Origin of the sequence: Streptomyces himalayensis subsp. himalayensis (genome assembly GCF_013778455.1) — a bacterium.
In the GTDB taxonomy this organism is placed as follows: Bacteria; Actinomycetota; Actinomycetes; order Streptomycetales; family Streptomycetaceae; genus Streptomyces; species Streptomyces himalayensis.
Map to the genome: position 1 here is coordinate 1 of NZ_JACEHE010000034.1, position 57671 is coordinate 57671.

General features: G+C 69.8%; 40 protein-coding genes and 8 pseudogenes (1 of these 48 running past the window's edge). 24 read left to right on the forward strand and 24 right to left on the reverse strand.

What is annotated here, in order from left to right; translation table 11 throughout:
* Positions 1 to 256: 256 nt before the first annotated feature.
* Complete coding sequence (locus tag H1D24_RS34925; RefSeq protein WP_181661753.1) at positions 257 to 1306, reverse strand: O-methyltransferase; 1050 nt, start codon at positions 1304 to 1306, stop codon at positions 257 to 259.
* A 681-nt stretch (positions 1307 to 1987) separates the two neighbouring features.
* On the opposite strand from H1D24_RS34925, the pseudogene H1D24_RS44235 reads away from it, so the two are divergent.
* Positions 1988 to 2173: pseudogene (locus H1D24_RS44235) on the forward strand (DUF2397 family protein); the annotation flags it as partial.
* Positions 2174 to 2212: 39 nt separating this feature from the next.
* Here H1D24_RS44235 and H1D24_RS34935 read toward each other — a convergent pair.
* The 6 genes and pseudogenes from H1D24_RS34935 to H1D24_RS34960 form a co-directional block, all read right to left on the reverse strand.
* Positions 2213 to 3311: pseudogene (locus tag H1D24_RS34935) on the reverse strand (integrase core domain-containing protein).
* A gap of 203 nt (positions 3312 to 3514) precedes the next feature.
* On the reverse strand, positions 3515 to 4165 hold the full coding sequence (locus H1D24_RS34940; RefSeq protein WP_181661754.1) for a DUF4328 domain-containing protein: 651 nt from the start codon (positions 4163 to 4165) through the stop codon (positions 3515 to 3517).
* A 479-nt stretch (positions 4166 to 4644) separates the two neighbouring features.
* On the reverse strand, positions 4645 to 5022 hold the full coding sequence (locus tag H1D24_RS34945; protein WP_181661794.1) for a fic family toxin-antitoxin system, toxin component: 378 nt from the start codon (positions 5020 to 5022) through the stop codon (positions 4645 to 4647).
* A complete protein-coding gene (locus H1D24_RS34950) occupies positions 5022 to 5261 on the reverse strand; it encodes a hypothetical protein (RefSeq protein WP_181661755.1) in 240 nt (79 codons plus the stop codon). The genes H1D24_RS34945 and H1D24_RS34950 overlap by 1 nt, the downstream gene beginning before the upstream one ends.
* Before the next feature lie 73 nt (positions 5262 to 5334).
* Positions 5335 to 5592 (reverse strand): DUF6919 domain-containing protein, encoded by a 258-nt coding sequence (locus tag H1D24_RS34955; protein ID WP_181661756.1) that lies wholly within the window; start codon positions 5590 to 5592, stop codon positions 5335 to 5337.
* 263 nt (positions 5593 to 5855) lie between these two features.
* Positions 5856 to 6848 (reverse strand): branched-chain amino acid ABC transporter permease, encoded by a 993-nt coding sequence (locus H1D24_RS34960; protein ID WP_181661757.1) that lies wholly within the window; start codon positions 6846 to 6848, stop codon positions 5856 to 5858.
* Positions 6849 to 6909: 61 nt separating this feature from the next.
* Here H1D24_RS34960 and H1D24_RS34965 point away from each other — a divergent pair, with 61 nt between their 5' ends.
* Positions 6910 to 7272, forward strand: coding sequence for a BlaI/MecI/CopY family transcriptional regulator (locus H1D24_RS34965; protein ID WP_181661795.1), 363 nt, complete (start codon positions 6910 to 6912; stop codon positions 7270 to 7272).
* Positions 7269 to 8198: a M48 family metalloprotease gene (locus tag H1D24_RS34970; RefSeq protein WP_181661758.1), complete on the forward strand. Its 930-nt coding sequence runs from the start codon at positions 7269 to 7271 to the stop codon at positions 8196 to 8198. The genes H1D24_RS34965 and H1D24_RS34970 overlap by 4 nt, the downstream gene beginning before the upstream one ends.
* Before the next feature lie 273 nt (positions 8199 to 8471).
* Here the strand turns inward: H1D24_RS34970 and H1D24_RS34975 are convergent, their stop codons facing one another.
* Complete coding sequence (locus tag H1D24_RS34975) at positions 8472 to 11945, reverse strand: S8 family serine peptidase (RefSeq protein WP_181661759.1); 3474 nt, start codon at positions 11943 to 11945, stop codon at positions 8472 to 8474.
* Entirely contained in the window at positions 11945 to 14017 is a 2073-nt protein-coding gene (locus tag H1D24_RS34980) for a M14 family metallopeptidase (RefSeq protein ID WP_258564556.1), read from the reverse strand. Before H1D24_RS34980 ends, H1D24_RS34975 begins: the two co-directional genes overlap by 1 nt.
* Positions 14018 to 14096: 79 nt before the next feature.
* On the opposite strand from H1D24_RS34980, the gene H1D24_RS34985 reads away from it, so the two are divergent.
* A complete protein-coding gene (locus H1D24_RS34985) occupies positions 14097 to 14420 on the forward strand; it encodes a hypothetical protein (RefSeq protein WP_181661761.1) in 324 nt (107 codons plus the stop codon).
* A gap of 477 nt (positions 14421 to 14897) precedes the next feature.
* Positions 14898 to 15164, forward strand: a pseudogene (locus H1D24_RS34990) (pyridoxamine 5'-phosphate oxidase family protein); the annotation flags it as partial.
* An 87-nt stretch (positions 15165 to 15251) separates the two neighbouring features.
* On the opposite strand, the gene H1D24_RS34995 reads toward H1D24_RS34990, so the two are convergent.
* The 5 genes and pseudogenes from H1D24_RS34995 to H1D24_RS35015 form a co-directional block, all read right to left on the reverse strand.
* The gene (locus H1D24_RS34995; protein WP_220137598.1) at positions 15252 to 16184 is read right to left on the reverse strand and encodes a carbohydrate ABC transporter permease; all 933 of its coding nucleotides are present in this window, start codon (positions 16182 to 16184) and stop codon (positions 15252 to 15254) included.
* A gap of 20 nt (positions 16185 to 16204) precedes the next feature.
* On the reverse strand, positions 16205 to 17158 hold the full coding sequence (locus H1D24_RS35000) for a carbohydrate ABC transporter permease (protein WP_181661762.1): 954 nt from the start codon (positions 17156 to 17158) through the stop codon (positions 16205 to 16207).
* A 28-nt stretch (positions 17159 to 17186) separates the two neighbouring features.
* On the reverse strand, positions 17187 to 18458 hold the full coding sequence (locus H1D24_RS35005) for an extracellular solute-binding protein (protein ID WP_181661763.1): 1272 nt from the start codon (positions 18456 to 18458) through the stop codon (positions 17187 to 17189).
* Between the two features lie 189 nt (positions 18459 to 18647).
* Positions 18648 to 19721: pseudogene (locus H1D24_RS35010) on the reverse strand (glycoside hydrolase family 62 protein); the annotation flags it as partial.
* Positions 19722 to 20132: 411 nt separating this feature from the next.
* A pseudogene (locus tag H1D24_RS35015) lies at positions 20133 to 20518 on the reverse strand (monooxygenase); the annotation flags it as partial.
* A 439-nt stretch (positions 20519 to 20957) separates the two neighbouring features.
* Here H1D24_RS35015 and H1D24_RS35020 point away from each other — a divergent pair.
* Entirely contained in the window at positions 20958 to 22031 is a 1074-nt protein-coding gene (locus H1D24_RS35020) for a hypothetical protein (RefSeq protein ID WP_181661765.1), read from the forward strand.
* Positions 22032 to 22193: 162 nt separating this feature from the next.
* Here the strand turns inward: H1D24_RS35020 and H1D24_RS35025 are convergent.
* Positions 22194 to 22745, reverse strand: a pseudogene (locus H1D24_RS35025) (transposase); the annotation flags it as partial.
* A gap of 328 nt (positions 22746 to 23073) precedes the next feature.
* Here H1D24_RS35025 and H1D24_RS35035 point away from each other — a divergent pair.
* Positions 23074 to 23961: pseudogene (locus H1D24_RS35035) on the forward strand (IS3 family transposase); the annotation flags it as partial.
* A gap of 16 nt (positions 23962 to 23977) precedes the next feature.
* Here the strand turns inward: H1D24_RS35035 and H1D24_RS35040 are convergent.
* On the reverse strand, positions 23978 to 25030 hold the full coding sequence (locus H1D24_RS35040) for an o-succinylbenzoate synthase (RefSeq protein WP_181661766.1): 1053 nt from the start codon (positions 25028 to 25030) through the stop codon (positions 23978 to 23980).
* A gap of 1163 nt (positions 25031 to 26193) precedes the next feature.
* Between H1D24_RS35040 and menD the strand changes: the two genes are divergently transcribed.
* The 4 genes from menD (at position 26194) to H1D24_RS35060 (ending at position 31803) form a co-directional block, all read left to right on the forward strand.
* On the forward strand, positions 26194 to 28050 hold the full coding sequence (menD, locus tag H1D24_RS35045; RefSeq protein ID WP_181661767.1) for a 2-succinyl-5-enolpyruvyl-6-hydroxy-3-cyclohexene-1-carboxylic-acid synthase: 1857 nt from the start codon (positions 26194 to 26196) through the stop codon (positions 28048 to 28050).
* Positions 28051 to 28076: 26 nt separating this feature from the next.
* Complete coding sequence (locus tag H1D24_RS35050) at positions 28077 to 29087, forward strand: 1,4-dihydroxy-2-naphthoyl-CoA synthase (RefSeq protein WP_181661768.1); 1011 nt, start codon at positions 28077 to 28079, stop codon at positions 29085 to 29087.
* 10 nt (positions 29088 to 29097) lie between these two features.
* Positions 29098 to 30324 carry an AMP-binding protein gene (locus H1D24_RS35055; protein ID WP_181661769.1) on the forward strand — a complete coding sequence of 409 codons (1227 nt, stop codon included), beginning with the start codon at positions 29098 to 29100 and terminating at the stop codon, positions 30322 to 30324.
* A 315-nt stretch (positions 30325 to 30639) separates the two neighbouring features.
* Positions 30640 to 31803: an isochorismate synthase gene (locus tag H1D24_RS35060; RefSeq protein WP_181661770.1), complete on the forward strand. Its 1164-nt coding sequence runs from the start codon at positions 30640 to 30642 to the stop codon at positions 31801 to 31803.
* 263 nt (positions 31804 to 32066) lie between these two features.
* Here H1D24_RS35060 and H1D24_RS35065 read toward each other — a convergent pair whose 3' ends face one another.
* Together H1D24_RS35065 and H1D24_RS35070 are read right to left on the reverse strand one after the other, a co-directional pair.
* The gene (locus H1D24_RS35065; RefSeq protein WP_181661771.1) at positions 32067 to 32786 is read right to left on the reverse strand and encodes a heparin lyase I family protein; all 720 of its coding nucleotides are present in this window, start codon (positions 32784 to 32786) and stop codon (positions 32067 to 32069) included.
* A gap of 68 nt (positions 32787 to 32854) precedes the next feature.
* Positions 32855 to 35317, reverse strand: a complete 2463-nt coding sequence (locus tag H1D24_RS35070; RefSeq protein WP_181661772.1) for a polysaccharide lyase 8 family protein — start codon at positions 35315 to 35317, stop codon at positions 32855 to 32857.
* Between the two features lie 223 nt (positions 35318 to 35540).
* Between H1D24_RS35070 and H1D24_RS35075 the strand changes: the two genes are divergently transcribed.
* The 6 genes from H1D24_RS35075 (at position 35541) to H1D24_RS35100 (ending at position 43029) form a co-directional block, all read left to right on the forward strand.
* Complete coding sequence (locus tag H1D24_RS35075; RefSeq protein ID WP_181661773.1) at positions 35541 to 36683, forward strand: substrate-binding domain-containing protein; 1143 nt, start codon at positions 35541 to 35543, stop codon at positions 36681 to 36683.
* A 55-nt stretch (positions 36684 to 36738) separates the two neighbouring features.
* A complete protein-coding gene (locus tag H1D24_RS35080; protein WP_181661774.1) occupies positions 36739 to 38529 on the forward strand; it encodes a glycoside hydrolase family 35 protein in 1791 nt (596 codons plus the stop codon).
* 193 nt (positions 38530 to 38722) lie between these two features.
* Positions 38723 to 40069, forward strand: coding sequence for an ABC transporter substrate-binding protein (locus tag H1D24_RS35085; protein ID WP_181661775.1), 1347 nt, complete (start codon positions 38723 to 38725; stop codon positions 40067 to 40069).
* Positions 40070 to 40178: 109 nt separating this feature from the next.
* Positions 40179 to 41081 (forward strand): carbohydrate ABC transporter permease, encoded by a 903-nt coding sequence (locus tag H1D24_RS35090; protein WP_181661776.1) that lies wholly within the window; start codon positions 40179 to 40181, stop codon positions 41079 to 41081.
* Positions 41082 to 41083: 2 nt separating this feature from the next.
* Positions 41084 to 42010: a carbohydrate ABC transporter permease gene (locus H1D24_RS35095; RefSeq protein WP_181661777.1), complete on the forward strand. Its 927-nt coding sequence runs from the start codon at positions 41084 to 41086 to the stop codon at positions 42008 to 42010.
* A 38-nt stretch (positions 42011 to 42048) separates the two neighbouring features.
* Positions 42049 to 43029: a hydroxyacid dehydrogenase gene (locus H1D24_RS35100; protein WP_181661797.1), complete on the forward strand. Its 981-nt coding sequence runs from the start codon at positions 42049 to 42051 to the stop codon at positions 43027 to 43029.
* Positions 43030 to 43107: 78 nt separating this feature from the next.
* Here H1D24_RS35100 and H1D24_RS35105 read toward each other — a convergent pair whose 3' ends face one another.
* Positions 43108 to 43248 (reverse strand): hypothetical protein, encoded by a 141-nt coding sequence (locus H1D24_RS35105; protein WP_181661802.1) that lies wholly within the window; start codon positions 43246 to 43248, stop codon positions 43108 to 43110.
* 57 nt (positions 43249 to 43305) lie between these two features.
* Between H1D24_RS35105 and H1D24_RS35110 the strand changes: the two genes are divergently transcribed.
* From H1D24_RS35110 to H1D24_RS35120, 3 genes are read left to right on the forward strand one after another with little or no spacing between them, the layout of a single operon-like run.
* Positions 43306 to 44484 (forward strand): tyrosine-type recombinase/integrase, encoded by a 1179-nt coding sequence (locus H1D24_RS35110; protein WP_181661778.1) that lies wholly within the window; start codon positions 43306 to 43308, stop codon positions 44482 to 44484.
* Positions 44474 to 46894, forward strand: a complete 2421-nt coding sequence (locus tag H1D24_RS35115) for a tyrosine-type recombinase/integrase (RefSeq protein WP_309484560.1) — start codon at positions 44474 to 44476, stop codon at positions 46892 to 46894. The genes H1D24_RS35110 and H1D24_RS35115 overlap by 11 nt, the downstream gene beginning before the upstream one ends.
* Positions 46895 to 46948: 54 nt before the next feature.
* Positions 46949 to 47332, forward strand: a complete 384-nt coding sequence (locus H1D24_RS35120) for a zinc-binding dehydrogenase (protein WP_181661779.1) — start codon at positions 46949 to 46951, stop codon at positions 47330 to 47332.
* Between the two features lie 189 nt (positions 47333 to 47521).
* Here H1D24_RS35120 and H1D24_RS35125 read toward each other — a convergent pair whose 3' ends face one another.
* The 4 genes from H1D24_RS35125 to H1D24_RS35140 all read right to left on the reverse strand — a co-directional run bounded on the left by H1D24_RS35125 (position 47522) and on the right by H1D24_RS35140 (position 50874).
* Entirely contained in the window at positions 47522 to 48022 is a 501-nt protein-coding gene (locus H1D24_RS35125; protein ID WP_181661780.1) for a cupin domain-containing protein, read from the reverse strand.
* A 253-nt stretch (positions 48023 to 48275) separates the two neighbouring features.
* Positions 48276 to 49118, reverse strand: a complete 843-nt coding sequence (locus tag H1D24_RS35130) for an alpha/beta hydrolase (protein ID WP_220137599.1) — start codon at positions 49116 to 49118, stop codon at positions 48276 to 48278.
* Between the two features lie 138 nt (positions 49119 to 49256).
* Positions 49257 to 50201: an NADP-dependent oxidoreductase gene (locus tag H1D24_RS35135; RefSeq protein WP_181661781.1), complete on the reverse strand. Its 945-nt coding sequence runs from the start codon at positions 50199 to 50201 to the stop codon at positions 49257 to 49259.
* A gap of 97 nt (positions 50202 to 50298) precedes the next feature.
* Entirely contained in the window at positions 50299 to 50874 is a 576-nt protein-coding gene (locus H1D24_RS35140) for an NAD(P)H-dependent oxidoreductase (RefSeq protein WP_181661782.1), read from the reverse strand.
* 385 nt (positions 50875 to 51259) lie between these two features.
* Between H1D24_RS35140 and H1D24_RS35145 the strand changes: the two genes are divergently transcribed.
* On the forward strand, positions 51260 to 51763 hold the full coding sequence (locus H1D24_RS35145) for a MarR family winged helix-turn-helix transcriptional regulator (RefSeq protein ID WP_181661783.1): 504 nt from the start codon (positions 51260 to 51262) through the stop codon (positions 51761 to 51763).
* 256 nt (positions 51764 to 52019) lie between these two features.
* On the forward strand, positions 52020 to 54077 hold the full coding sequence (locus H1D24_RS35150) for an ATP-binding protein (RefSeq protein WP_220137600.1): 2058 nt from the start codon (positions 52020 to 52022) through the stop codon (positions 54075 to 54077).
* Between the two features lie 498 nt (positions 54078 to 54575).
* On the opposite strand, the gene H1D24_RS35155 is transcribed toward H1D24_RS35150, so the two are convergent.
* A complete protein-coding gene (locus H1D24_RS35155) occupies positions 54576 to 55454 on the reverse strand; it encodes a DUF5131 family protein (protein WP_181661784.1) in 879 nt (292 codons plus the stop codon).
* A gap of 666 nt (positions 55455 to 56120) precedes the next feature.
* Here H1D24_RS35155 and H1D24_RS44240 point away from each other — a divergent pair.
* Both H1D24_RS44240 and H1D24_RS44245 read left to right on the forward strand, forming a co-directional pair.
* Positions 56121 to 56826: pseudogene (locus H1D24_RS44240) on the forward strand (nitrate- and nitrite sensing domain-containing protein); the annotation flags it as partial.
* A 567-nt stretch (positions 56827 to 57393) separates the two neighbouring features.
* Positions 57394 to 57671, forward strand: partial view of an ATP-binding protein gene (locus H1D24_RS44245; protein WP_374064466.1) — the beginning only. It continues 469 nt past the right edge of the window; the window shows 278 of its 747 coding nt (coding positions 1–278); it begins with the start codon at positions 57394 to 57396; its stop codon lies off the right edge, out of view.

Sequence of the window (57671 nt, forward strand, 5' to 3'; positions counted from 1 at the left end):
TCACGGCTACGCAGGGGAGTACGCGCGCCCGTTCGACCGGTTCTGGCCGGACGGCCCGACCGGCCGAGACGGCGCGCCGCAAGCTCGGCCGCATCGCCATCGCCAACTCCGACGCCACTCCCAACGCCTACACCGACACCGCCATCGACGAGCGCACCGGGCGGTCGGGGAACTCCTCGATTCGTAACCGGACCCGACCGAACGAGGGGCGATCACTCCGCGCTGCTTCTGACGGCGAGGGCCGCGGCCCTCGCCGTCAGAGTGCGTTGCGCGTGAAGACGCGCGCGCCCTTCTCCACCGGCTCGGGACGGCAGGACAGTTCGGGATAAGCGGCCAGCCACCGGTCGCTGAGGTCGCGCTCGGCGCGGCGGACGGTGTCGTCCAGGACGATGATCACGTCGGGCGCGCAGTGCGGCAGGAGCGCCGGGACGGCCGGATAGCGGGCCTGCGGGGACGTGGCCCCGGGCGGCCCGTCCACGAAGACCAGGCCGATCTCCTTGAGGTCGGCCACCGCCTTCAGGTCGTACCAGGGCTGGGCCGGGTCCTCGACGCTTCCTTCTTCTGGCACCCAGTCGGTCAGCGGGGCGTGCCTGACGTCGACGATGTCGTCGAGCCCATGCGCGGTGACCAGTTCGCGGGACAGCTCCGCGTAGCGCTCCTCGTGCTCCAGCGCGACCAGCCGCCCGCTGCCCACCTGCCGCAGCGCGTAGCCGAGCCAGACACTGGAGGAGCCGCTGCCGCACTCCACCACCAGCTCCGGCCGACGCTCGTCGATGATGCGGACCAGCAGCCGCAGCACGTCCGGCGAGGCAGCCCAGCCGCGCAGCGGCGGCATGAACGGCCCGGGTTTGAGGTAGTCCCGCAGCTCGGTCCAGGCGACCTGCTGCTCGTAGTCGGTGCGGCCCTGCATGGTGACGGTGCGGATGACATCCCGGCTGAGCTTCGGCAGCGTCTCGTCGCGCAGCCGCGCGAGCTCCGCCGTCATCTCCTCAAACGACGCGCCGGTCCGGGCCTGGTGCTCCTCGAACGAAGCGCCGGTCCGAGCCTGGTGCTCCTCGACCGCCCGCACGGCCTCGCCCATGCGCCCCTCCAGCTCCCTGCTCAGCCGGTTCACCCGCCGCCCGAGCCTCCGCACCATGACCGCCACCGCGGCCACCGCCGCCCCGACGACCCCCATCGCGGCCAGCCCCAGCGCGGTGCCGGCCTCAAGCAGCCCCAGTCCCGCCAGCGCCCCCAGCACGAGGGCGCCGAGCGCCCCCGCCCCGACCACATAAAGCAGGAGCCGGGATCGCAGGAACGGCAGCATGAGATCTCCAGTGTGGTCAGGCCCATCCCCACGGGACGGCCGAGCGTCGGGGACCCTGCGTCGACGCCGCGGACACGGGCCACCGGGCGTTTCCGCCCTCCAGCGTGCGGCGCGGCGAGGCGGGTACGCGGCCGACAGTAGCCCACCGACGCGCCCCCTGAGCGGCCCAAAGACCCCGAAAACGCCTTCGCGGAGTAATTCCCCCGTGTTCACCCACCACTCACCGATCCCTCTCCGGCGATCCACCGCCGGGCCATCAGGGCGACACGCCGCCGTCCCCGTCCACCCGTCGCGGCCACGGGGGTGGACCGGGGCGGTATCATCCGCGCGAATGGCGTCGGCGGGCAGTCCGAGCCGCTAAGTTGGGGCGGGTCATGCTCAACGATGGCGACGAAACGCCACACAAGGCCGCGGGCGCGGGACTGCCGGGGACGGCGCGGACGGCTCTCGCGGCGGCTCCGGGGACCGGACCGGTTGCGGCTCTACAGCTACCTCACCGCGCCGGAGCGTCGGACCTACCTGGCGATCATGCGGTCTTCACCTCCACGCTGCTGGCCGACCTCGGCGCCGGGGAAGTAGCCGCCGCCCTCGCCACAGCCGAGGGGCGCGGCTAGATCGACGCGGGCGAGTCACGCCTGGAGACCGCCGTGGACCGGCTGGAGCAGCTGGCCCGAGGGGAACCTGGTTGCCGGGCGGCGCGAACTCGCCGCCAGCATCGCCGAGTTCACCCGCAGCCGCGTCCGCTACCAGGTCGGCGAGCTCGCTATGCGCGTGCAGGGCAACGTCCACGGCATGCTCACCGTCGCCGAGGGCGCCCGCGAGGTCTCCCGCGAGCTGCTGCCCGCGATCGAGCAGGGACTCGCCGACATCCAGCGCTGCCCTTGCCGAAAATGTCATCCGAGCAGGTTAGGCGGCATGTTCGTACTCGTGGAGGGTGCCGCCGAGGCGGTCGCGTCTGCGTATGTCGAGGCGGGCGATCTGCTCCGGAGCGGTGATCGGCGTGGGCAGGGGGTTGAGGGGGCGTACGTTCGCGATGCCCTGGTGGGGTCGGTGGGAGTTGTAGAACTGTTCGAACTCGCGCAGAATGTGGAGGAGATGGCGCTGGTTCCAGATCAACGTCCTGTCCAGAAGCTCGCGTCGACAGGTCTGTATCCAGCGCTCCATGATGGAGTTCATCCTCGGCATCTGCACGCCGCTGAGTATGACCTCGATGCCGGCGTCGGCGAGGATGGCGTCGAAGAGGGGCGGGAAACTTCCCGTCCCGGTCCCGGATCATGAATCTGGCCCGACAATCGGCGTCCTCAAGGTCCATGACGAGGTTCTTCGCGGCCTGCGCCGCCCAGGAGGCGGTCGGGTGCGCAGTCGCGCCGAGGATGCGGATGCGCCGGGTGGCGTGCTCGATGACGACCAGCACGTACATGCGCGCCCCGGACAGGGTGACGGTTTCGAAGAAGTCGCAGGCGAGGAGGCCGTCGGCCTGGGAGCGCAGGAAGCCCGCCCAGGTGTTGGAGGTCCGTTCGGGTGCGGGGTCGATACCGGCCTGGTGCAAGATCTCCCACACCGTGGACGCGGCCACCTTCACCCCGAGGACGAGCAGTTCGCCATGTACTCTCCTGTAGCCCCAGGTGGGGTTCTCTGTCGCCAGTCGCAGCACCAGGGCCCGGATGGAGCGTATGGTCCGCGGCCTGCCGGGGCGCTTGGGGTGGGAGGCCGCAGCGTGGCGGCGTGCGATCAGGTCGCGGTGCCAGCGCAGCACCGTCTCGGGGCGCACCAGTAGCCGCATGCTGCGGAGAGCGTCGAGCGGCAGCCGATGGAGGAGAGCTGCCAGGAACGCCCGGTCGCTGGGGGTGAACCGGACTCGGTTCTTGCCGAGTTGGCGTTCCAGCACCGTGATCTGGTGGCGCAAGGCGAGTATCTCGGCATCCTTCTCGCGGTCGCTCATCGGGAGCAATCGCAGGAGGGCGAGGGCATTCATGACGCCGAGGTAGGCCAGTTTCAGCAGCACGGTCGATCATCATGCCGCCTTGATCCACAGGGCGGCCAGGGTGCTGACTTTGACACTTCGGGCGACGCGGTCGGCGCCCGGTGGCCGAGGCACACTGCCTCCCACCAGCGCGGATGAGTTTTCGGCAGGCGCAACCCCGCCAAACCAACAGGGATAGCCACCAGCGCCGAAGAGGACGATGGGCTTCGTCGGCCGCCGCCCTCTCAACAGGCAGGCTTACCCCTCTCAACCCGCAGACGCGCCCTTTGCATCGCGGCAAGCCGCCGCACCACACCGATACACAGCAACCCTGCGACGACATACAGCGCGGCCCCGGCCATCTCTGTTGACAGCGGGCCCCGGGAATTGGAGGGAAAGGCGAGAAGCTGCGCCGCCACGAAGAGCAGCCACCACGACGTCAGCAGCACATCGCTGCGCTGCGGGCGATCGGGCGGAGAGCTGGCGGCCCAAATGTCATTGATGATCCGCTTGGGCAGGAAGAAGCAGGCGACCGGCACCAGCCACGCGCCTGTGGTCCAGCCGCGTTTCATCCGGTGTCCGCCGGGCGCCAGCGCCTCAGCGTTCACGCGCATCTGCCACAGCCAGCGCAGGAAGACGATTCCGGTCAGTAGAAAGGCCAATAGCCTCATGCCGGTGAGGTTGCCAACCCATATCTCCCACTCAAAGGCGGCATACGAGCCGTCAGCCGCGTGGTAAAGGCGCAGCTGAGCGATGAGCAACCCGGCGTTCACCAGCACGCAGGCCCCGAGCGCGGTCACGACCACGGTCGTCATCGCCTTCGGTACGAAGAGCGGCTCGCGCGGCTCGGTCGATGGCGTGGGTGGGGAGATGGCGATGGCGTCGTCGTGACTCACAGAGCCGCAAACTACTGCCGCGCTCGGCATTCCGTCCAGCTTGGATGCCATCCCTGGTCGCAGGTCCGCTCGGCCGTACAGACGGGTGCCGGTGACGGTTATGGCCTGCTCTTTGCCATAGTGTGTCCGGGTCGCGGAAAAGGAACGCGCCGCCGTGCTTGGGCGGACAGCCGCTAGGCAGGCCCCACGCCGCCCGCCGCAGAGTCCCAGGGCAGGGCGAAACTTCACGGACCCTCGCCCGGCTTCGAGACCGGGTGCCGGTAGCCATGTCCGGCGAGCCTTCGACCTGTGTGCCGTCGCTGCGTGGGATGCGGGTCGGCGGTCTGTGCCGGCGCCCCCACACCAGGAAACACCAGAGCGGTATACAGCAGACCGGCGCGGCCGCGCGCGGCCAGCTGCCCGCATCCCGGCTGCCCGAGGCGAGCTGACCGTTCCTCAATCCCCAGGGGCTGACCGTGGCCGCTCCCTTGGTGTGGTGGTCAGGTTGCCGAGGGCCAAGAGCGAAGCACTGTGGCGATCTTGGCAGCGGTGCAGGCGGGGTCTAGGAGCAGGTCGCGCAGGGCAATGGCGTCGTCGTGGCTGGGCTTGACGGGGATTCCGGAGGCTTCCAGGTACATGACGCCGGTTGCGGCGGCTACGGCGAGGTTGGACCGCTCCAGCCACCGGCAGCGGCCGAGGGTGTGCACCAGGGCGGCAGCCCGCGCGTAGGGACCGTCGTAGAGGGGTTGCTGCAGGAGTTCGGCTTTGTGGCGGGCGACGGCAGCTACCGGGACGCCGTAGTCGTCAGGGGCAGGGTCCCCCGCCCCTGCGATCTCAGCTACCTGCAGGATCCAGGGGACGTCGATGTGCAGGTTCATCACGCGGCACGCGCTCCCGGAGCGGGGCGTTGGGTGTCTTCGGCTTCGTCGAAGACGTGCTGGTGCTCGTCGAGGAAGCGCCGGGCGGCGTCGAGACCGCGGGCACGTAGACCGCTGACGTCGTCGCGGATCAGCTGGGCAATGTAGTCCCCGATGGAGAGCCTGAGTTCCTCTGCCCGCGCTTTCGCGAGTCCTGCGAGCTCCGTGTCGACCCGGGCACCCAGTTGCGTCTTAGCCATAGGCGTATGGTAACAGCTGTTACCAGGACGGGCTAGGTGGAGCCGTCAGAGAACCGCAGTGCGCCGGAGCTGGTCAGCTAGTCATCTCGAGGCGGCTTCCTGGCCGGTACGCCCGGACGATCAGCCCAGCCTCGGCGGCCCGCGCGCACAGCGCGCGGGCGAGCGCCGGATCCGCGACGAATCCGGCAACGAACGCCCGTTGCCGCCAGGGCAGTTCATGGTGCTCGGCGAGTTCGCCCGGCTGGGAACATTCCGTGAGGAACCCCGCGTCGTTGGCGGCCGCGAGGATCGCGTCTCCGGATCCGGGCCGTAATGCCCGTTGAGGTGCCACAGCAGGCTCCTGCGCAGCCAGCGGGCGTCAGGACGGCGACATCCTCTAACGTGCGCGCCGCCTGCCCGGCCCGGACCTCGGTACGGCGCCTGCGACGGGCGCCCCGCCACCGGGCCAGCAGCCCCCGCCGCTCCCCCACAGCCGCGAGGACAGGGGTGGGCCTGCTGCCCTCCGTCGCCGGGCGCCCCGCGACGACGGAGGGCCGTGGCTCTTCGCGGCACCTCCCTCGCCACCGCTCACCGCGGAGCTCCCCTCACCGCCGTTCATCGCGAAGCCTCTCTCGTCAGGCCGCGCCGAGCCGGACCCGCGCCAGTCCCGGCTCGGCGCGGCGCGCGCCCGTGGTGGCGGCGGCCCTGAGCCGCTGGACGGCCGGACCTTCCGAGCCGATGCGCTCGCCGGCCCGCGACGCCGCCGGGGCCGCGGTGCCCGCTTCTCCGCCGCGCCGCCCCGCCGCCTGGCCCGCGGCCGGAGGCCGCTGATGAGCACCAGCGCGGATGGCCACGGCGAGCGCGCCGAGCCCGAACAGCACGGGCTGCCACGTGACGACGGTCGCGTTGGTGATGTAGGCCGGTACGACCACCAGTCCCACCGCGGCGGCCACCGGAGCCGCCGAGCGCAGGCCGGAGCAGAGCACCAGGATCGCCAGCCAGGTCAGCGAGGCGTACGACGTGAACGGCCACGCTGGCCGCGGACTGCCCCTGGGAGGCGTGGAGGGCTCCGGCGATCCCGGCGACGAACGCCGAGATGGCGAAGACGGTGACCCTGGTGACGTTCACGCCGAGCCCGAGCCCGAGCGTGGACAGCATGGTCGGCGAGTCGGCCATGGCCCACAACAACCGTCCAAGGCGGCTCCGGCCGATGGCTGCGACCATCAGTGATCCGGCGACGGCGGCGGCGAGCAGCACGTAGTAGAAGGCGGTGTCGCCGGCGAGCAGGGCGGGCCGAGTCGCGGGCAGCGTGCCGGTCGCCCCGAACATCCACGTCGAGCCGTAGACGACCTTCTCGAGCAGTAGCCCGATACCGAAGGTGGCCAGGGCCAGATACAGCCCGGAGAGCCGGATCGCGGGTACGGCCACCAGCACACCGACCGGCACCGCGACCGCGCCCGCCAGCACCACCGCGACCGGCCATGGCAGACCCGCCCCCACCGCGAGGTGCGAGAAGGTCGAGGCGCCCACCGCGACCAGGGCGGCATGGGCCAGCGACACCTGACCGGAGGTGCGTACCAGCAGGTGCAGCGAGGAGGAGACCAGCACGCAACCAACGCCGTCGAGTACACCGGCAGTTTGGTGCCGGCCAGGAACGGGACCGCCGCCGCTGCAACGGCGGCGACCGCCACCACACGCGCGGCGGTACGGGACATCAGCGGTGGCGACGGCGGCGCGGAGCGGTGTTCACCGACCTCGAGTAGTCTGCCGCGGCCCGCAAGGAGCAGCACAGCGAACAGGACCAGGAATCCTGTCCCGCCTGTACGAGAAGGGCATCGTCGACCGTCACCGGCAGGGGCGCGGCTATGCGTACTTCCCCGTCCAGGACGCCCCCGGCCTCACCGCCCGCCGCATGCACAGCGAGCTCGACCGGGACGCCGACCGCGAGACGGTCCTGGCCCGCTTCGTCGCGCAGCTCAGCTCCGACGACGAGCGGCTCCTGCGGGAGCTCCTGGAATCGGGTGAGCAATGACCGCTCTGCTGCTGGTCCCCTTGCTCCTGCCCTTCGCGGTGCAGCCGCTGGCCGGGCGCGCGCTCGACCGCCTCGGCCCCGTCGCCGCGCTGTGGGCACTGACCCTCACCGCGATCGTGCTGGCCGGAGCCTCCGTGTCCGCGCTCGGGGCGCTGGTCCTGACGGGCTTGCTAAAGCTGCCCCTCTTTGCCGCGCTCGGCGAGCTCGTCCGGCCCCTGCCTACGCCGTCGGACCTCCTCGTCCTGCCCGCGGCCGCGGCGGCCACCGGCGTACTCACCGTCAGCGTCCTGACGATTCTGCGATCGGCCCTGTGTCAGCTCCGTGCCTTCCGCTCGGCCCGCGTGCAGGCCGAGCGCAGTCCCACCGCAGGAGACCTGTGCGTCATCGACTCGCCCCATCCGGATGCGTACGCCCTGCCGGGCCGGCCGAACCGCATCGTCGTCACCACAGCGATGCTCCGGACGCTCGGCCCGGCTGAGAGAGAAGCGCTGTTCGCCCATGAACGGGCCCACAACGCCGGCAGCCACCACCGCTTCCTCGTCGCCGCAGAACTGGCGGAACACTGCCACCCCGGCCTGCGTCGTGTCCGCGGCGCCATCCAGCTCGCCGCGGAAAGAGCCGCCGACGAGGCCGCTGCCGCCGCCGTCGGCGATCGGCACCTGACCGCGCGTGCCATCGCCCGCGCCGCTCTCGCGGCCCAGGCCTGGCGCTCCACCCGGCCCGACTTCGCCTCCGCGGCGACCACCGGCCCGGTCCCTCAGCGGGTCGCGGCCCTCCTTGCGTCGCCGGAGGCCCGTCCGCGCACCGCCTCCTGGATCGCCCTGCTCCTCGCCGCCTGCACGGCCGTCTCGGCCTGCGCCGCGGTGACCGGCGTGATCACCTTCCACCACGAAGTCGAGGTCGCCCAGGGCGAGGCCCCACGCTGACCGCCCCGAGCACGAAGCGAAAGGCGGTCCGAAGCGGTCCCCAGCCGTGTGCTTCGACACGGCGCACAGGCGTAGGTCAGTCCCGTCGACTGGTGCGGGATCTGCGCTCATCGGCGATCATGACGAGCCACCCGTGGTCGGCGAGGCGGCGCTTCAAGCAGCGCTCGAAAACCGAGGTGCGACGGGACGACTGACTGTCCCGTCGCACCTCCGATAACTGCCTCCGGCTCCGACTCCGACTGGCGTGCTCAACAGCGGTCGAGGACCCGCCGATCAGCGGAACCGGACCCGCACCGTGTCCCGTGCCGTCTCGGTGCCGCGTTCCACGAGCCGTACCACGATCGTGCGGTGGCCGTTGCCGTACGAGGACGTGGCCAGCGGGAACGACCAGGCGCCCAGGCCGGCGGCGCGACGCCAGGTCTCCGCGGCCACGGGAGCGTTGCGGCTGACGACCTGCCATTCGACGTGGGCGTCCGGCGTGACGCGGAAGGTCGTCTTGGCGACGACCGAGGGCGTCCCGTCCCGGACCGCGCGTGCGTACAGCACGTGCTCGCCCACGTCGAGCCGGCCCGCCTCGGCCCGCCAGGTGCCGGTGGCCTCGTCGAGCCTCGCGGACACGGGTGAGGCGAAGGTCTCGTCGTCCACCGACAGCTGCACGCGCCGGGTCTCCGGCCGGCCGCCGACGCCTTCCGGGTCGGTGCCGAGGTCGGGGAAGGCGTACCGGCCGCCCGCGATGACGGTCTCGCCCTCGGCGACCTGGGCGCCGTCCGACGGAGCAGCGATCGTGACGCCGAACTCAAGGCCGCTCGGGGGCAGCGGCGCCGGGTCGATCGACAGTTGCGTGGCGTGGCCGTCCTCGTAGCCCACGACGGCCAACGCGGTGGTGTCGGAGAGCAGTTGTACGGTCAGCTGCTCTCCGATGAAGGCGTGCCGGGCGGTGTCGAACTCGATGGTGAACCTGGTCCAGGCGCCCGTGACCGGCTGTGCCGCGGCCTTGCCGCGACCGATCTCCCGGTCGGTGGCGAGGAGGACGACGGTGGGGCCCACCAGCGCCGCCGGGGCGCGGGTACGCACGTACAGTTCGGCCCGTACCTGCGATCCCGCGGCGAGTGGCGCGTCCAGGGTGTCGGTCGCGGGGTGCGCGGCGGTGGGCAGATACGGCGCCGCGGACGACAGGGTGTCGCCGACGGCGCAGCCGTCCGCGTCGTCGTCGCGGTCGATGCGGTCCATCATCCGTTCACCCGCACAGTCCGGGCCCTGGTGCAGGTAGTAGCGATACGCCTGTGCGGAGTGCGGGCCTTGGTCCTGCCCGCCCTGTTCCTTCTGTGCGCCGTTCTGCGCATCCAGCGTTCTGCGCAGCACGGCGAGCGAGCCGTCGAGCGTCGCCACGTCGTCCAGACCGGCCGACAGCCCCGTGGGCAGCGATGCCCGGTCCTCCGTGCCGTCGCCGTCCCGGTCGTAGCCGCCCCAGATCGTGTCCCTGATGGCACGGTCGGTGGCGAAGAAGTCGTCCTCGACGGGCCGTTCGGGCAGCAGCGCCCGGCCGAGCAGCACGTCCACGGCCCGTCGTGCCGTTTCCGGTGTCGCGGCTCCGTAGCCCTCGAAGAGGACATTGCCGGCCGAGTACGGCGAGGCGAGCGGCCAACTGGCGGAGGGCAGGTCGTCCTCGCCGAGCGGGAAGGCGTTCTTCAGGACCGCCTCACGCAGTTCGCCCCGCGTGAGCCTGCCGTCGTCCAGGTACACGCTCTCGGGCAGCGCCGTGCCCTCTGCGACCGCCTGGCCGGTCTTCTGACCTGCTCTCGGGTCACCGATCGTGTCGCGGACCCGTTGCAGCGTCGTGCCGAAGACACCCGCCGTGTACGGGGTGGCGGCGGAGGTGCCGCTGAACTGGTCCTGGCACAGTACGCCGGTGTGGCAGGCGGACGGCAGACTGCCGATGCCCCACGACGACAGATGCACGGGGATTCCGTCGCCGACGACGGCGCGCTGGTCGTCGCGGCGCAGCGCTCCGACGGTGATGTTCCAGTCGGGTCCCGTCTGGTCGGAGTGCCAGGTGCTGACCGGTACGTCGAAGGCGTTGCCGACGCCGTTGCCGGCGGCGAACAGCACGGTCTGGCCGCGTTCGGCGGCGTCCTTGGTCACCTCCTCGCCGCTGAGCACAGGGCCCACCGGGGCGCCGCCGATGTAGCCGAAGGAGTGCGACGTGATGTCGACCCAGGGGTACTTGGTGGCGACCGTCTCGTCGAGTCCTTCGACCATGACGAGCAGGCAACTCGGGCAGTAGCCGTAGCGGTTACCGGCCGCGACGGAGGCGGAGCCGGTGCCGTGCCCGTTGTCGTCGAGGACCGGATGATCACCGTCCATGCTCGACGAGTACGCGCCGATGATCTTTGTGCCGGGGATCCAGTGCAGCGTGCCGCCGGGCACCCGCCCGCTCGTCCACAACTCCTTGTCCTCCACCGGCAGATAGCCCTTGCCGAGGGTCACCGGGAGGGCAGGCGCGAAGGCGGGATAACCGGGGATGTACTCCGACGGGTGGCGGGTGAAGTTCTTCGTCAGCGCCAGGACGTCCGGATCCGGATAGGTGCGGGCCGAGAACTCCAGGTGGTACGGGTTGATGCCGGTGTCGGCGATGCCGATGACCGTGACCGGCGGCCCGGCAGCGAGCCGGTCCGCGCTGCCCACCAGCACGGAGGTGGTCTCGCGGCGTTCCAGACCGGTCGCGTCGGTCGCCTTGAGCGTGACCATGTGCCTGCCCTCGGGCAGCTCGGGTGTGACCGTCGCGCCCGTACCGTCGTCGAACCGCCCATCCGTGTCGAGGTCCCAGGCCGCTTCGACGGGCCCGGTGCCTCCGGAGACCGTGCCGCTGAGCCGCTGCTCGGCGCCGGTCTCGAACTCGTACGGTCCTCCTGCGTCCACCACCGGCCGCGGGTCGGCGGGGCGCTGGGTGGCGACGACCCGGGCCGTCACCTCGTCGGTCAGTGTGGCCCACTTGACGGCGACGACCTTCCAGGTGCCCGCGCGCGGGGAGGAGACCGAGGTCCGTTCCGGGTGGTCGGCCGACTCGGACAGCGCCACGATCTCGCCCGATGGATCGGCGACCCGCAGGTCGTAGTCCTGGGCAGTCGTCGTCCACGACAACGTGACATCGAGGGACGCGACGCCGGACGGGACGTCGAAGGGGAACTCGACGGCCTGGCCCGTAGGGAAGACGCCCGGCGTCGGGTCCGCCTTGGTCTCGTTGAGCAGTTCGGCCGTGGTCTCGCGAACCACGACGACCTTGACGGTGTCGCTCACCGTGCCGCCCGCGGCGTCGGTGACGGTGAGCCGCACCTCGTACGTGCCTGCGTCGAGCCCGGTGGTGTCGAACGAGGTGCTCGCCGAGTCCGCGCCGCTGATGGTGCCGCGCTCTGCGGTCCAGGCCCAGCTGTACGGCGCGGTGCCGCCGTAGGCGCTGCCGAGCAGCACGGCCTTCTGGCCCACGGCGACGAAGGAGCTGTCGCCCGCGTCGGCGTGCAGCGGGGCGGGGGCGGGCGCTGCGCCCCGGGATCCTGTGCGTGCTGTGCCTGTCACGTCGACCGAGCCGCTGACCGGCTGCGGCACCGTGCCGTCGACCACCTCCTGGCCGCCGACCGTGGTGACGCGGACATCGGATCCGTCCGCCGCGGCGGCCGCGGCAGGAAGCAGTGACGCGGCCAGAACCAGCGAGGCGGTGGCGGCGAGGCGTCTGAACCATGCGCGTGCCATCAGCTCGTGCCCCACTTCTGCGCGCAGGTCTTCAGGTCTGCCTTGACCCGCTGTCCGCGGTCCACGACGACCGGTACCTGCTCGAGCACCTTTCCGTCCTTCTCGCAAGACAGCGTCCAGTTCTCGATGACGCCGCCCACCTCGTCCGCTGTCGCGTCGTAGAGCGATGCCGTGAGGGTCCAGGAAGGCGCCACGGAGGCCCAGTTCTCCACCCGCAGCACGTACGTGCCCTGCTCCGGGTCGTCGAGGAGGACCCGCTCCTTCTCCCCGACGGAGCCCGTGGAACTGCCGACCTGGCTGAGGCTGCCGTCCGCGTTCTTGCGGAGCACGTAGAGGTCGAGGTCGTCCGGGGTGGCCCAGTCCAGTTTCACCTCGAGGACGTCGGCTGCCCGGTCGACGGTGAACTCCTGATCCGTGGGCTGCGTCGGAGCGGTCGTGCCCGTGTACGTCTGCCGCTTCAGGGGCTCGGAGGAGATGACCTCGATCTGGCGGGCCTTGACGACCGGCCGGGTGGAGGGGTTCACGTGCCAGGTGTAGCTGCCGCTCTCGCCGACGGTCATGGTGGTGTCGAGGGTGTCCTTGATCGTGCCCGACCAGGTGGGCGTGGCGAAGGTCTTCTTCAGTCGCAGCGTGGCCCCTTCGGGGGCCTTGCCGCTGATCACGGAGTGGGACTCGGGATCGACTGCGCTTTCCAACGCGAGCAGGAACGCCTCCCGGTTGCCTTTCCCGGCGTACTGGCCGGCGCCGAGGTACTCGTCGACGACCTCCGGGAACGGCGGGTGGAACTCGTCGGGCCCGATCTCGAAGGTGTAGCCGTAGCCGCCCGTCGCGTTGTACGACCAGTCCTCAGTGGTGCCGGTGGTGTCGTACAGCTCCCAACTGTGCTGGCTCGTATAGCCGTTCTGCTCAGCCATGCGATCGCCGAGCTCCTTCAGCGCGGCCTCGTCCGGCGGGTTGCCGACGGGCAGTCCGTCGGGGCCGACCGTGTCGGGCGCGACGCCGTTCGGGCGCAGCACCAGGTTGGAGAAGGTGTGGTTGCTGATCAGGCCGGTGACCTGGCGGGTGCTGATCAGCTCGCGGATGTTCTGCGTCTCGGGCTCGGAGAACGGTGCGGGGCCGCGGTAGGTGGCGTCGGCGGGCTCCGCGGCTGCGCCCGGACCGCCCCAGAAGCCGCCGTAGTTGCGGTTGAGGTCGATGCCGGCGCCGAAGCCGCCTGGGCTGCTCGCGAGGGCGCATTCGTTGGCCAGCGGAGTGAGGCCGTCGACGATCCGGCAGTTCTTGCGCTTGTACGCGTTGCCGGGCGTGGCCAGGATCGAGCCGGTGCCACCGCCGTCGATTGCGCGCAGGTCGATCAACTGGCCGTCGTTCACGGACTTCTCGAAGCCGTCGACGTTGACCACGGGCACGATCAGGACGCGGGCCTTCTTCAGCAGGGTGGTGATGCGCTCTTCTGTGCCGTAGTTCTCGACCAGGTCGTAGGCGAACTCGATGGCGTGCTCGCCGGAGGGCCATTCGCGGGCGTGGTGCAGGCCCATCATGAGGAAGACGGGACGGCCGTCCTCGGCGGCCGTCACGTCGTGCGCTATCTCCACCCCGTACACCGGCTTGCCCTCGAGGCTCCTGTGGTTGAGGGCGAACTTCTTCACCAGACCCGGGCGCAGCGACGCCAGTCGGTCGAGGTCGTCGTTGTAGTCCGAGAGCCGGCGGTAGCTGTCGCGTCCTGACGGGAGCGGTGAGGTCGCGGTGGCGGCGGCATAGGCGCGGTTCGCCGCGTTGACCTCGGACTCCCGCTCGACGAGGTCGGGTATGCGGACCTCCCAGCTGAGACCCGCTATCTGCAGCGCGAGGGCGTCGGCCGGGCGGTGCAGGACGACTTCGGTGAAGTCGTGTCCGGCGTGCTCGGTGAGGTCCAGACCGAGGGCTGCGAGCTTTTCCTTGGCGGCGCGGCTGGGGGTGTCGACCGTCACGAGCTGGGGCCGGAACTCGTCCGCCGCCTTGGCGGACGGCGCCGTGGCGACAGGCAGCAGCAGTCCGCTCGCCGCGGCGGTGACCACGGCGCAGGCGATGGCCATGCGTCTGCCAGGTCGTCGAAGTGAACTCACCACATGAACTCCTGTCGAAAGGAGCTCCGCCCGGTGAACGGGGTATGCCGTGGCAACCACTTCACCGGGCGTTGCCCGAGTGCCCATGGGGGGAGGCGGTCGAGAAGGTACCCAGGAGAAGTGGCATGTACACGAGGCGCGGCTCGGGGAATGGCGGACGTACGGTCCGGCGGCATGGACCGGGACAGCCGAGACCCCGGCCTGGGCCGCGGGGAAGGCACTGCTGCTGCCCGGCAGCGGAGCAACCTCGGTGGTCTGGTTCGCCGACGTCGGGACTTGGCCCGCCCATCGGGGGTACGCCGTCGACCTGATGGGCGAGATCGGCCGCAGCGTGCGGCTGCCGCCTGCGGCCCATTACCGGACTATCCGGTAGAGGGGCGCGCTGCCAGGCCGAAAAGCTCGCAGCTCTCGGCCTTGCTGTCGCTGTACTCGCCATGACAGGGACGCTCGCGTCGGCTGCGGCGGACGTGTTCAAGCCGTGAGTAAGCGTCGCACTGAGACGGCCGAAACAGCCCCATAAAGGCAAACGCCCGAACAAGCCCTCCACTGCAACCCTCACCACCCATGACGGTCAGGGGGAAAGACACCGCCGCAAGCCTGGTGTTGGCGGCCGCCATAGCCAGCGTCCTGGCGTTGTTAGTGCTCGTCGAAAATCGCAGTTGCTGCTCTTGAAGGAATGCGCCTCGACCTGGGACTTGCACGCGCCGTGCCCGCCCCCGTCCCCCGGCGGACGCCGCCCGGTCGACCGCGGAGAACCATGAGGCTTCCCAGACCTCACCACCCCTCGGATGAACGAGGGTGCTGCGGATCACGGACTTCGCGACACGCATGAATTGAGACGAGACGATTCCGCAATCTACGCCGGGACCCGCGGGCCTCCTACCACGTGACCAGCGACGACCGATGGGCCTACACGGTCGTCGAGGGCACGACCGAGCTCACCCCGGTCGCCAGGGACGCACACGACGTCACCGTCGAGGAACTCATCCGGCTCTACCGCGACGTCCAAGGTGAACATCCCGACTGGGACGACTACCGCGCGGCCATGGTGCGCGACCACCGTCTCGTCCTGCGGCTGCACGTGGAGCGCGCCTACGGCCTTCCGCGCGGACGCTGACCGCCGGGCCCTCGGCCGGTGTCACACGGTCAGTAGCGTAGGCCAGGCGTGATCGTGACCACGCCTGGCAAGGCGCCCCAGGCCCCGTCACCCCTTGAACGCGCCGTCCATGATCCCGGCCACCAGGCGGCGGCCCACGAAGACGAACAGCACGATCAGCGGGATGGTGGCGAGGAAGGAGCCGGACATGGCGAGACCGAGATCGATGTCGCGGTTGTTCTGCAGGGCCTTGATGGCGATCTGCGCGGTGTAGTGCTCCGGGGACTTCAGCACGACGAAGGGCCAGAAGAAGTCGTTCCAGGCCGTGATGTATCCGAAGAGTCCCAGGACGAAGGCCGCGGGGCGGACGATGGGGAACGCGATGTGCCAGAAGATCCGCCAGCTGTTCGCCCCGTCGATGCGGGCCGCCTGGATGATCTCGTCGCTGAGGGTCGACGCGATGTGCTGCCTCATCCAGAAGATCCCGAAGGCGCTGGCCAGGCCGGGCACGATCAGCGCCTGGAGGGTGTCGACCCAGCCGAGCTCCGAAATGATCAGGTACTGCGGGATGATCGCGAGCTGCGTCGGCACGGTCATGGTGAGCACGACGATCAGGAACAGCGTGTTGCGGCCCGGGAACTCCATCTTGGCGAAGGCGAAGCCCGCCAGCGAGCAGAGCACCGCCTGCCCGGCGCCGATCGCGCCGGCGACGAGCAGGCTGTTCAGGACGGACTGCAGGAACGGCACGGTGCTGAAGACGAGTCCGGCAAGGTGGAAGAAGTTGTCGCCGGGGACGAGCCGGGGCGGCATCTGTGTCGCCGCCGCCGTGTCCGTGGTGGCGACCACGAACATCCAGTACAGCGGGAAGACGCAGACGAGCACCGCCAGGATGAGGAAGGCGTAGGTCCACCAGCGGACCCGTTCGACGGGACGGCGGCGCCGCGGCTGCCGTGCGGACCATGTCGGTCGCGACCGCCACATCGGTTGCGTCGGCGGCGTCGGCAGCGTCGACGGTGTCGTCTGCCGCGGGGATGGAGGCATCGCTTCGATCGGCTCGGTCATCATCGCTCCGGGCGGATGCGGGTGGACAGAAGGTAGTTGATGCCTGCGATGACGAGGACCAGTACGAGCAGGGCCACTCCGATGGCCGCCGCGTAGCCGAACTGGTACTGGCCGAAGCCCTGTTCGTAGAGAAAGAGGGTGAGGGTCTGGCACTGCCGGGTCGCCCCGCAGGTCTGGGCGTTGATCGGGTTGAGGAGCAGCGGCTCGGTGAAGATCTGCAGTCCGCCGATCGTGGAGGTGACCACCGTGAACACGATCACCGGCCGCAGCGAGGGGATGGTGATGTGGCGGAACTGCTTCCAGCCGCCGGCGCCGTCCACCGAGGCCGACTCGTATATCTCACGCGGTATGGCCTGCAGCGACGCCAGGTAAAGCAGGGCGGTGTAGCCGAACCAGCGCCAGGTGACCATCGCGGCGATCAGCACCCTGCTGCCCCACGTCGACTGGATGAAGTCGATCGGCTCCACTCCCCCGAGCCCGAGCAGCCAGTTGAGCAGCCCGTAGTCCCGGTCGTACAGCTGCGCGAAGACGATCGCGGTAGCGGCCACCGAGGTGATGTACGGGACCAGCATCGACATCCGGAAGAGGAGGGCGAAGCGCAGGCGTGCGTGGTTGAGCAGATGGGCGAGGAAGAGCGCCGCGATGAGCTGGGGGACGGTCGACAGCAGCCAGATGCTGATCGTGTTGCGGGTGGCGTTCCAGAAGCGTGGGTCGTCGAAGAGCCGGGTGAAGTTGTCGAAGCCGATGAACGTGTGGTCGCCGATGGGATTCCACTCGAACAGCGCGACGTAGAGGGTGAACAGCAGGGGGATGAGGCTGAACACCGCGAAGATCAGGAAGAACGGAGCGATGTAGGCGTACGGGGCTATCCGCTCGCCGATGCCCCGGCGTATGCGCGTCAGGGGCGGGGCGGGGGGAAGTCCCGCCCGCTGCGGGCTGAGGGTTGTCGTCACAGGTCGTCGCTTCCTCGCCGGGACTCCACTACTGCCCGATGGCGGTCTTGATGTTCTTCACCGCGGTGTCCCACGCCTTCGCGGGGTCGCCTTTGCCCTGCTCGACGTCGGTGAGGGCGTTCAGGAACTCCTGCCCGATGATCGCGCTGTCCGGCCCGATGTAGAAGGGCTCAAGGCCGAGCAGCGACTTGGTGTAGATCTGACCCGTCGGAGCTCCGGAGAAGAACTCGTCCTTCATCGACGTCAGGCGCGCGTCCTCGTAGACGGAGGGAGTGGTCGGCAGGGAGCCCGAGTCGAGGAAGTGCTGGAGCTGTCCCTTCGGGGACTGGGTCGCCTTGATGTAGTTCCAGGCGGCCTTGGGGTTCTTGGCGTTACGCGGGATCGCCAGATAGCTGCCGCCCCAGTTGCCGTTGCCGCCGGGGATCGTCGCGATGTCCCACTTGCCCTTCGTGCCCGGTGCGGTGGTACGTATCGAGTTGAGCATCCAGGAGGGTGCCGCGACGACGGCGTACTTGCCCCGTGCCATGCCTGCGCTCCAACCGTTGGAGAAGGAGCTCTGCTTGGCCGTGATGCCCGCCTCGATGGCCTTCAGCGTCGTGTCGAACGCCTCCTTGACCTGCGGGTTCTTGGCGTAGATGGGGCTGTGGTCGTCGTTGTCGTAGTACTTCTCGGAAACCTGGTTGACCGCCTGGTAGAAGACGCTCGTCGGCGCGTTGTCGACGAACGGCTTTCCCGTGGCCTTGGTGTACTTCTTGCCGGTCTCGATGAACGCGTCCCAGTCGGGCCAGAGCTTGCTGACGGCCTCGCGGTCGGTGGGCAGGCCGGCTTCGGCGAACAGATCCTTGCGGTAGGCGACGGCCATGCCGCCGACGTCGGTCGGGACACCGATGATCTGGCCGTCCTCGGTGGTGCTCTGGCTCATCACCCAGTCCAGGTAGTCGCCCTTGACCTTGTCGGCTCCGAACTCCCGCAGGTCGTGGAAGTTCTGCGGTTGCTGGACGAACTTGGGCAGGTCGTCGCCCTGGATCAGGACGAGATCCGGGACCTTGCCTCCGGCCAGCGCCGTGGTCAGCGCCTGGGCGGTCTCCGTCGAGGAACCCACCTCCGTCAGCTTCACGCGGACGTCCGGATGCTCCTTGCGGTACTCCTGGACGGCCGCCTTCTGGTCGATGCCGGTGAAGGACCAGAACTCGAAGGACTTGTCGTCGCCCGCGGCGGTGGTGGGGCCGCCGGAGCAGCCGGCGGCGGCGAGCGTGAGGGCCACGGCGAGCGCGACGGGTGCGGCGAAACGGAACTTCACGGCGATCTTTCCTCCCAAGGGGGACGGTCAGGGTCCGGCGGCGGGGCATCGGAGAAGCCGGTGTTCGTGGAAATTTTCGGTGACGCGTCGAAAAGTGAAGTGCCTGCGCCCTAGGCGTGGTTCTGTCGTCTGCCAGAGGGTGGGCAGGCGGCCGGCGCCGTGGTTGCGACGCCGGCCGTGACGATCCGCTCAGTCCCTCCCGTATGCGGTCGTCTCCGTCAACAGCCCGAGCTTCCAGGGGAGTTGGTTGTAGTCCCCGCTCGCGGACGGGTCCATGCCCTGGTACAGGTACCGGAGCCGGCCCGGGTCGATCTCCATGGTCTGGTCGACGCCCGAGCGGATCATCTCGCCGTGGCTGATGTCCTTGGTCCAGGCACCGTCGGGGAAGGTGACGTTGTTGGAGCGGGCGAACGGGTTGTCCTCGCTCGCGGCGAGCGGCGTCCACTTGCCGTCGATGCTGTCGGACGTCCAGGAGCGGAAGTAGCGGCGGCCGTCGCTGCCGATCGCCTCGACGAGCAGCAGGTAGTCGTCGGTGCCCTTGATCTTGTAGACGTTGGCGGCCTCGAACAGGTCGAACTTGGAGTCCTGCAGGGCGATCTGGGTGTTTCCGAAGCCGTTCGGGAAGTCGGCCACGGTCGTCTCCGACCGGTACAGGTGACCGTTGTCGTCGGAGGAGAACAGATAGCACTTGGCGGTGTCGCAGGTGACCCAGAAGTCGAGCCAGAAGCCGTTGCCGATGTTCTCCTTGATGATGTCCGGCATCTCCTCCTGGAAGTTGCGCGGCGCTGACCAGGAATCGGGCTTGGTCGGGTCGTCAGTGGTGGAGAACGAAGGCAGACCGGTCTGGTAGACGAGGTACCACTTCTTCTGCGGGGCGAAGTAGAACACCTGCGGCGCGGCGCGGTAGCCGGGACCGATCGCCGACTGGTCGAGGTAGTAGTGCGGGGCGGAGTCGGCCTCGGACCAGTCCTCGAAACTGGTGTACATCAGGTTCCAGCCGCCGGAGCGGAGCGCCGTGGTCGCATAGACCAGCCACTTTCCGTTGTGGCGGACCACCGTCGGGTCCTTGACGGCGGCGATGTCGTGGGTGGCGTCGGACTTGGCGCTGATCAGCGGTCCACTGGAGGACCACTGGAAGGTGGACGGAATGTGGTTCGCGGTCTCCGAGACGCCGCTGCCCGAGGGGTCGGCGGCCGCCGTGGAGGTGGCTCCGGCCGCGAGCCCGGCGAACGTCAGCGCCATGGCGGCCAGTGCCGCGCGCCAGCGCCTGCCGGTGCGGGTGACCCGCCGCGACCGCGGCGGAGGTCCGGCGGCGGGCGAAGCGCTGTTCAGGAAGACGGACTGGAGTCTGAAACGTCCCTCTGATCGCATTGCGGCTCCTGCATGGATCGTCGAGTTCTAGATCATCAAACGTTCGACATTCCGAACGCCGTTCAAACGAGCGGATGGAAAACGGGCTGGGCGAGTTAGAACGTCACTGCTTCATTCCAGGCTGGACACCGCCGCAACGTACCGACGGCTGCCTGGAAACTTTCGGTGTATTTTCCGATCGTTACGGGCCGGGACTCTAGGTACGGCCCTGATCAGCGTCAAGACATCGCGCACGAAGTGGCGCGAGCCTTCGGCGAGTTGTTTCGCCGAAGGCTCGCAGAACAAGCGGTGAGTGGCACCGCTTCAGGTGCCCGTGTCTTCCCGCGCCATCGGAGGCTCGGCGGGCGTCGCCTGCACAGGACCGAGCAGCACGGCCCGCACTACCTTCGGGGCGAACAGTGCGGTGACCGGTGCCGTGAGCGTCAGTACGGAACGGAAGGCGCGGCCCACCACGGGGTCGCCCGGGTAGCGTTCCTGGACGCGGCGCAGATACCAGCCGACGGGCCGGTCCATGGCCCGGGTGATGACCGCGTCCCCGGTCGCCCTGGGCATCGCCTTGTCCACCCCGGTCGAGATGTCCCAGGCCTGGCGTGAGGGGCCAGGAGCGCCCGCTGCACGCGACGGGTCGTCGGCGCCCGATGCCGGTCCGTCAGCGCGTCGCGCAGGGCGACCGCGCTGATCGCGGCGATGACCACAATGTATAGACGCGCGATCTCCGCGGGGCCGCTTCCCGCTTTCGTCGGCGCATGCGCACGGCCACTGAGCACGGCGCGGGCAGCAATCAGCATCGCCCCGGTCTGACTTAGCAAGTCGGCGGCGAGCCGCATGCCCAGGTCCTGGTGCCTCAAAGACCTCGATGCCTTGCGACAGCAGATATCGGGACAGGGCCGCTCCGTAATTTCCCGAAGACTCCACTCCGGCACGCTGAACGGCACCCAACTGAGAGGTCGTCTCATGTGGTGTGATGTTCGTGTGGCTGAGCCGAAGCACGATAGGTGTCACACAGGCGGGCTTGCTGTCACCGTGGCCCAGTCTGCGTGCGTTGGACTTGACCAGCTGAGCACCGACGCCAACGACGCCGATTGAGGGGGCAGGGGACTGTCGGTGGCTGGTGGCAGGATCACCGGCATGGTCTTTGTACGTACGACTCCGCCGCGGCCTGTAGATGTGACCGCGGTCTTTCCTGAGCTGGCTTCTTTGGCGCGTCCTGCGATTCGGCTGCATCCCCGCCCGGGGGCGCCTTCGGTCAGGGAGAGCTCGGTCGGGGGGCCGTTGCTGTGGCCGGCCGAGGAGCCGTGGCCGCACTGCGAAAGCTCGCACCTGCACCGTGACAGTGGGTTCCGCCAGTCGCCGGCCATAGTGCGGCTTGAGAGACGCATGCAGGCCCGGTGGCACCCTGATTCCGGTGATTTCGAGCTGACGCCCGAGGAGGAGGCGCTCAAGGAACGGAGCACCGCGAGGCTCGCGGAGCGACTCGACGCCAGCCCTCCGTGGCCTGCGGACTGCCCGGTCCCCATGCTGCCCGTGGCTCAGCTGTATCTGCGCGACATACCCCTGTTGCGGCCGCCCGGCCAGGCCGATCTGCTCCAGATTCTCTGGTGCCCCTACGACCACGAACCGGATTACAAGCCGTCGACCGCGCTGTTCTGGCGGTCCGCCGCCGCGGTCGTCGACATCCTCGCCACACCGCCGGAACCGTACGAGGCGAACTATCCGGGCTATGTGCCGGAGCCGTGCGTGCTGGCACCAGAAGCGATCACCGAGTACCCCGACAGCCTCGATCTGAGCTCGGAGATGCGGCTGATGGTGGAGGACCGGAGCAGATGGCAGGCAGCCGGCGTCGGCGTGGACAGCGCCTACGGGGACTATCCGCGGGACTTCTATGACTGCGAGTTGGCTGACGCTCCCGGCTGGAAGGTCGGCGGCTGGCCCCCGTGGGGTCGCACCGACCCGTATCGCCGATACTGCACTGTCTGCGATGTGCAGATGGTCCCGCTGCTGACCATCGCTTCCTTCGAATGGGACGGTGGTGAGGGACGCAGCTGGGCGCCGTGCGAAGACCAGGCCGCCGCCTACGCCGCCCATTACGCTGGCCAAGACCCCTCGCAGCCGACTGCGGTCGAAGTGGGCAGCACCGACAACATGCAGCTCTACGTCTGCCCGACCTCCCCCGAGCATCCGCACACCGACCTGATCCAATGAGCCATCGGGCCCGTCACACACCCTCCGTAGCCGGTGACATGAATGCTGCCGCATGAGGGTGTGTGACAGGCTGCTTGCCTCGCTTGTGCCGACCAGACAGCTTCGACCGATCCCACTCACCACGTCATCCGGCTACGCCGGTGACGATTACTAATCTTTTTCTCAAGCGACTGCTGTGACGGGTGGTGCCGCCCCGTAGCACCGTCCGTCACGGAGCAGTGCCCACAGCACGTTGACTCGGCGTCGGGCGAGCGCGAGCACTGCCTGGGTATCCCGTTTACCCTCAGCGCGTTTGCGGTCGTAAAAGCGGCGCGACTCGTCACAGCAGCGGATGCTGATCAACGCCGAGGTGTAGAAGACGCGTTGGAGTCCTCTGCTGTATCGCTTGGGCCGGTGCAGGTTGCCGCTGATCCGGCCGGAGTCACGTGGGGCCGGGGCCACGCCGGCGAAGCCCGCCAGGCGGTCGGAGGTGCCAAATATGGTCTTGTCTCCGCCTGTGGAGGCGAGGAACTCGGCACCGAGCAGCGGCCCGATGCCGGGCATACTTGTGATCACCTTCGCGTCCCCGTGTTCGCGAAACCGGGCCTCGATGAGCTTGTCGCTGTCGGCGATCTGCCCGTTGAGGCGCATCACCTCCTTCGCCAGGGTGTGCACCAGCTGCGCTGTCGGCTTCTCCCCGAACACGCTGGTCTGCTGGCGCTCAGCAGCCTCCACCGGCTGACGCTACTGCATCACCGCCACCAACACCCGTCACATGTGGGGCATCGCCGGCTCGGGCCACAGCCAGTTCCTGGACGTACGGCACCGCTCGCACGCCGGGGTGGAGGACCGGGTCCGCACCAACAAAGCCATGGGACTGAACAATCTGCCGTCCGCCTCGTGGGAGGTATCAACCGCGGCTGGATGCTCGCCGCGAACCTCGCCGCCGATCTCGACGCCTGGGTCAGACCGCTGGCCCTGCCCGACATCGAGGTGAGCTTCCGCCGAGATGCGGAGTGAGTTGACAGAGGGTCAGATAGGACTCATGAGAGGAACATCGACCATGACTGCCCCCAGGAAGTACTCGTTGGAGTTGCGCGAGCGTGCGGTGCGGATGTACCGGACCTCCGACCCGAAGCCGCAGATCGAGAAGCTCGCCGTCGACCTCGGCGTGCACCCCGAGGCGCCGCGCGGCTGGATCCGCCAGGCCGAGGCGGACGCCGGCGAACGCGACGACCGGCTGACCACCGACGAGCGAGCCGAGCTTGCCGCGCTGCGTAAGGAGAACGCCCAGCTCAAGCGGGCGAACGAGGTGCTGCGGACGGCCTCGGCTTTTTTTCGCGGCGCAGCTCGACCCGACCCGGCCCAGGTGACGGCGCTCGTTGACGAGCACCCCAACCTGGGGGTCGAGTGCGTACTCCGGGAACTGCACATCGCCTCCTCCACCTACTACCGCTGGCGTCGTGCCGAGCGCGAGCCGTGCGAGCGCGTGCGCCGGGACGTGGAACTCACCGAGCAGATCCAGCGGATCCACGCGGAGTCGGGCGGGATCTACGGCTCGCCGCGCGTGCATGCCGTCCTCCGGCGCGAGGGCGTCCGGGTGGGCCGCAAACGGGTCGAGCGCCTGATGCGCGAGGCCGAGATCTCGGGGATCAGCCCGCGGCGGGGCGGCTTCACGCGCCGCGATCCCACGGCCACACTCGCCCCGAACCTGGTCGAGCGGGACTTCACCGCGCCCGCACCGAACCGGCTGTGGGTCACCGACCTGACGATGATTGCGACCGGTGAGAGGCCCTTGTGGCTGTCCGCGATCCGGGACGCGTTCTCACGTCGGGTGGTGGCCTGGGAGACCTCCGCCCGCGCGGACGCCGACCTGGTCCTCACCACGCTCGAATACGCGCTCGCCTCCCGAGAGGTCGAGCCCGGCACACTCGTGCACCACGCCGACCACGGCTGTCAGCTCGGACTCAACCGGTCGTCGCAACACCGGCTTCCTGGGCCGATAGTAGAACGCCGGGTCGTGGCGGCATCAGCGGCGCCCGCCCCAGTTCGTCCGCCACTCGGGCCAGGCGGTCGTGCCACCAAGCCGCCCGTCCTGGGTCCGCGAGCCGAAATTCATCGAGCAACGCCGGATCGGGCGCAGGCGGTGTGCGCGGCACCGGCAGGCAGCCGTCCACGGGCCGGAACGCGTCACCCGCGGGCACGGTGTCGCCGTCGAGCAGACCCACCGTCCCGAGCCCGCAGGCGAAGTCGAGTTCCGGCAGGGCTCCGGCGAGGGCGAGCTGGGCGGCGAGGCCGACGCTGGTCTCCAGCGCGGATGACACAACACAGGGCAGTCCGGCGGCCTCGGCGACCCGCAGGGCGCGGCGCACGCCGCCGAGCGGGGTGCACTTGATCACCGCGATGTCGGCGGCACCGGCGACGGCCACCTTCAGCGGGTCGTCGGCCCGGCGGATGGACTCGTCGGCGGCGATCCGCACCTCGACCCTGCGGCGTACGGTGGCCAGCTCGTCGACAGTACGGCAAGGCTGTTCGACGTACTCCAGTCCGCCGGCGGCGCGGTCAATCCGTCTGATGCGGGTGACGGCAGTGTCGACGTCCCAGCGGCCGTTGGCGTCGACGCGGATGTTCCCGCCGGGTCCGAGGGCCGAGCGGACGGCTTCCACCCGGGCTAGGTCCTCGGCCAGTGAGTCCGGGTGGTCGGCCACCTTGACCTTCGCGGTACGGCATCCGGAGTGCGCGACGATCTCGAAGGCGCACTCCGGGGCAACCGCCGGTACCGTGGCGTTGATCGGGATACGGTCCCGGACCGGTGCGGGCCAGCCGAGAGTGGTCTGCTCGACGGCGGTGCTCAGCCACGATGCCGCTTCATGATCGTCGTACTCCGTGAAGGGACAGAATTCGCCCCATCCGAGAGGGCCGTGCACAAGCATGCCTTCGCGGACAGTGATGCCTCGGAACGGGGTGCGCATCGGAATGGCGTAGACGTGTACGGCGGCGATGCGGGTGGCGTCGTTCATCGGGTTGTGGTGGCCTCTCCTCGGCGCGTGGCGGGGATGTTTCTTCTGGTGCTGCGCCCCGGGCCAGGAGTACCCGGACTGTTGCGCAGGCCGGCGTCCGGCCCTTGTCCGGCCGCGATCCGCTCAGTTACTTCCGTACAACGCGCGACGCGCAATACCTCCGCTATATTCTCCTCGACCCATATTTTCAAGGAATAGATGTTCGGTATCAGGCTCTCGCCGAGCTTGGTGTCTACAGCTCCCAGAACCCTGGTCATCGGATGAAGGCGGCAGGACGGCCAGGACAGCGACCATGGCGCCTACTGCGCCTGTGACGGCCTGGATTGGGCTCGCGAGCGTGGGGCGGAAGTGCGCCGGCAAGACGGCGCTGAGTCCCACGATCGCCAACCAGGATCAGCACGAGTATGGACAGAGACATACGGGTGGGACCTGTACAGCGGGCCCCGCACCCATTAGGACTCCAATTCCGGTGCTCGAGTTGTGGCGTTGAACTGCGGCGTGGATAGTGGGCTTATTCAATTCAACAGGGCGGCAGCGGGAAAGTGCGAAATTCGCCTTGATGGGCGAACGCGTTGGAGGACACGTTCAAGCAGGCCGCCGAGTTGCGCCGGGCGGTCGGTGTGCCTGAGGCGGTGGCGCGGTACGACGGGCTACGGAGACCGGAGGTGGCCGACGAACTGGGGGCCGCCGAGGAAACCACCGACCGGTGGGAGGGCCGCGGGGACCAGGAGCGCCCGCGGGCGGCGACCGCTCAGGCCCGGCCGGTTGCTGGGCCGGAGCTGCACCGGACCGCCTTCATCCAGGTCCGTCGGCCCCTAGGCCGGGTCACGGGACACCCGACTGGGCCGACGCCGACTTCTTCGGTGCGCGCATGCCGCTGCACGGGACCCGGGCCAGAACTGGCCGCCAGGACCGCTGGTGTGGTCGGCAACAGACGGCGTTCCGTGCCGGCCTGGCTCGAACCCGGGGCCTACTGGGCCGTCCCCTCCGCAGGCAGCTCGGCAGTCAGGCGCCTCGGTGGCAAGCTCAACGCCCGCCGCTGCCGCCCGGCGTGTACGTCACCACTCCGTCCTCCGACGTCGTCGGCCATTGGCCTTGGGCCCGTTTCGACGACCACGACGCGCAGGCGGCGAGCACGGAGATCGGCCAGTGTCTGGAGACCAATGAACTCGCAGTCGCAGGTGAACTCGCAGGCCACAGCGCCGCTGAAGTCGCAGTCCAACCCCCAGTCGGCTCAGCAGCCCCTTCCGTCGGCCGCTCAGCCTGAACTGCATCCCGCCGCGCCGGGATCGGTGCCGTCCGTGATCTCGGCGATCGTCGTCGACGAGCTCGTCCGGGGCGGGGTCGAGACGTTCGTCTACTGCCCCGGTTCGAGGAACGGCCCCCTCGGATTCGAACTCACCCGGCTGGCCGACGCGGGTGACATCAGCCTCCACGTGCGGCTGGACGAGCGGTCCGCAGCCTTTCTCGCGCTCGGCATGACGAAGGCGACGGGTGTTCCGGTCGCGGTCGTGACGACCTCCGGTACGGCGGTGGCGAATTTGCTGCCCGCCGTGACGGAGGCCAACTACTCCCGGATCCCCATCGTTCTCGTGACGGCGAACCGCCCGCTCGCCGTCCTCGGCACGGGGGCCTCGCAGACCGTCGAGCAGACCCAGCTGCTCACCTCGCAGGTGCGTCATGTCCAGCACGTACAGGTCGGGGCGGAACTGACTCCGGACACGAACGGCGTCGTACGTTCGCAGATCTGCCACGCCCTGGGCATCGGGTCCGGACGGCTCCAGGGGCGGCCCGGACCCGTGCAGATCGATGTGCCGCTGCCGTCCGGACTCCCGCCCGAGAACCGCAACGTGCCCTTCCCGGCCGGCCGTACGGAAGGGCGGCCGTGGATCCGGACCACGTCCCGGAGCCACGGGCCCGTGACACCGTACGAGATCGATCTCCGGCGCCCGACGGTCGTCGTCGCAGGCGACGGGGCGGACGTCACGGCCGTTCCCGAGACCATACCCTGCGTCGCCGAGCCGACCGTCGACACCGGCGGGCGTACGTCCCTGCATCCCTGGGTGCTGGACCACGTACGGCCGGAACAGGTCGTGGTCTGCGGCCGTCCGACGCTGCACCGGAACGTGGGGCGGCTGCTGGCGCGCACCGACGTCACCGCCGTTCTCGTCGGCGGCGGCGATGACGACTGGATCTATGCCGCTCCGCACATCGACGTGCTCACCGCGCACCCGGAGTTCACCGGTGAGGTGACCGCGTCGTGGACGGAGGAGCTCGCGCGGGTCGACCGGGTCCTGCGGCGTACGTGGTCGGACGTCCTGCGCGACGGCGGCCGCCCGCGCACCGGTCTGGACGTCGCGAGAGCGGTGCTCGACGCACTCGAACCCGGTGATCTGCTCTGGCTCGGGGCATCGAATCCGGTCAGGGACGTGTCGTTGACGGGATCCGTGCCCTCCGGGGTCCAGGTGCTGTCGAACCGCGGTGTCGCCGGCATCGACGGCAACGTCAGCGGGGCCGTGGGGTCCGCACTGGCCGTACCCGACCGCACTGTCGTCGCACTGGTGGGCGATCTCACCTTCGCCTACGACGCGTCCGGTCTGCAGGCCGGCGTTCTGGAGCGAGTGCCGGACAACCTGATCGTCGTCGTCTCGAACGACGCGGGCGGCGGCATCTTCGAGGTACTGGAGCAGGGACACCCCACATACAAGACGGACCCCTACGCCGACACCTTCGAGCGGATCTACGGCACTCCGCAGAACGTCGACTTCGAAGCCCTGTGCCACGCCTACTCGGTCTCCCACCGCACCGTGGACACCGACGAACTCGGCACCGCGCTGTCGGCGGCTCGTCACGCGAAGAGGCCGTGCGTGCTCGAAGTCCCCGTCGCCCGCACGACGTTGCGCAACGTCCACGCGGCGGCACGACAACGTGTCGACGCCGTGCTCGCCCCCACCTTCTCCCCGGCTGGGCGGCTCGTCACGGCGGACGCGGCCGGTGCGCCCGTCCTGGTCGGCCAGTGAACGAGCCAATCAACGGGAGTACGGACATGACCCTTGAGATACCAGCCTCATCAACCGCGGCCTATCCGATCACCGCCGACCCCGTCGGCAACCGCAGCGCCAACCCGGCCGCCAACCCGTTCGATCCCACGTGCTGGCGGAAAGTCGAGGACTTCGACGACCTGCGGGACACGACGTACCACCGCGGTGTCGAACGCGACGCCGACGGCAATGTCGTACGGGACCTTCCGTGGGTGCGGATCGCCTTCGACCGTCCGGAGGTGCGCAACGCGTTCCGCCCCGGGACGGTCGACGAGCTGTACCGCACGTTGGACCACGCCCGGATGTCCTCGGATGTCGGTGCGGTCATCCTGACCGGCAACGGCCCCTCGCGCAAGGACGGCGGCTGGGCGTTCTGCTCGGGAGGCGATCAGCGCGTCCGAGGCCGCGACGGCTACCGCTACGCAGACGGCGACACCGCGGCGGACATCGACCCGGCTCGCGCCGGCCGGCTGCACATCCTGGAGGTGCAGCGCCTGATCCGCACCATGCCCAAGGTCGTCATCGCCGCCGTGTCCGGCTGGGCGGCCGGCGGCGGGCATTCGCTGCACGTCGTCTGCGATCTCACCATCGCCTCCCGCGAGTTCGGCAGGTTCAAGCAGACGGACGCCACGGTGGGCTCATTCGACGCCGGCTACGGGTCCGCGCTGCTGGCCCGACAGGTGGGCCAGAAGTTCGCCCGCGAGATCTTCTTCCTCGCCCGCGAGATCGACGCCGATCGCATGCACGCGATGGGAGCGGTCAACGAGGTCGTCCCCCACGCGGAGCTGGAGCGTACGGCGATCGAGTACTGCCGTGACGTAACGGCCCAGTCCCCGCAGGCGACCCGGATGCTGAAGTTCGCCTTCAACCTCCCCGACGACGGGATCGCCGGGCAGCAGGTCTTCGCCGGGGAGACGACCCGCCTGGCCTATATGACGGACGAGGCCGTCGAAGGACGCGACGCCTTCCTGGAGAAGCGTGCTCCCGACTGGTCCGGCCATCCCTACTACTTCTGAGGGAGGGGCTGTGTCCGGCATCCCCCTGCGGCCCGTCGTACTGCCCGAGGACCCCGCCCGGGCCGTCGACGTCCTCCTGCGCTCGACCGAGGACATGTACGACGGCGGTCACGCGATCGCCCCGGTCACGAGCGCCGCTCAGGCCAGGGACCTCGCCGGGACCGTCCCGGACGGCACCGGAGTGGTGCTGTCGACCTCGGGTTCGACCGGCGTTCCGAAGCGGACGGTCATCCCGCGGAGTGCGCTGCTGGCCTCCTGTTCGGCATCGCTGAACCGGCTCGGCGGCGACGGAAGTTGGCTGCTGTGCCTGCCGGCCGGATTCGTGGCCGGGTTCCAGGTCGTCTCCCGCGCCGTCATCGGCGGGGCGCGCGTGACGCCGCTCGACAGCGGCCGGTTCGACGCCGCCGGCTTCGCGGCGGCCGCCCGCCGCATGGGGTCCGGCCGACGGTACACGGCGCTGGTCCCCACCCAGGTCAAGCGCCTGCTCGCGGACGCCGATGCCAGGGCCGCCCTGGCGGACTTCGACAAGGTCCTGGTCGGCGGGGCACCCCTCGACCACGACACGGCCGCGCGTCTGCGTGAGGTCACGGATGTCGTGGTGACGTACGGCATGACGGAGACCGGCGGCGGATGCGTCTATGACGGACAGCCGCTCGACGGGGTGCGGGTGCGCATCGTGGACGGCATCGTCCATGTCGGCGGTGACACGGTGGCGAGCGGCTATCTCGGTGCGGTCGGCGAGGAATCGGCCAGGTTTTACACCGACGGTGGCCGGCGCTGGTTCCGGACCTCCGACCGAGGCCGCTGGGGCGGCGACGGCCACCTGATCCCACTTGGCCGGGCCGACGACCTCATCAACACCGGTGGGGTCAAGGTCTCCGCAGAAGCCGTGGAGCGGAGCCTGCTCGGCGTCGACTGGGTGGACAGCGCCGTGGTCATGGGGCTTCCCGACCACGAGTGGGGCGAAATCGTCTGCGCCTACGTCGTCCCGCGCGCGGGGACGACCCGGCACACCGAATCGCTCCGGGACCGGATACGCGGGCAGCTGGGTGGAGCGGCGATCTTGAAGAAGATCGTCTTCAGCGACGACGTTCCCCTGCTGCCGAATTCGAAGATCGACCGGTCGGAGGTCCGTGAGCGGCTGAGGGCCGCCGTGGGCAGCGCAGGTGCTCGCGGCAGTGCTCATCGCAGTATGTGCAGCCGTATTCACAGCAGGCAAGGCAGACATGGCAGTTGACGTGTTCTGGCGGTGTCCTTGACACCTCCGCCCGCAACCGGATCGGCATGAGCCCCATGGGACGACACAGAGCGGACGCCGACGGCACGCCCAACGATCTGACGATGCCCGCGCCACCGCCACGGCCGTGGAAGGGCGTTCGACGGCGTCGACGTCCACGCCGGCAACGGCCGTCTCCTGGCGATTGCGGACCCAGGCGTTTCTACGGCGGCAACAGGAAAGGACACACCGACCATGAGCCGTGGACTGACCCGAGCCGGCAGCGGACGCATGCCTGACCACGCGAGGCCACGGACAGGCCGCTCCCGGGGACGCTTGATCGCCGCGCCGGCTCGATTCCTCCTCCACGGCCCCAACGGCTCCGTCGGGCTCGACGGCCCACTGACCACCTTCAGCGGCCTGTCCGAGGCGGAGAACGCCGTACGCGAAGGAACGTACGGAAACCTAGTCGCGGGCGCGGTTCCGTTCGACCAGGAATCCGGGACCTCATCGTTCTACCTGGGACGGCGGGTTACCGGCCGACCGGCCGTCTCGGGGCGGCGGACCCGGCGCAGTCACTTCGTCCCCGACGTCATATTCAATGACACCGAGATCGCCGGTTACATACGCCTGGTCGATCACGTGCTGCCGATGCTCCGGTCGCCGAACAACGTCTTGGAGAAGATCGTCGCGGCACGAGCCGAACGGTTCTTCACCACCGAGCCCGTCGACCCGCTGCAGCTGTACGGGAGCATCGTGGACATGTACCCCCGGGTCCACAGTTATCTCGTAGAGCACCTGGAGACTCCCGGTGTCTACACCATGGGGGCAAGCCCGGAGCTCTTCGTGAAGAAGACCGGCGCCATCGTCACCATGACCCCGTTGGCCGGAACCATCCCGCGGAACCCGTCGCTGCCCACGCCGGAGGACACGGCGCGGGCCCATGCCGAACTGTTCACCGACAAGTACCTGCTCGAGCATCGTCACCTGGTCGAGTTCATGCTGAAGGGCCTGGCACCGTTCTGCACCGTTGTGGACCACCCCCACGAACCCGAGCTGATCGATGTGCCCAGCGTCTGGCACCTGGGAACTCCCATCCGTGGCCGCCTGACCAGCCCCGGGGTACGCGTCGCCGATCTCGTGTCGGCACTGCATCCGTCGCCGGCCGTATGCGGCGTCCCCCAAAGCGCATCGCTCCAACTGATCACAGGGAACGAATCGCCACGTGGCTACTACGGCGGACTCGTCGGCTGGCTCGACAGCAACGGCGACTGCGAGCTCTACATGGCGCTGCGCGGCCTCGACTTCGATGCACGGCACGGCCGCCTGACCCTCCGGGCCGGTGGCGGCATCGTCAAAGGCAGCCGCTTGGGGGTCGAGTTCGCGGAGACCACGGCGAAGCTCGCAACGATGCGTCGAGTGCTGGGTATCACGCCGCTTCTCGAGGCGTCCGCGTCTTCCGGTTCCGGCCGGCCCGTGCGAGAAGTCGCGAACGCGTGACGCTTGAACGTCACTTCCTCCGTGTCCATCGGCCGCATCAATCTCTGCAGCAGCGGCCGCCCGGGGCCGTAGAGGCCAGGAAGTCGGCCCCCCGTGGTACCGCTGGAGGGCCGGATCCGGTGCTGCGCTTGCCGAATACCTCATCCATGCTGCTCAGGCCGCATGCGCGTACTCGTGGAGGATGCCGCCAAGGGGCACCCCCTCGTCACCCACGACACAGTCGACGAGGCCCCTCGCAGTGGTCGACGACCGCGAGTACGGCCTCAGCTGACGTCCGCGTAGGACGTGCCCGTTTTCAGGCTGTCGATCCTGTTGATGATCTCCGTTGAGCCGTCATCGCTGTCGTAGGCGCCCCACTTGGGCTCGTTGGCGCTGTCCCAGGTGCGGGCGGTGTACCGGGGGGTGCCGCCGGACAGGGTTTGCCGGGCGCCGTTGAAGTACAGCTCGACCCAGCCCGACGACTCGGAGCTGGAGGTGTGGATGCCGACGGCGTAGCTGTTCCATTCGCCCGCCGCGATCGTGTGCGACCACAGCAGGGTCCAGCTGCCGGCGCCGGGGGCCACGTAGAAGAGCCGGACGGCGCCGTCCTTGATCGTCATGATCAGCGGGTAGTTCTGGTCCGCGTTCGGATAGGACTTCCACTGCCAGACGACGAAGTCGCCGCTGACGGTCGACGGCTGGCTCTCCCAGCCGAAGTAGTACGTGGAGTCGCTTGAGAAGGAGTAGCGCGACCCGTTGACCGAGATGCCGCGGGACTCGCAGCGGATGGAGCCCGCCGGCTTGGTGTAGCGGAAGATCGTGCCGTGGCCGCTCGTGCTGGTCACCGCCTCGATGCTGCCGGGGTCGGCGCATTCGAGGCTGCCGAAGACGCCGGTTCCGCCTGCGGCGTCGCCGTCCCAGAGCAGGGCGGCGTGTGCGGGATGGGCGGTCAGGGCGAGCCAGGCTGCGGCGAGGGCCGCGGCAGCGCGTGCGCGCATGCGCATGACAATCTCCTACCTGATTCTCTCGTAGTGGTTCCGACGGGGGCGCGAAGCCCTTCCGGACTGTCCTTTCAGTCGAGGCGGACGGTGACCGTCTGCGTCGCTCCCCCGGCGCCGGTCAGATCGCCGAAGGTGAGGCGGAGCGACTGCCCGGTGGATGCCTCGGTCAGGGTCCCCGGCTTGGACAGCACCGCGGACACGCTTCGGTGCCAGGTGAGGGTGACGTCCTTCTGCAGCCGCGTGGGGTCGCTGACGCAGATGACCGCCGTGCCGTCGCGTCGCTCCCGGATCAGGACGGACACCGGTGCGCTCGCCGAGAGGCGCCCGAAGTCGCCCGCGGCCCAGAAGTTGGCGGCCGTCACGCCGAGGGACGGGACGCGGATGCCATGGATCCCGAGCGAGTTCGTCCAGGAGGTCATCCAGCCGTTGAGTCCCGCGGTGCGGCGGGCGGTGGTGGCGGCCGAGGCACCGGGAAGGAGCAGATAGGCGTACGACTCGTCGGCGGGATCGGTGCCGTGCTCGAGGAGCAGGGTGAGGTATCGGCTGCTGAACTGGGTCTTCGAGCCGACCTGGGTGTTGATGTCGTACCAGGCGCCGGTGCGTTCCTCGCGCAGTGCCCTCAGCTCACTGCCCTGGAGGAAGGCGTAGCCGCCGTGGCCGGCGATGTGGGCCCATCGGGCGTCGGGGAACGTCTGCGACCAGCCGAGGTCCGTGGACCGGAGGTGGCCGTCGACGGTCAGGGCATGCGTGCCGGTGGCGCCCAGATGCCTGTTCTCCACGACTGTTTCGACGGCGGCGCCGTCGGCGGCGGTGATGCCGGATCCCAGACAGATGATCTCGTCGTCGAGGAGGAACCAGGACTTGCGGGCCTCCAGGGTGGAGGAGAGCGCCTTGAGGTGCTGCCCGAGCACGGTGTGGGTGCCGTCGCTCGCGCCGCCGACGAAGTCGACGTCCGGCCGCGCGGCGCCCCAGATGCCGCCCTCGCCGTTGGCGAGCGGCTTCGCGGAGGCCGTAGTGCCGGGCAGGCGGTAGGGGTTGACGGTGGGCCAGAAACGGTCCGAGTACTGGTCGTCGGCGAAGTCGCCGCCCCACCAGTAGAGCATCCCGGAGCCGGTGTTCCAGCCGCGCAGGTTCTCGCCGTTGCCGTTCTCGTAGTAGGTGATGCGCCGGGACGCCATGGAGACCGAGGCGACCCATCCCTTGCGGCGGTGGACCGCGCGGTCCATGGCGGGGAAGACCTTCGAGGCGGGCGGTTGGACGGCCGGGGAGACCGTGCCGTCGGCGAGCACCCCATTGAGGAGCGCCAGCTTGGAGACGGACAGGGCGGTGTCGGTGACCGGTGAGCGATAGGTGGCGCGCTGGATCCAGCCCTTGACCAGGGCGCGCCACCGCGTCTCCTCCTCTGTCGTGGCGGCCTGGCCGAGGGCGACGATCGACGCCATGATGGCGTGGCCGCGCAGGTGGTCGTCGTTCTGCCCGGAGGTGGAGCCGGGGGGCAGGCCGCGGGCGATGGCGCGGCCGGAGACGCCGTCCATGCACAGCCCGTTGTGCAGGAACGGGGCGTACGCCGCCTCCACCGCGTCGAAGAAGACCTGCCTGTCCGGGGTGGTGACCTCCCACGACGAGCCGGCGAGGAGCGCCAGGAGTTTACTCAGCCCGTCGAGAAGGACGGCGCCGTAGGAACCGGTGTAGGGGACCCAGGTGTGCTGGATGACGGATCCGTCGGCGTACAGGCCGTCGCCGGAGGTGACGTAGGGGAAGACGGGGGCGATGGCGGTCGAGGCGAGGGCGATCTTCTCCGCGTTGCCCTCCAGCATGCCGCGGACAGCAAGGACCCGGCACAGGTCGATGCGGTTGGCGCCGGTCGATGTGCCGGAGTAGACGGCGACGACCGAGTCGGGCACGAAGTGGTCGACGGCGCGGCACCAGGCGGCGATCTGCTCGGCGGACAGCTGGTCGTACAGCAGGACGGCGGTGTCGAGGAGGGCCTGAGGGCCGCCGATCTGCCAGTTGTACCAGTTGCCGTAGCGCGTTTGGTTCTCGTTGTATATCCGCGCGTACAGGTGGTCGAGGCCGGTGAGGACCTTCTCGGCGAGTGCCGGGTCGCCGGTGACGCCGGTGCCCGGCTGTGCGTACGCCTCGGCCATCGCGTACAGGCGTTGGCAGCTGGTCTGGATGGCGGCGGAGTAGGCGTACGACGCGCTGTCGGTGTCGGGTTCGGGGTCCGCCCAGACGGCGTCCGGCCACAGCGAGCCCTCGTCCGGGGCCATGGCGGCGGCTCGGGCGGCGGCCGTGGCGCCCATGGCCGCGAGCTTGGTGGCGAACGGCTCGGCCGTCGGGCTGAAGCCCTGGCCGAGCAGGATGGTGCGCCAAGTGCTGCGCAGAGCCGCGAAGTCGTCGTCGGCGGCGTACGCGGGAGCGGCGAGGGCGCCCGTCGCCGTGACAGCCGTGGCCGCCGTGGTGACGAGGCCGGTGGCCGCGGCGGCGCCGGAGACGGAGCGGAGGAGGGTGCGGCGGGACAGCGGCGGTGCCATGGTGCCTCCGAGGCAGACGAGAGGGGGGAGTGGTGGCGATCAGGGGAGCCCGGCCGCGCGAGGCGTTTGTACTACGCGCCCGAGCGTTCGATCAATAGATCCACCAAAGAAACAACTACGCACCAAGAAGAAACACAACGACCCGCAGGTGTGAGCTGACTTGTTCAGTCGATCTCATGCGTGCAGGTTCGATCAGCAGGGCGCTATAGTTGCCACTGCCTGAATGACAGACGAGGGGAGCCCGAACGTGCACGCCGAAGAGAGGTATCAGGAAATTCTCCGCAGGCTGCGCGAGCGGGGATCGATCCGGGTCAGCGACGTTGCCGCGGAGCTGAACGTCTCGCCGATCACCGTCCGCCGCGACGTGGGCGTGCTGGCGGACCGGGGCCTGGTGGCGCGGGTGCACGGCGGGGCCACGCTGCCGCCGGCGCAGCAGGCCGACGAAGAGGCAGGGGCAGCACCGCAGTCGGTGCACGCCGCGCCCGGCGCGCGCGAGGCGGTCTTCGGCCTGGTCGTCCCGGCCGCCGACTACTACTACCCCGAGGTGATCAAAGGGGCGAGCGAGGCGGCCGCCGCTCGCGGCGTACGTCTGGTGCTGGGCATCTCCCAGTACAGCGCCGACGAGGAACAGGCACAGGTCGAGCGGATGCTGGCGGACGGGATCGACGGTCTGCTGATCACGCCGTGCGACCCCGCCGCGGCTCGCGAGCGGCTGCAGAGCCTGGCGATACCGCACGTGCTGGTGGAGCGCCGCCCGGACGACGACACGGCCGGGACCGAGTGGGTGGTCAGCGACCACGCCTACGGTGCCAGGATCGCCGTACGCCACCTGTCCGAGGCGGGGCGCGGCCGGATCGGCCTGCTACTGCGGGACGACAGCCCCCACGGCGCACACGTTCTGGCGGGTTACCGCGAAGGTCTCGCGGCGGTCGGACATAAGACCGGTGAGAAGGCGGCCGGCCGCAAGACCGGTGAGGAGACGGTCTTCCGTCTGCCGCCGCCGGGCGGGAACACCGCCGAACGGGAGCGCCGACTCGGCGAGTTCACCGCCGCCGTCGCCGACCGGCGGCTCGACGCGGTGCTCATCCACAACGACCACGACGCGATCGTGGTGCTGCGGCGGCTGCGGGCCCAGGGCGTAGACGTCCCCCGCGACCTGGCGATCGTGGCGTACGACGACGAGGTCGCGGCCCTCGCCGACATCCCGCTGACCGCGGTCGCGCCCCCCAAGCACGCGGTGGGCGCCGCGGCCGTGGACCTGCTGGCGCAGCGGCTCGCGGATCCGTCCCATCCCCGGCGGCGTCTCGCGCTCCTGCCGGACCTGCGCGTCCGCACCTCCAGTACCCAGAGCACGCCCGTCAGCTGACCGGCACAACCACGCGCGCTGCCACGCCGGTTGCCGCACCCATCGGAGAACCCTCATGTTCGAGATCTCGCCCGAGGGGTTCTCCCTCGGGGGCCGTCCGCTGCGCCTGCTCTCGGGCGCCCTGCACTACTTCCGGGTGCTGCCCGAGCAGTGGCCGCACCGGCTGCGGATGCTGCGGGCCATGGGCCTGAACACCGTGGAGACGTACGTGCCGTGGAACCTGCACGAGCCGCGGCCCGGGGAGTACGACTTCACCGGCATCGCCGACCTGGACCGGTTCCTGCACGCGACGCGCGAAGCCGGGCTGTACGCGATCGTGCGGCCCTCGCCGTACATCTGTGCCGAGTGGGAGAACGGCGGGCTGCCCTGGTGGCTGCTCGCCGACCCGGACGTCCGCGCGCTGCGCTGCCGGGACGAGGGCTACCTGGCGCGTGTCGAGCGCTGGTACGACCGCCTGGTGCCGATCGTCGCCGCGCACCAGGCCACCCGCGGCGGCAACGTGCTGATGGTGCAGGTCGAGAACGAGTACGGCTCCTACGGCACCGACACCGGCTATCTGGAGCACCTGGCCGACGGGCTGCGCTCGCGCGGCATCGACGTGCCGCTGTTCACCTCCGACGGGCCCGACGACTTCTTCCTCACCGGCGGCACGGCGCCGGGCTGCCTGGCGACCGTGAACTTCGGCGGCCGTCCCGGCGAGGCGTTCGCCGGCCTTGCCCGGGTGCGGCCGGACGATCCGGCGATGTGCATGGAGTTCTGGTGCGGATGGTTCGACCACTGGGGCGCCGAACACGTCGTACGCGATCCCCGGGACGCCGCGGCGGCGCTGGCGGAGATCCTGCGGGCCGGGGCGTCGGTGAACGTCTACATGGCGCACGGCGGGACGAACTTCTCGACCTGGGCGGGCGCCAACACGAAGGATCCGGCGACCGGCGCGCACTACCTGCCCACGGTCACCTCGTACGACTACGACGCGCCGATCGACGAGCGGGGCGGTGCCACGGAGAAGTTCTGGGCGTTCCGGGAGGTGCTCGAGGAGTACGCGCAGGCACCGCTGCCCGAACCGGAGCCGCCCGCGCCCCTGCTGCCGCCCGCCCGGATCGAACTCACCGAAGCGCTGCGGCTGTTCGACGTCCTGGATGCGGTGGCAGGTGAGGAGGTGCGGGCCCCGGTGCCGCCGTCCTTCGAGGAGCTGGGCCTCGCCCACGGGCTGGTGCTCTACACCGGGGGCATCCCCGGACCCCGGCAGCCGTATCCGCTGTCGGTCCACGGGCTCGCCGACCGGGCGCACGTGTACGTGGACGGCGTGCATTCCGGGGTCCTGGAGCGGGACGCCGCCGAGGAGCTGCGCGATGTGGCGGTGCCGGGTCCGGCGGTTGGGTTGGAGCTGCTGGTCGAGTCGATGGGCAGGGTCAATTACGGGGCCGGGCTCGGCGACCGCAAGGGTGTCCGGCGCGTGCTGCACACGCAGCAGATGCTGCACGGGTGGCGGGCACGGCCGGTGGAGCTGGGGCACGGCACACCGGAGCGGCTGCCCTGGGACGGCGGTGTGCCGCGCGGGTTCGAGCAGGCGGGCCGGGGGCCGGTCTTCCTGCGCGGCACGCTTGAGGTGGACCGGCCCGCCGACGGCTGGTTGGCGCTGCCCGGCGGCGGCAAGGGCTACATCTGGGTGAACGGCTTCTGCCTGGGCCGCTACTGGCAGTCCCGCGGGCCGCAGCGGACGCTGTACCTGCCCTGGCCGCTGCTCCGGGCCGGCCGCAACGAGGTCGTGGTGCTCGAGGTGGACGCCGATCTGGGCACGCTGCCGACGGCCGTCGAGACGTGCGATGCACCGGAGTTGGGGTGACCGCTCCGGGGTTCGCTGCCCGGATTCCGGCACGAGCGCTGGTCCGCGTGCCCGCACGAGCGATATCCGATCACATCCTGATCATTTTCTGATTGTTTGATTGTTTTCCCTTGACTCCGATCAGGTCTGTGCGAAAGATGTTCGTCACCCGCCTCGCCCTCAACGGCGCGGCCCTCCCGTAGGAGTCAGCGCAATGAAGCTCTTCTCCCGCAGACCGGCCTCCCGCATGTCTGTCTCGCGCAAGGCCCCTGCCGCTCTCGCGGCCGCTGCGTCCTGCCTCGCCCTCCTCGCCACCGCTTGCGGGAGCGGCGACTCGGTGGACACCGGCAGCGCCGGTGAACCCGTCCAGATCACCTACTGGTCCTGGCTGTCCGGCTCCAAGGAGATGACCGAGAAGTTCAACCGGACCCACGACGACATCAACGTCACGTTCGCCGAGATACCGGCGGGCCTCAACGGCGGCTACGACAAGGTCGCCAAGGCCGTGGCTGCGGGCAACGCGCCGGACGTCGTCAACGTCGAGTACCAGGCCCTGCCCGACCTGGTCACCCAGGGCCTGCTCCGTGACTCGTCCGCCGAACTCGGCACGTACGTCGAGGGCTACGCACCGGACTCGGTGCGCACCCTGGTCACGCTGGGCGGCAAAACCTGGGCCGCCCCGTACGACGTCGGCCCGCAGACGCTGTACTACCGCACCGACCTGTTCGAGAAGTACGGCGTCGAAGTGCCCAAAACCTGGGACGAGTTCCGGTCCGCCGCGCAGAAGGTGAAGGCCGCCTCCGACGGCAAGGCCAGGATCCTCGACTTCTGGGGTGACGACGTCGCCACCTGGGCGGGCCTCGCCCAGCAGGCCGGCGCCCGGTGGTACGGCGCCTCCGGGGACGCCTGGAAGGTGAACATCGCCGACGCGGCCACCAAGAAGGTCGCCGACTACTGGAAGGACCTGGTCCAGGACGACCTGGTGCACAACCACAAGGCGTGGAGCCCGGAGGCCACCAAGGTAGTGACGGACTCCCAGGCCATCGCCCTGATCGGCGCCTCCTGGAGCGCCGGCGGGATCAAGGCCACGTACCCGAAGCAGGCCGGCAAGTGGGCCGAGGCGCCGCTGCCGAACTGGGGCACGCCCGCCACCGGTGCGGTCGGCGGCTCCTCCTACGCGATCACCAAGGACAGCGCGAAGGCCGAGGCCGCGGCCGAGTTCGTCAAGTGGGCCACCACCGACAAGGCGGCCGTCACGGCGCGGCTGTCGGCGGGCACCTCCAGCGGCCTGCCCGCCGCCGACGAGCTGCGCGCCACCGCCAAGGAGTCCTTCGACGCCTCCTTCTTCGGCGACCAGGACGTGTACGCCGTGGCGAGCGAGCAGGTGCCCACCATCGCCGAGGGGTGGGTGTGGAGCCCGGTGCACAACTCGACTACGGCCACCATGCAGGCGGAACTCGGCAAGGCCCAGAAGACGGGCGAGTTCTGGGCTGCGTTCCAGGCCGGGCAGCGCGCCGCCGAGAAGAAGATCAGCGACCGCGGGCTCAAGCTCGCCGACTGATCCGTCCCCGGACGAGGCCGGGCGGATGCGCCCGGCCCTCTCCTCCGCCCGCCCCGACCGGCCCCGCCTCCCCGTGGAGCGCGGCCCGGCCCTCGAAGGAGCTTCGCCGATGGCATCCCCCCGGCCCGGTCTCGGGCGGCGCGCCGCACCGGTCCTCTTCCTCGCGCCGTTCCTCTCCCTCTTCCTCGCCACTCTCGTCGCCCCGATCGGCTACGCCGTGTGGATGAGCCTGTTCCGCGAACAGGCGGCGTCCGGCCTCGGCTTCGGCGGCACCGAGACCCTCTTCGTCGGCCTCGACAACTACCTGCGCGCCCTCGCCGACCCGGGTTTCCGTCGCGGCTTCGCGCACATCGCGCTGTACTGCGCGGTCTACATCCCGGTCATGGTGGGCGGCGCGCTGACGCTCGCCCTCCTCGTGGATTCCGCGCTGGCCCGGGCGAAGAGGTTCTTCCAGCTCGCCTACTTCCTGCCGCACGCCGTGCCCGGCCTCATCGCCGCGATCATCTGGGGCTTTCTCTACACCCCCGGCCTGAGCCCCGTCATCGACTTCCTGTCCGGCTTCGGCGCGGACTGGGAACCGCTCGGGCCCGACGCGGTCCTGTTCTCCATGGCCAATGCGGCCACCTGGCAGTGGATCGGCTACAACATGGTGATCTTCTACGCGGCGCTGCAGGCCGTCCCGCGCGAGACGCTGGAGGCCGCCGTGGTCGACGGCGCGGGCCAGCTGCGCACCGCCTGGTCGGTGAAGCTGCCGATGATCCGCTCCTCGGTGGTGCTGACCATGCTGTTCACCGCAGTGGGTGCGATCCAGCTGTTCAACGAGCCCGAAGTGCTGCGCTCACGCTCGTCGGCGATCTCCTCCGACTGGAGTCCGGTGATGTTCATCTACCAGGCCGCCTTCACCGACCACGACTACGGTCTTGCCGCCGCGGGCTCGCTGCTCCTCGCGGCCCTGGGGGCCGTGTTGTCGTTCGTCGTCACCAAGCTCGGCAACCGCTGGAAGGAGGCGTGAGCATGGCCGTCGACACCGCCGCTCCCCCGGCCGTTCCGAACACCCACGCACCACTTCCCCAAGCGCGCCGAGCGCCCCGCCGCACTTCCGACCGGCACCCCTGGTCCTCCCGCGTCATCGTGAACGGACTCCTGGCGGCTGTCGCTCTGTACACCCTGATGCCGCTCAGCTGGCTGCTGGTCAACGCGACGAAGAGCAACGGCGACCTGTTCGGTCGGCCCGGCTTCCTGTTCGGGGAATTCCATCTCTTCACGAACATCGCCGAGCTGTTCGCCCACCAGGACGGGATCTTCGGCCGCTGGCTGGCCAACACGCTGCTGTACTCGGTCGTCGGCGCCCTCGCCTCCACGCTGGTGTCGCTGCTGGCCGGGTACGCCTTCGCCACGTACGACTTCGCCGGCAAGGAGAAGGTGTACGGGCTGGTGCTGCTCGGCATCCTCGTGCCGCACACCGTCATCTCACTGCCGATGTACCTGCTGGCCTCGCAGGTCGGGCTGGTCAACTCGTACTGGGCGGTGCTGATCCCCGGTCTTGTCAACCCGTTCGGCGTCTACCTGGCCCGGGTGTTCGCCGAAGGGTATGTGCCCGGCGAGACGCTGGAGGCCGCCCGCATGGACGGCGCCGGCGAACTGCGCACGTTCCGGTCGGTTGCGCTGCCGATGATGGCGCCCGCCTTCGTCACGCTCTTCCTCTTCTCCTTCACCGCCAGCTGGAACAACTTCTTCCTGCCGCTGGTGATGCTCAACGACTCCTCCCTCTACCCGGTGGCGCTCGGCCTGTTCAGCTGGAACGCGGTGCTGCCGCAGCAGCCGCAGCTGTACGCGTTCGTCATCACGGGCTCGCTCGTATCCGTCCTGCCGCTCGTCGTCGCCTTCCTCGTGCTGCAGCGCCACTGGCGCTCCGGCCTGACCGCGGGAGCCGTGAAGTGACCTCTCTCCCCCTGCGCCGCCCGCGCACCGTCCTCGCAATGGACGCCCCCGTCCGCGACGCCCTGTTCGACCAGGCCTCGCTCGACCGCCTTGCGGCGCTGGCCGACAGCGACCCGTCCCTGGTGGTGGCGGACTTCGCGGACCCGGCCGCCGCCAGCCCGCTCGCCGACGCCGAGGTGCTGCTCACGGGGTGGGGGTGCCCTCCCCTGACCGCCGCGGCCCTGGCACGGATGCCGCGCCTGCGCACGGTCGTGCACGCGGCCGGTTCGGTGAAGCACCACATCACGGACGCCTGCTGGGAGCGGGGACTGACGGTGTCCTCGGCGGCCGGCGCCAACGCGCTGCCGGTCGCCGAGTACACGGTCGCCGCGATCCTCTTCTCCGGCAAGCGGGTGCTGCACGCGGCACGGGTGTACCGGGAGCAACGCGCGCGGGTCGACTCCCTCGAGGTGATGGGCGGGGGCGGCAACTACCGCTGCACCGTGGGCGTCGTGGGAGCGTCCCGGATCGGCCGGCGGGTTGTCGAACTGCTGCGCCCGTACAACCTGCGGGTGCTGCTGTACGACCCGTACGCCGGGGCCGAGGAGGCCGCCGCGCTCGGGGCCCGCCTCGTCTCCCTGGACTCGCTCGCCCGGTCCAGCGACATCGTCACCGTGCACGCGCCGGAACTGCCTGAGACACGCCACCTGTTCGACCGGGGCCGCTTGGCGCTGCTGCGGGACGGCGCGACGCTGATCAACACCGCCCGCGGCTCTCTCGTCGACACCGCCGCCCTCACCGACGAGTTGGTCTCCGGCCGGCTCAACGCGGTCCTGGACGTCACCGACCCCGACGTCCTGCCCGCCTCCTCACCGCTGTACGAGCTGCCGAACGTGCTCCTCACCCCGCACGTGGCGGGCTCGCTCGGCAACGAACTGCACCGCATGGCCCACAGTGCACTGGACGAACTCGAGCGCTATGCGCGGGGCCTGCCCTACGCGGATCCGGTGCGCGCCAACGCCCTCGCCCGATCCGCTTGACGCCGGCGAGCCCACAACGCAGGAGAAGAGGAGCTCGGATCCGGGCCCGGGCAAGCCCGGCCACAACGAACAGATCGGTCAGGCCGCGACCGGCAGCGGCATCTGGTCCCAGGTCCGGCCCTCCAGCAGGCGGCCACCGGCCTTTGGGGTGCGGCCGCCCCACTGCTCCGTTGACTGCACTATCTGGTTGATCTGCTGGCGATCAGTTGGCACGGGCATGAAGCATCTGTCCTTGTGTCTGGGAATTCTGAGTTCACTGGTGCGCATCGGGACTTGATGGACGGCAGGGCTGATCTGCCACGGGTCGGCGCCGTGCTTGAGGGCACGGTGGCGTCGCTGCCGTACGTGGTGGTCGATGGGGCGGGCCGGGAGATCGAGCCGGTAAGCCGGTACCTGCGGGATCTGCTGCTGGGCGATGTGAGCCCGCTGACCTGTCGGAGCTACGGTCACGATCTGCTGCGGTGGTTCCGGCTGCTGTGGGCGGTCGACGTCGGGTGGGAGCAGGCCACCGAGGCCGAGACCGCCACGCTGGTGGGGTGGCTGCGGTCGGCGCCGAACCCACAGCGGCAACGCCGCCGCGTGGATGCCTTGGCGGCCGGGACGGTCAATCCGAAGACCGGCAAGCTGAATCTTGGGGCCGGGTACGCGCCGCGCACTATTGCGCACAACTTGTCGGTGATGCACGGCTTCTACGCCTTCCACCTGCACTTCGGCCGGGGACCTGTCGTCAATCCGGTGCCACACAGCAGATCCCGCCGACGGGCCTTGGCGCACGTGTCGCCGATCGAGCCCGCCAGGCCGCATCGGCGGGCACGGCTGCGGCCGAAGCTCCCGGCCCGTCAGCCGCGGGCGATCCCCGACTCGCAGTGGGAGGAGTTGTTCGCCGCGATGCGCTGTGCCCGTGACCGGGCCCTGCTGGCGTGCTACATCTCTTCCGGTGCCAGGGCCTCGGAACTTCTGGGTGTCCAGCTCAGCGACGTCGAATGGACCAAGGGCCAGCTGTGGGTGATCTCCAAGGGGACCCGGCTGCGGCAGGCGGTCCCCGTCTCCCCGGAGGCCCTGGCCTACCTGGCGGGCTACCTCGAGGAAGCGGGGCTACCCGCATGTGGCGATCCCGTCTGGCGCACCCGGCGAGGCGAGCCGAGGCCGTTGAGCTACTGGGCGGCGCGACGGATCCTTCAGCGCGCCGACGAACAGCTGGGCACGAACTGGACGCTGCACGATCTTCGGCACACCGCGGCGACCCGGATGGCACGGGACCCGGCGCTGACGCTGGTGGAGGTGCAGACCATCCTGCGGCACGCGCATCTGAGCACCACCGCCCTCTACACGACAGTGCGCCTGGACGACCTGCTCGATCAGCTCGCCGAGCACTACCAGCGGCCGACAGAGCCGACCCGGTGGTCAGCAACGTACGACGCCGACGACATTGCGGCGGTATTCGGTGACCGATAGCGCTGTCGGGCCGAACATGCGCCCGCACCTGACCTCGAACCGGATCCGCCGCCATGCCGCCGAGCCCGCCACCTCGCTGCCGGATGGGCAGCTTACCCAGATCGCGCCGGAACCGCCGCCAGTCCCGGACCGGCCGCCACGGCCGCTCGGGGAGCTGTCGTCCGCCACAATCGACCAGATCGTCGCACTCGTCGCCGAAGAGTTCACCGACGTCAGCCGCAACGCCCGGGCCGACTACAAGCACGGCATGAGCCGCCTGCTGCAGCAGCTGGCCGCCGAGCCGGGGCAGATCTGGCAGGAACGGTGGGAGGCGGCCGGTCTGAATCAGCCCGGCCGGGCCGTCGCCGACCTCGCCGACGGTGATCCCAAGTGGCGCAGCCGACTCACTCGGGCTGCCGGCATCGCCTTCGCCATGCGGCTGATCCAGCCAACCGAGGACGCCTTGCGGGCGACCAACCCTCCGCAGTACACCGAGAAGTTCCTGGCCCTCAGCCGTGATCCGCTCCTGGAGGAGTTCCGCACCCGGCTGCAGCGGCACCCGGTCAGCGCCGACGGACGCAAGAACGGGATCCGGCATCTGTGCCGGGCCCTGACCGTCTACGGGATCAGCCTGGCCGACCTGACCCCGGGCGCGCTCGTGCACTACGCCGACGCCCATCCCGGATGCGGGATCGCCAGCGCCTGGCCGCTGCTGCGCGACATGGGCGTCCTGCCGGCCTGGGTCCCGCAGACCCTGCAGGACGCCAGGATCCGTGGGCGCCAGTCCGTCGACGATTTGGTCGACCGCCACCAGGTGCGCAACCGCGAGATCCGCGACCTGCTGGTCGACTACATCCGCCGCCGCGCCGTCGAGGTCGACTACGGCACGCTGGACAACCTGGTGCGCAACCTGGTCCGGTACTTCTGGAAGATCGTCGAAGAGATCAACCCGGACCAGGTCGACCTGCGGCTGAGCGAAGAGATCGTCCAAGCCTGGAAGGAACGACTTCTCGTCCGCCAAGACGGCAAACCCCGCCAGCACATCGACGGCCCGTTTCTCGCCGTCCGCGCCTTCTACCTGGACCTGCAGCCCTGGTCGGCGGCCGAGCCCGAACGCTGGGGCCGCTGGGTGGCGCCCTGCCCGATCCGGGATGCCGATCTGCGCTGGTTCCACATCCGCCGGCGCCGCCTGCGGGAGCGGATGGCCAACCGCACCCGCGAGCGTCAGCCGCTGCTGGCGATCCTCTCCGAGCACGTCACCACCGAATGGCGGCGCCTGCGGACCCTGCTGGACGCGGCGAAGCAAGCCCGGCTGGGGGAGCAGTTCACCGTCGACGGCGTCACCTGGCAGCGTGCCGCCAGCAAGGCCACCGCGCGCCAGCCCGAACTTCTCGGCTCTGAACCGGTCCGGGTGATCAACAGGGAAACCGGCGAACTGGTACGCCTGGTCTACGAGGAAAACGGCGCCTTCTGGCAATGGGCCGTGGTGGAGACCCTTCGCCTGGCCGGCCTGCGCCGCGAGGAACTCGTCGAGTTGACCCACCTGAGCGTCCGTCAATACCAGCGCCCTAACGGCGAGGTGGTCGCCCTGCTGGTGGTCAGCCCGTCCAAGAGTGACCGCGAGCGCGTCATCCCGATGTCCGCGGAGCTGTTCCACGTCACCGCGCAGATCATCCGCCGCCACCGCGAGGAGCACGGGACCGTCCCGGTCTGCCCCCGCTACGACCAGAGTGAACGCACCTGGTGCGAGCCTCTGCCCTACCTCTTCCAGCGAGTGCAAAGCGGCACCCCGCGGGCCCTGTCGACCAGTGGGGTGCGCCAGATCGTCCTCAACGCTGCCAAGGCCCTGATCCCCACACACCCGGAGTTCGCCGAGATCCGCTTCGCCCCGCACGACTTCCGCAGGCTGTTCGCCACCGACCTGGTCAACAACGGCCTGCCCATCCACATCGGCGCCGCATTGCTCGGCCACCTCGACATCCAGACCACCCGCGGCTACGTCGCCGTCTTCGACGAGGACGTCATCGCCCACTACACCGAATTCCTCGATCGCCGACGGGCCAAGCGGCCCCCGACGGAGTACCGCCGGCCCACTGACGAGGAGTGGAGTGACTTCCAGGAGCACTTCGACAAGCGCAAGGTCGAACTCGGCTCCTGCGGACGCCCTTACGGCACGCCCTGCCAGCATGAGCACGCCTGCCTGCGCTGCCCAATGCTGTCGATCAACCCGAAGATGCTGCCCCGCCTCGACGAGTTGGAGGCCGACCTGCTGGCCCGCCGTCAACGCGCGATTGACGAAGGCTGGCGCGGTGAGGTCGACGGACTCGACCTCACCCTGAGGTTCCTGCGCAGCAAGCGCGCCCAGGCCCACCGGGCCGCCGCGACAACCAGTGTGGACCTGGGCATGCCCATACGGCCCCGGCCCGGATGAGGAAGGACGACCTGCTCGCCGACCGGCGCCGCCGCGGTCATCGCCACCGACCACATGGACGTCGTCGAAGCCGTCCGCCACCACACCGGCGGGACCGGCGCCGACATCGTCCTCGACGTTGTCATGGGCCCCGGCCAGCAGGATCTCCTGAAGGCGGCCCGCCCCGGCGGAACACTGGTCGCCGCGGGCTTCCTGGACCCTCGGCCCACACCCTTCCCGAGAAGCACGCCGCTCACGATCTTCAGCTACCGGAGCTTCGAGCACACCCTCGACGGCGTCGTGGTGAAACGCATGGCGGCCTTCCTGAACGCCGGTGTACGCCTCGGTGCACTGCGGCCCGCCATCGACAAGGTGTTCGCCCTCAACGACGTCTTAGAGGCACACCGCCATCTCGTGAAGAGGCTCCACGCCGGGAAGAAGATCGTCGTCACGGTCTAGGAAAAGTCCAGAAGGAGCCGCCTGGCGCTTCAACCGGAGAACCGGGCGGTGAACTGGGCCTCGATACGGTTGAGCCAGGAACTGTTGGTCGGGGTGTAGGCGATGGACCCGAACGATCTCGTCCTGGCTGTCCAGCTCAGCAGGGAACTTCACCCTGTCGACCGGCGCCGGGCTTGCCGGCCTTGCGAGTCACAGGAACTCGCTCCGGTAGGTCGAGGCCAACTCGGCCGCGCGGCGGCGGCGCTCCGCGAGCTCGTTCTCCGACAGTTGTGGCGGCGGCGCGTCCTTGCCCGCGACGACATCGCCGATGCGCGTGAAGTACTCGTCCTGGCCTGCGGGGGTGCACATGCACAGCATGCGGGCCGGCGCACCCGAAGCGTTGCGGAAGTTGTGCGGGGCGTTGGCCGGGATGTTGATCGTGGACCCGGCCCGTACGGTGTGCTTCTCGCCGCGGAAGGTGAACTCGATCTCGCCCTCGAGGATCGTGAACATCTCCTCAAAGTCGTGCCGGTGCGGCGGCGGGCCGCCGCCGTCGGGGACGCGCATGTCGATCAGGCAGTACCGGCCGTTGGTCTGCTCGCCGGTGACCAGCATGGCGTACGTGTTGCCCACCAGAGAGATGTACGTCGTGCCGGGGTCGTCGGGGTCCGCCACGGTCAGCGAGCGGGACGGGTCGTCGTCGGGGATCATCGGAATCGTCTCCTTCAAAGGTCAGTCAGGTGAGGATCAGGTGCCGGGCGGGTCTCATGCAGTCCGGGAGTCTCCCGGCCGTCGATGCGCATGCTGCCCGAAGTGGGAGTCCGGCCCGGCCGTGCGGTGCTTCAGTGGGTTCTTGCCGGTGTCCGAGGGGCCCCATCGCGGCGGGCAACGGGGCGAGGGGCCACCTGTGTGGAGCGCTTGCATACCCCTCCTGCGGCACGGGGTGAGCGCGCTCGGTGCCGGCTCAGATCGACTTGAGGACGCGGATGCGGTCGGCGATGGCGCGGCGGGCGACGTCGGAGGTGAAGGCGATGGAGTCGAACTCGTGCGGGGCGCCGGGGTGCAGGTGGAATTCGGCCGGCACGCCGGCGCGGCTGAGTTTGGTGGCGTAGGCGGTGTCTTCGTCGCGGAAGACGTCGAGCTGGCCGACCTCGATGTAGGCCGGCGGCAGGCCGGTCGCGTCCTCGAGCCGGGCCGGGGCCGCCGTGGCCGGGACGTCGGGCCCGCCAGCGGCCTCGCCGAGCAGGGCCGGCCATGCGGTGAGGCTGTCGTCGTAGGACCACAGCAGGTAGGGCGCGATGTGTGGATCGGGGGTGGTGGTGCGGTCGTCGAGCATCGGCATGATGAGGATCTGGCGGGCGATCTTCGGGCCGCCGCGCTCGCGGGCGAGGATCGACACGGCTGCGGCGATGCCGCCGCCGGCGCTGTCGCCCATGACGCCGATCCGGTCGGGGTCGACGCCGAGTTCGGCGGCGTGTTCGTGCAGCCAGCGCAGTGCGGTGTAGGCGTCCTCGAGCGGGGTCGGGAAGGGGTACTCGGGGGCGCGGCGGTACTCGACTGACAGCATCGGCACGCCGCTGACGGAGACGTAGCGGGCGAGCGGCCCGTCGAACAGGTCGATGTGGCCGAAGATGTATCCGCCGCCGTGGAAGAACAGCACGGCCGGGCCCGGCGCCGCGCCGTCCTTGGTGTACCAGCGCAGCTTGATCTGTGCGCCGTCGTCCGCTGTCGCGTAGTGCTCGCTGGTCTTCACGTCGGCCGGGATCGGCCGGGCCGTTCCCGCGGCGCCGATGATCGGCTCCCACATGGCGCCGCCGCGCCGCGATGTCCCCCACGGCCGGTGGTGTGGCGTCCGCCATCGCACCGGCCATCGGGGCCAGCGCCTGGGCGATTTCGGGATCCAAACTGAGTGCCATGGCCCTTTCCTTTCGGCGGAGGATCGGCGTCAGGCGGCGGCCGGGACGACGATGACCTTGCCGTGCACCGCGCCTTCGGCGGCCCGGGCGTGGAGCGCCGACAGCTCGGCCAGCGGCACCCGCTCGGCGACGTCGACGCGCAGCTCCCCGCGGTCGATCCGCGCTACCAGCCGCGACAGCTGGTCGGCGTCGCTGCGGACGAACAGGTCGATGCCGCGCACACCGCGCTCCTCGTCGGCCGGCGCGGGCATCCACACCGTCGTGTTCACCACGACCCCGCCCGGACGGACCAGCGTGACGAGCGCGGCCAGCTCGGCCGGGTCGACCGGCGCGAGGTTGAGCACGACGTCGACCGGCTCGGTCACCGCCGCGGTCACCCCGGTGGTGGTGTGGTCGATGACCTCATCGGCGCCGGCCGCCTTGACCGCCTCGCTGCTGCGCGGGCTGGCCGTGGCGATCACATGGGCCTCGGCTCCCTTGGCCAGTTGCACGGCGTAGCCGCCGACCGCTCCGCCGGCGCCGTTGATCAGCACGCGCTGCCCGGCCGTTAGCTTGCCGTGGTCGAACAGCGCCTGCCACGCGGTGAGGCCCACGAGTGGCAGTGCGGCGGCGTCGGGCAGCGGGACGCTCTTGGGTGCCGGCGTCAGGACCTCGGCCGGCGCGAGGACGTACTGCGCGGCGGCGCCGTTCCCGTCCATCGGCAGGAAACCGATGACGTCGTCGCCGACCGCGATGCCGTCCACGCCCTCGCCCAGCGCGTCGATGGTGCCGGCGACGTCGAGGCCGGGAGTGTGCGGCAGCACCACCGGGATGGGGCCGCGCATGAAGCCGCCGCGGATGTTGCCGTCGACGGAGTTGAACGACGTCGCGGCGACGCGGATGCGGACCTCACCGGCCCCGGGGACGGGCTGCTCCACGTCCTCGTAGCGCAGGACGTCGGGGTCGCCGTACTCGTGGAAACGCACTGCCTTCATTTCGGTTCTCACCTTCACTGCGGTCGATGCTGCTTCGAATTCGAAGCAACTGTTGATGACGGTACCTCTGCTTCGAATTCGAAGCAAGTGGTGTCGGTCACTGCCGGTGCGAGCGCATCGCCACGGCGAGTTCGGCGGAGGCTTGGTCGATGCAGGCGCGCAGCCGTGCCGCGTCGCTGTGAGCCGTGGCCGGCCAGTCGGCGGGGTCGGCGACGACGACCGTGGGCACCGGGTCGGCGTGCACGCTGGCCAGGCGCCTGCGTAGCACCTGAGCGAGGTCCGGCGGCCGCCAGCGGGAGCCGCTGTTGAGCGCCAGCAGCACCGGCATGCCGGAAAGGACTTTGTCCCCGAGGACGGCGAAGAACAAGTCGAACACCTCGCTCGGGGAGGCGGCGAGCACCGGGGTCGCCACCACGAGCCCGTCGGCCGCCACGACCGCCGCGATCGCCTCCCGCAGGTCGAGGCTGACGCGGTCGTGGGCGGAGTGCTGGGCGAGGTCGGCCGCCAGCCGGTGCAGCTCCAGCACTTCCACCTCGGCGCGCGCACCACCAGCCGCCAGTGACCGGCACACAGCCTCCGCGACCCAGTCCGCGAGCAAGCGGGTCGGGCGCCCGTAGCCGACGCCGGCACACAGGACGGCCAAGGACACCGGACTCCACGCGGCGGTGCTCATCCCGGCATCGTGTTCATGGCTTCCTCCTCGCGGCCGGCCTGTCGTGCCGTCACCGGGGAGGGCCGAGGACGATGTTGCGCGAGGTAGGGGACGTTCATGGCCGGTCCTCGAGATCTGTGGGCGGCGGCGCCGTCCTTCTGCTCGCAACCCTGCGCCGCACCACTGCCCGATCTCCATGTTCTGCGGTGCTCAGCCGGGTTCAACACTGCCCACACCGTGCGCGCACGAGGTCACGACATCAGACCCGTGAGACCCTCGCGTCCGGCTCAATACACCCGGCCGGGATGGCATCGAGACACGCGGAGAAGTTCGGTTCCAGCGCCGCCTGCGGCAACTGGAAGTCGGCACCCCACACTCTTCGAATTCGAAGCAGTAGACTTCGGTCATGCCTGATTCACCGCCGTCGCTCGACCCCGTGCAGCTCGGCGCTTACTTCGACCTCATCGAGGTGACCAGCCTGCTCCGGCATGCCGTCGAGCAGCAGCTGCGCGAGGCCGGCGATCTCAGCTATGTGCAGTTCCAGCTGCTGGCCCGCCTCGGGGACTCGCCGACGGGCAGTCACCGCATGACCGACTTGGCCGACGGCGTCGTCTACAGCCGCAGCGGCCTGACATACCAGGTGGATCTGCTCGAAAAGGAGGGCCTGGTCGTCCGCGCTCCCTCGCCGGACGACGAGCGGAGCATCACCGTCACCATCACCGATGCCGGGCGTGCGCTGCTTGCGAAGGTGCTGCCGGGTCACGTCGAGGTAGTCAGCGGCCTGCTGTTCGAGCCGCTTTCGCGCGACGACGTCAAGGCTCTCGCCGGCCTGCTGGCGCCGGTGCGCGACCACATGCGCTCGATGCCGTCTCGCTCGGCCGCGCCGCGCCGCCGCAAAGGCGGAGCATAAGGATCCGACCCAGGCCACGCAGAAGGGACCACGACACGTCCCGCTCATCAACGTGGGGCCAGTGGGAAGAATCGGCGAGCCACGCCGAGGACAGGGACTGTGGCGTAGCACCCGGACGACGTCGAGTCGGTGCTGCATACATGCGAGCAGCGCTCTCCGTCCCGGGTGCTGCCCCGCGCTCGGTGCTACTCACGTCGAAAGCGCTTCATCAATCGGATCCTCGACGGCAAGATGGGCCTGACGAGAGGAGCCCGGATTGGGTGCGAGGGGCCTGGCGGGCCGGCTGGCCGCGGCACGAGCCGGTGCGCTGGTGGGCAGGGAGCCGGAGCGGGCGGTGCTCGACCGGATGCTCTCGGGCGCGGCGCAAGCGCCGTTTGTGGCGTACCTGCACGGCCCCGGTGGCATCGGCAAGTCCTCGCTGGTGCGCTATGCCGCCCGGCAGGCCGAGCTCACCGGCCGCCGCGTGGTGCACGTGGACGGACGGTTCCTCGACGCCGATCCGCGCCGACTCGAGGAGGCCGCCGCCCCGGCGTGCACCGAACCCGGCGCGGTGCTGCTCATCGACACCTTCGAGCAGTGTCAGCCACTCGAGGCATGGCTGCGCGACACCTTCCTGCTGCGGCTCGCCGACCATGCGATCGTCGTTGTGGCCAGCAGAGTCGCCCCCGACGCCGACTGGTCGCTGGACCCTGGATGGGCGCAACTGTTCACCGCACTGGCCGTGCAGCCGCTCGACGCCGCCCAGTCCGACGCCCTGCTCGCCGCCCGGGGTGTCCCCGCCGAGCAGCGCGGCGCCTTCGTCGCCTTCGCCGGAGGCAGCCCGCTCGCCCTCTCGCTGGCCGCCTCCGTGCCCCCGGCCGCACCCGGCGCACCGTGGTACCCCACCGGCGACATCCTGACGACCCTGGTCGAGCGGCTGGTCGGCGACGTGCCCAGCGCCGTCCACCGACGCGCCCTCGAAGTCGTCGCGCAGGCCTACGTCACCCGCGAGCCCCTGCTCCGCAAAGTGCTGGGTGACCAGGACACCAACACGGTGTTCTCCTGGCTGCGCCAGCTGCCCTACATCGAGGCCACGCCTGAAGGGCTGCACCCGCACGACGCGGTGCGGGCGACCCTCGAGGCCGACCTGCGCTGGCGGGACCCCGAGCGCTACGACGACGTCCGCGCGCGCATCTCGCTCGCCGGCCTGCACGCCGTGCGCTCCGCCACCGCCGACGACGCGCTCTTACTAGTCGCGGAATGGATGTTCCTCTTCCGCGACCAGGGCGGCCCGGACAGGCTGTACAACTACCGCACGCACCCCCACATCGAGGACACTCCGCTCCGCTCCGAAGACGTGCCCGGCGTGCTGCGCATGGCCGAGGAGGCCGAGGGCCCGGCATCGGCAGCTGCGGTCGCACACTGGCTGCGCCGCCAGCCGGAGGCCTTCCGCGTCCACCGCTACGCGGGCTCCTCCGCACCCGTGTCGTTCATGGCCATCCTGCGGCTGGACGCACCGCTGCCCGAGGACCGCGCCGAGGACCCGGTGATCGCAGCAGTCTGGGACCTCGTGGAGGCGGCCGCTCCCCTGGGACCGGGCGAGCACCTGGGCATCCGCCGCTTCGCGGTGCAGCCCGGCGGGCACCAGCAGCCCTCACCCCTGATGGACCTCATCAGCCGGCGCACCATCGCCGAGGAGATGAGGAGCCACGGACGCGCGGTGACCTTCACCGTCTTCGAAGACGCCGACCTGTGGGGACGCTACCTCGCCAAGGCCGGGATGCCGAAGGTCGCGGCCGTGGACGTCGGCGGCCTGCGACAGCACGTCTTCGGCCGGGACTGGCGACGGCAAACAGTGGAACAGTGGGTGCAACACCGGGCTCGCACCGCACTCACGCCCGTAGCGACATGGCCTGCAACCGCCTCCACGAGCGGCCCGGGCGACCAGCTGCCGCGCGCCGCGTTCGAGGAAGGCGTGCTCGAGGCGCTGCGCACCTGGCACACCTCACGCGAATTCGCGACCAGCGTCCTGCTGCACTCCCATCTCGTGACACCAGGCTCACCCGACCCGACCGCGGACCTGCGCGGCGCCATCACCACCGCCCTGGACGCGATACAGACCGACCCCGCGGGCGTCAAAGCCCACGAGGCTCTCACCGCCACCTACATCACGGCCTTGCGCACCCACAAGGCCGCCGCCCGACGACTGGGGGTGCCCTACGGCACCTACCGGCGCCACCTTGCCCTGGCCAAGGAACGCCTCATCGAACAACTGCTGCGTCAACCGGCCACGACATCCACACCGACCCCGGCACACTCGTCTCCGAAGGAGTGAGGCCACCGCAGTACCGCGGGGCAACGTCCGCCGCGAGAAGCGCGTACTGCCACTCGTTGTCGTTCAATGGCGGACAAGAAGAAACTCCTTCATCCCTACCCTCATCTGCCTCCCTCGAGGCGTTGGTCCGCGAACCCGGCGTGCTGGCCGGGGGCAGTTGCGCTCGAACATGACCACTCTGCGGGCGGTTTCACCCGGGCCCATGACGCCTGAAGGTCTCGGCGCAGGGCCACGGCGACAGCGCCGGTACCCGCGCCGGCCGAGGGCCCTGCTGCTGGACCGGAATCCAAGCCACACCAGAGGTTCCCGTGGGCAGTGCTGAGCACGATTGAGCAACACCGGGGGCTAGCGACCGGGCAGCGGGGCGGCGCAGGGTCTCCGAGCAGGAGGACGGCGCCGCTGTCCGCGGACCTTGAGGACCGGCTGAGCTCCCCTTTCCGCGCAAGCGGGGTGTCAGCAACTCGAGGGCCCCCAGGGGCTCTTTGACGCACATCTGGGTCACACCCCCACCATCTCCGCTGTGTCGGGATACTCATCCCAGGTCCGGCCATCGAGTAGGCGGCCGCCGGCCTTCGGGGTCAGCCCACCGACCTGCTTGAAGAACAGAGCCACCCGAAGATCGACACACTGGTCTCGGATGTCGCGAACCCAGGCCAAGTCCAGCGCTCGGTGAGCCGGACCGCTCTCGCCGCCGACAATCACCCAGTCGATCCGCGACAGCTCCAGCGACGGCACTGGCCCAAGCAGCGGCTCCAGCGACAAGAACCGGACAGCCGCAGGGATACCCCGCAGCTCATCAGCCCGCCAGCAGTACTCATCCGACTCGATCGACGTGCCGATCCAGACGTTGGGCAGCGGCCACGAACTCAAGGCGTTCCAGTTGGCCACACGCTTGCGCACGTCCTCGCGTACGGGCCTGGCCAGCGGCACGGCATCGTCCTCTGACAACCGTTCCATCTCGGTCCAGACCGTGTCCACGAACTTCTGCGATTCCAGCAGACGACGCAGACGCCGGGGCCTCTTGGTGAGTACCTGGAACTGGTGCTGTGGTGCCAGCGCCATCGTCGCGAAGGTCCTGGCCACGAACTCCGTGGGGACACGGGCGTGGCCGATGTCGCTCATGGAGTTCACGAACACCTTGCGCGGCCGACGCCACCGCAGCGGCTCGAACAAGGCGTCCTCGTGCACCGTGACACCGAACCCAGGACCGCTGGTCCGCGGATCACCGTCCCGCTGGTATTTTGCCTGACCCATCGCCTTCAGCCGCTTCGCCAGGGTCAGCGCATAGCAGTGATCGCAGCCCGGCGAGATGCGATCGCACCCGGTCGCTGGATTCCAGGTGACCTCGGTCCACTCGATAGCCGTTCCGGTGCTCACCGCGCACCACCGATAGCGACCAGGATCTTCGGCTTGGTGCAGAGAAGCTTGACGAAGAAGGCGACGCCGGTGACTTGGCAATGGGAGACAGTGGCGGAGGTGCTCGCCGAATTGGCCCCGGAGACACCGCTCACCCCTAGCCGACCGCGGCCGCTGCCCCTTCGCCGAACCCGCGGCCCGCTCACCCTTTGCTGACGGCCGCCAGGATCTCCGGCAGCGGCCCCGCCGTGCGGGGCGCGGCCAGACGCGGGCCGAGAGCCGTTATGCCCGCGCCGTACGCCGTGCCGTGTCCTCTCCGCCCGGGCCGCAGCCGTGAAGTCGACGCAACTTAGACCGACCGGCAATTGGAGGGTGGCGTCGCGGGGTCTGGCACGCACATCTGCCGCGTTGTCGTCGGTCGCGATGGCTCCGCCATCACTCCCTCCTCCGCCTTGCAGCTGCACGCACCAGACCCCGCTCCTTCTCCCACCCTCCAATTGCCGGTCGGTCTTAGGGCTTACGGCAGGGAAACCGATTTCTCTCTCTATGCCGCTACCCTCCTGGCGCATGACGCGCCGGAAACGATGGGCAGCGGTGTGGACAGGCGGGCGACCGCTGCCCGGGTGGCGCACGCTACGTGGCCGGGTGACGGTCGTCTTCACCGTGCCCACCTGCTTGTTGCTGGTCATGCTCGGCCTTGCGGTCGACGGCCGGGCCGAGGCTTTCGGTGACGCTCGTACGACCCGGGCCGAGGTCGACCTCTCTCTGCGTATCCAGGGCCTGGTCCACGAACTCCAGCGGGAACGCGGCTTGACCAACGGCCTGCTCGCAGGCGCCGGCCGTTACCGGGCGCAGCTCGCAGGGCAGCGCGACCAGGTCGACTCGGCCCGTGCGGGTCTGCGCGCCGAGTCCACCCGTGGTCGACGCGCTGCATCGGCTCGACCGGCTCACCGCCGTTCGGGCCGACGTGGACTCCGGCCAGGCGGACCGGGCGGCCACTTTGCACTTCTACACCGCGGCCATCACCGCCCTCAATGCCGAGGACCCCGCTACCGACACCGCGACCCGCGGCCACCGGCAGCTGCGCGATAGCCTTGCTGCCTTGCAGGCCCTGGCCGCGGCGAAGGAATCCGTCGCCCTGGAACGCGGCTCACTGAATGGCGTGTTCGCCGCCGGAGCCTTCCTGGGCCAGGAGGACCTGGACTTCACCGAGGTGCGGGCGACCCGTGTGGCCGCCCTCGCCCGATACCGCCAAGTCGCCACCCCCGCACAGCAGTCCGCACTCGACAAGGCCTTTTCGACGTCTGCGGCCAAGCGGGCCGCCGCCTTCGAGCGGCAAGCAGAAGGCGGCGTCGATGGCTCGGCCCTGCGCGTCGACCCGCAGGGCTGGTGGAACGCGATGACCACGCTCGTCGACGACCTCTACGCGGTTCAGCAGCACGTCGGCGCGGACACACGGGCCCGGGCAGAGCACCTCACCGACACCGCCGCTGCCGGACTGGGCGGTTACCTCGCCCTCGGGCTGCTGGTCGCCGCGCTCGTCGCGGCGGCCGCGGTCCTGGCCTCCCGCTCCATCGCCCGACCCCTCGACGCCCTCGCCGCCGAGGCCGACAGCGTCGCCCGCCACCGATTGCCGCAAGCCGTCGAACACATCCAAAGGGCCAAGGCCGACAATGAGCACGCACTCCTACCACCTGCGGCCGAGAACCGGCCGTCCAGCAACGCACAGGAGATCGCCAAGGTCGTCGACGCCTTGCACAACGTCGAACGCACCGCGGTGGGACTGGCCGCCGAGCAAGCCCTGCTGCGCCGCAACACCTCCGAATCCCTCGCCAATCTGGGCCGCCGCAACCAAGGCCTCGTCCGTCGCCAACTCGGTCTGATCACCGCCTTGGAGAGCCAGGAACTCGACCCGGATGCCCTGGCCGAGCTCTTCGCACTCGACCACCTCGCCACCCGCATGTGGCGTAACGCCGAGAGCCTGCTGGTCCTGGTCGGCGAGCACACCCCGCGTCCGGGGACGGTGACGGCGAGCGGCCGGGAGGTCGTCCAGTCCGCCCTCGCCGAGGTCGAGCAGTACCAGCGCGTCGTCGTCGCGGACGTCGAGCACTGCTGGGTACGAGGGCCGGTCGTCGCGGACCTCGCGCATCTACTTGCCGAGTTGATCGAAAACGCGCTGACCTTCTCGCCGCCCCACGAGCCGGTCGATGTCCACGGCTGGACCGACGGCGAGGACTA

Coding starts and splice junctions, on each gene's coding strand:
- H1D24_RS34925 (WP_181661753.1), bottom strand. CDS start 1,306: ATGCTGCCGTTCCTGCGATCCCGGCTCCTGCTTTATGTGGTCGGGGCG.
- H1D24_RS34945 (WP_181661794.1), bottom strand. CDS start 5,022: ATGAACCTGCACATCGACGTCCCCTGGATCCTGCAGGTAGCTGAGATC.
- H1D24_RS34950 (WP_181661755.1), bottom strand. CDS start 5,261: ATGGCTAAGACGCAACTGGGTGCCCGGGTCGACACGGAGCTCGCAGGA.
- H1D24_RS34970 (WP_181661758.1), top strand. CDS start 7,269: ATGACCGCTCTGCTGCTGGTCCCCTTGCTCCTGCCCTTCGCGGTGCAG.
- H1D24_RS34975 (WP_181661759.1), bottom strand. CDS start 11,945: ATGGCACGCGCATGGTTCAGACGCCTCGCCGCCACCGCCTCGCTGGTT.
- H1D24_RS34980 (WP_258564556.1), bottom strand. CDS start 14,017: ATGGCCATCGCCTGCGCCGTGGTCACCGCCGCGGCGAGCGGACTGCTG.
- H1D24_RS34995 (WP_220137598.1), bottom strand. CDS start 16,184: ATGCCTCCATCCCCGCGGCAGACGACACCGTCGACGCTGCCGACGCCG.
- H1D24_RS35020 (WP_181661765.1), top strand. CDS start 20,958: ATGGTCTTTGTACGTACGACTCCGCCGCGGCCTGTAGATGTGACCGCG.
- H1D24_RS35040 (WP_181661766.1), bottom strand. CDS start 25,030: ATGAACGACGCCACCCGCATCGCCGCCGTACACGTCTACGCCATTCCG.
- menD (WP_181661767.1), top strand. CDS start 26,194: ATGAACTCGCAGTCGCAGGTGAACTCGCAGGCCACAGCGCCGCTGAAG.
- H1D24_RS35050 (WP_181661768.1), top strand. CDS start 28,077: ATGACCCTTGAGATACCAGCCTCATCAACCGCGGCCTATCCGATCACC.
- H1D24_RS35065 (WP_181661771.1), bottom strand. CDS start 32,786: ATGCGCATGCGCGCACGCGCTGCCGCGGCCCTCGCCGCAGCCTGGCTC.
- H1D24_RS35070 (WP_181661772.1), bottom strand. CDS start 35,317: ATGGCACCGCCGCTGTCCCGCCGCACCCTCCTCCGCTCCGTCTCCGGC.
- H1D24_RS35075 (WP_181661773.1), top strand. CDS start 35,541: ATGACAGACGAGGGGAGCCCGAACGTGCACGCCGAAGAGAGGTATCAG.
- H1D24_RS35080 (WP_181661774.1), top strand. CDS start 36,739: ATGTTCGAGATCTCGCCCGAGGGGTTCTCCCTCGGGGGCCGTCCGCTG.
- H1D24_RS35085 (WP_181661775.1), top strand. CDS start 38,723: ATGAAGCTCTTCTCCCGCAGACCGGCCTCCCGCATGTCTGTCTCGCGC.
- H1D24_RS35090 (WP_181661776.1), top strand. CDS start 40,179: ATGGCATCCCCCCGGCCCGGTCTCGGGCGGCGCGCCGCACCGGTCCTC.
- H1D24_RS35095 (WP_181661777.1), top strand. CDS start 41,084: ATGGCCGTCGACACCGCCGCTCCCCCGGCCGTTCCGAACACCCACGCA.
- H1D24_RS35100 (WP_181661797.1), top strand. CDS start 42,049: ATGGACGCCCCCGTCCGCGACGCCCTGTTCGACCAGGCCTCGCTCGAC.
- H1D24_RS35105 (WP_181661802.1), bottom strand. CDS start 43,248: ATGCCCGTGCCAACTGATCGCCAGCAGATCAACCAGATAGTGCAGTCA.
- H1D24_RS35110 (WP_181661778.1), top strand. CDS start 43,306: ATGGACGGCAGGGCTGATCTGCCACGGGTCGGCGCCGTGCTTGAGGGC.
- H1D24_RS35120 (WP_181661779.1), top strand. CDS start 46,949: ATGGACGTCGTCGAAGCCGTCCGCCACCACACCGGCGGGACCGGCGCC.
- H1D24_RS35125 (WP_181661780.1), bottom strand. CDS start 48,022: ATGATCCCCGACGACGACCCGTCCCGCTCGCTGACCGTGGCGGACCCC.
- H1D24_RS35130 (WP_220137599.1), bottom strand. CDS start 49,118: ATGTGGGAGCCGATCATCGGCGCCGCGGGAACGGCCCGGCCGATCCCG.
- H1D24_RS35135 (WP_181661781.1), bottom strand. CDS start 50,201: ATGAAGGCAGTGCGTTTCCACGAGTACGGCGACCCCGACGTCCTGCGC.
- H1D24_RS35140 (WP_181661782.1), bottom strand. CDS start 50,874: ATGAGCACCGCCGCGTGGAGTCCGGTGTCCTTGGCCGTCCTGTGTGCC.
- H1D24_RS35145 (WP_181661783.1), top strand. CDS start 51,260: ATGCCTGATTCACCGCCGTCGCTCGACCCCGTGCAGCTCGGCGCTTAC.